The sequence below is a fragment of the Lutibacter sp. genome, from assembly GCF_030692605.1.
Lineage (GTDB): Bacteria > Bacteroidota > Bacteroidia > Flavobacteriales > Flavobacteriaceae > Lutibacter.
Genome location: NZ_JAUYUD010000106.1, coordinates 1 through 57,671, shown reverse-complemented (window position 1 = coordinate 57,671; position 57,671 = coordinate 1). Strand labels below are relative to the sequence as shown.

General features: G+C 29.5%; 53 protein-coding genes (1 of these 53 running past the window's edge). 24 read left to right on the top strand and 29 right to left on the bottom strand.

All coding sequences use genetic code 11. From position 1 onward, the window contains the following. The 4 genes from nrfA to pgk all read right to left on the bottom strand — a co-directional run. Nucleotides 1-849 carry the 5' portion of an ammonia-forming cytochrome c nitrite reductase gene (gene nrfA / locus Q8S45_RS11220; RefSeq protein ID WP_305604756.1) on the bottom strand. It extends 642 nt beyond the left edge of the window, so 849 of the gene's 1,491 nt are visible here — the first part of the coding sequence; the start codon lies at nucleotides 847-849; the stop codon falls past the left edge of the window. Nucleotide 850: 1 nt separating this feature from the next. Next, nucleotides 851-1,459 carry a cytochrome c nitrite reductase small subunit gene (gene nrfH, locus Q8S45_RS11215; RefSeq protein ID WP_305604754.1) on the bottom strand — a complete coding sequence of 203 codons (609 nt, stop codon included), beginning with the start codon at nucleotides 1,457-1,459 and terminating at the stop codon, nucleotides 851-853. A 147-nt stretch (nucleotides 1,460-1,606) separates the two neighbouring features. Then, a complete protein-coding gene (locus Q8S45_RS11210) occupies nucleotides 1,607-2,644 on the bottom strand; it encodes an aldo/keto reductase (protein ID WP_305604752.1) in 1,038 nt (345 codons plus the stop codon). Between the two features lie 155 nt (nucleotides 2,645-2,799). Continuing rightward, entirely contained in the window at nucleotides 2,800-3,987 is a 1,188-nt protein-coding gene (gene pgk / locus Q8S45_RS11205; RefSeq protein WP_305604750.1) for a phosphoglycerate kinase, read from the bottom strand. Between the two features lie 138 nt (nucleotides 3,988-4,125). On the opposite strand from pgk, the gene Q8S45_RS11200 reads away from it, so the two are divergent. The 3 genes from Q8S45_RS11200 to Q8S45_RS11190 are packed head-to-tail and all read left to right on the top strand — an operon-like array spanning nucleotide 4,126 to nucleotide 6,202. Then, nucleotides 4,126-5,268, top strand: coding sequence for a DNA polymerase III subunit delta' (locus tag Q8S45_RS11200; protein ID WP_305604748.1), 1,143 nt, complete (start codon nucleotides 4,126-4,128; stop codon nucleotides 5,266-5,268). A gap of 6 nt (nucleotides 5,269-5,274) precedes the next feature. Beyond that, nucleotides 5,275-5,670 carry a DoxX family protein gene (locus Q8S45_RS11195; RefSeq protein ID WP_305604746.1) on the top strand — a complete coding sequence of 132 codons (396 nt, stop codon included), beginning with the start codon at nucleotides 5,275-5,277 and terminating at the stop codon, nucleotides 5,668-5,670. Between the two features lie 10 nt (nucleotides 5,671-5,680). Further along, on the top strand, nucleotides 5,681-6,202 hold the full coding sequence (locus Q8S45_RS11190) for a hypothetical protein (protein WP_305604743.1): 522 nt from the start codon (nucleotides 5,681-5,683) through the stop codon (nucleotides 6,200-6,202). Nucleotides 6,203-6,365: 163 nt separating this feature from the next. On the opposite strand, the gene Q8S45_RS11185 is transcribed toward Q8S45_RS11190, so the two are convergent. The 11 genes from Q8S45_RS11185 to Q8S45_RS11135 all read right to left on the bottom strand — a co-directional run bounded on the left by Q8S45_RS11185 (nucleotide 6,366) and on the right by Q8S45_RS11135 (nucleotide 18,341). Then, complete coding sequence (locus Q8S45_RS11185; protein ID WP_305604741.1) at nucleotides 6,366-6,875, bottom strand: OmpH family outer membrane protein; 510 nt, start codon at nucleotides 6,873-6,875, stop codon at nucleotides 6,366-6,368. 226 nt (nucleotides 6,876-7,101) lie between these two features. Further along, nucleotides 7,102-7,965 carry a bifunctional 2-polyprenyl-6-hydroxyphenol methylase/3-demethylubiquinol 3-O-methyltransferase UbiG gene (locus Q8S45_RS11180; RefSeq protein WP_305604739.1) on the bottom strand — a complete coding sequence of 288 codons (864 nt, stop codon included), beginning with the start codon at nucleotides 7,963-7,965 and terminating at the stop codon, nucleotides 7,102-7,104. Between the two features lie 88 nt (nucleotides 7,966-8,053). Next, complete coding sequence (gene mnmG, locus Q8S45_RS11175) at nucleotides 8,054-9,925, bottom strand: tRNA uridine-5-carboxymethylaminomethyl(34) synthesis enzyme MnmG (protein WP_305604786.1); 1,872 nt, start codon at nucleotides 9,923-9,925, stop codon at nucleotides 8,054-8,056. Nucleotides 9,926-9,958: 33 nt separating this feature from the next. Then, a complete protein-coding gene (gene ybeY, locus Q8S45_RS11170; protein ID WP_305604737.1) occupies nucleotides 9,959-10,369 on the bottom strand; it encodes an rRNA maturation RNase YbeY in 411 nt (136 codons plus the stop codon). 3 nt (nucleotides 10,370-10,372) lie between these two features. Then, nucleotides 10,373-13,639, bottom strand: coding sequence for a DUF4175 family protein (locus Q8S45_RS11165; protein WP_305604735.1), 3,267 nt, complete (start codon nucleotides 13,637-13,639; stop codon nucleotides 10,373-10,375). A gap of 699 nt (nucleotides 13,640-14,338) precedes the next feature. Further along, nucleotides 14,339-14,983, bottom strand: coding sequence for a response regulator transcription factor (locus Q8S45_RS11160; RefSeq protein ID WP_305604733.1), 645 nt, complete (start codon nucleotides 14,981-14,983; stop codon nucleotides 14,339-14,341). Nucleotide 14,984: 1 nt separating this feature from the next. Further along, entirely contained in the window at nucleotides 14,985-15,773 is a 789-nt protein-coding gene (locus tag Q8S45_RS11155; RefSeq protein ID WP_305604731.1) for a sensor histidine kinase, read from the bottom strand. Nucleotides 15,774-15,776: 3 nt separating this feature from the next. Beyond that, a complete protein-coding gene (locus Q8S45_RS11150) occupies nucleotides 15,777-16,127 on the bottom strand; it encodes a hypothetical protein (protein ID WP_305604729.1) in 351 nt (116 codons plus the stop codon). 387 nt (nucleotides 16,128-16,514) lie between these two features. Beyond that, nucleotides 16,515-16,733, bottom strand: coding sequence for a hypothetical protein (locus tag Q8S45_RS11145; protein ID WP_305604727.1), 219 nt, complete (start codon nucleotides 16,731-16,733; stop codon nucleotides 16,515-16,517). Between the two features lie 547 nt (nucleotides 16,734-17,280). After that, a complete protein-coding gene (locus Q8S45_RS11140) occupies nucleotides 17,281-17,466 on the bottom strand; it encodes a hypothetical protein (protein WP_305604725.1) in 186 nt (61 codons plus the stop codon). A gap of 446 nt (nucleotides 17,467-17,912) precedes the next feature. Beyond that, nucleotides 17,913-18,341, bottom strand: a complete 429-nt coding sequence (locus Q8S45_RS11135; RefSeq protein ID WP_305604723.1) for a hypothetical protein — start codon at nucleotides 18,339-18,341, stop codon at nucleotides 17,913-17,915. Nucleotides 18,342-18,835: 494 nt separating this feature from the next. On the opposite strand from Q8S45_RS11135, the gene gltX reads away from it, so the two are divergent. Further along, nucleotides 18,836-20,407, top strand: a complete 1,572-nt coding sequence (gene gltX, locus Q8S45_RS11130) for a glutamate--tRNA ligase (RefSeq protein ID WP_305604721.1) — start codon at nucleotides 18,836-18,838, stop codon at nucleotides 20,405-20,407. A 139-nt stretch (nucleotides 20,408-20,546) separates the two neighbouring features. On the opposite strand, the gene Q8S45_RS11125 is transcribed toward gltX, so the two are convergent. Together Q8S45_RS11125 and Q8S45_RS11120 are read right to left on the bottom strand one after the other, a co-directional pair. Beyond that, nucleotides 20,547-22,682: a molybdopterin cofactor-binding domain-containing protein gene (locus Q8S45_RS11125; RefSeq protein ID WP_305604719.1), complete on the bottom strand. Its 2,136-nt coding sequence runs from the start codon at nucleotides 22,680-22,682 to the stop codon at nucleotides 20,547-20,549. A gap of 2 nt (nucleotides 22,683-22,684) precedes the next feature. Further along, nucleotides 22,685-23,161, bottom strand: coding sequence for a (2Fe-2S)-binding protein (locus tag Q8S45_RS11120; RefSeq protein WP_305604717.1), 477 nt, complete (start codon nucleotides 23,159-23,161; stop codon nucleotides 22,685-22,687). A gap of 166 nt (nucleotides 23,162-23,327) precedes the next feature. Between Q8S45_RS11120 and Q8S45_RS11115 the strand changes: the two genes are divergently transcribed. Together Q8S45_RS11115 and Q8S45_RS11110 are read left to right on the top strand one after the other, a co-directional pair. Then, nucleotides 23,328-24,260, top strand: coding sequence for an SPFH domain-containing protein (locus Q8S45_RS11115; protein WP_305604716.1), 933 nt, complete (start codon nucleotides 23,328-23,330; stop codon nucleotides 24,258-24,260). Next, nucleotides 24,260-24,577, top strand: coding sequence for a heavy metal-binding domain-containing protein (locus tag Q8S45_RS11110; RefSeq protein WP_305604714.1), 318 nt, complete (start codon nucleotides 24,260-24,262; stop codon nucleotides 24,575-24,577). The genes Q8S45_RS11115 and Q8S45_RS11110 overlap by 1 nt, the downstream gene beginning before the upstream one ends. A 76-nt stretch (nucleotides 24,578-24,653) precedes the next feature. Here Q8S45_RS11110 and tatA read toward each other — a convergent pair whose 3' ends face one another. From tatA to rnr, 3 genes are all read right to left on the bottom strand, one after another. Continuing rightward, a complete protein-coding gene (gene tatA / locus Q8S45_RS11105) occupies nucleotides 24,654-24,851 on the bottom strand; it encodes a twin-arginine translocase TatA/TatE family subunit (RefSeq protein WP_305604711.1) in 198 nt (65 codons plus the stop codon). Nucleotides 24,852-24,990: 139 nt separating this feature from the next. Then, nucleotides 24,991-25,665 (bottom strand): head GIN domain-containing protein, encoded by a 675-nt coding sequence (locus Q8S45_RS11100; RefSeq protein WP_305604709.1) that lies wholly within the window; start codon nucleotides 25,663-25,665, stop codon nucleotides 24,991-24,993. 60 nt (nucleotides 25,666-25,725) lie between these two features. Next, on the bottom strand, nucleotides 25,726-27,975 hold the full coding sequence (gene rnr / locus Q8S45_RS11095) for a ribonuclease R (RefSeq protein WP_305604707.1): 2,250 nt from the start codon (nucleotides 27,973-27,975) through the stop codon (nucleotides 25,726-25,728). A gap of 104 nt (nucleotides 27,976-28,079) precedes the next feature. On the opposite strand from rnr, the gene Q8S45_RS11090 reads away from it, so the two are divergent. The 10 genes from Q8S45_RS11090 (at nucleotide 28,080) to Q8S45_RS11045 (ending at nucleotide 36,822) form a co-directional block, all read left to right on the top strand. Continuing rightward, entirely contained in the window at nucleotides 28,080-29,000 is a 921-nt protein-coding gene (locus Q8S45_RS11090) for a diacylglycerol kinase family protein (RefSeq protein ID WP_305604705.1), read from the top strand. A gap of 746 nt (nucleotides 29,001-29,746) precedes the next feature. Further along, nucleotides 29,747-30,184 carry a ribose 5-phosphate isomerase B gene (rpiB, locus tag Q8S45_RS11085; protein ID WP_305604703.1) on the top strand — a complete coding sequence of 146 codons (438 nt, stop codon included), beginning with the start codon at nucleotides 29,747-29,749 and terminating at the stop codon, nucleotides 30,182-30,184. Nucleotides 30,185-30,222: 38 nt separating this feature from the next. Next, the gene (locus tag Q8S45_RS11080; RefSeq protein ID WP_305604701.1) at nucleotides 30,223-31,131 is read left to right on the top strand and encodes a cation diffusion facilitator family transporter; all 909 of its coding nucleotides are present in this window, start codon (nucleotides 30,223-30,225) and stop codon (nucleotides 31,129-31,131) included. Further along, entirely contained in the window at nucleotides 31,131-31,589 is a 459-nt protein-coding gene (locus Q8S45_RS11075) for a GNAT family N-acetyltransferase (protein WP_305604699.1), read from the top strand. Before Q8S45_RS11080 ends, Q8S45_RS11075 begins: the two co-directional genes overlap by 1 nt. Then, nucleotides 31,576-32,157 (top strand): NUDIX domain-containing protein, encoded by a 582-nt coding sequence (locus Q8S45_RS11070; RefSeq protein ID WP_305604697.1) that lies wholly within the window; start codon nucleotides 31,576-31,578, stop codon nucleotides 32,155-32,157. Before Q8S45_RS11075 ends, Q8S45_RS11070 begins: the two co-directional genes overlap by 14 nt. 242 nt (nucleotides 32,158-32,399) lie before the next feature. After that, a complete protein-coding gene (gene recA, locus Q8S45_RS11065; RefSeq protein WP_305604695.1) occupies nucleotides 32,400-33,404 on the top strand; it encodes a recombinase RecA in 1,005 nt (334 codons plus the stop codon). Nucleotides 33,405-33,582: 178 nt separating this feature from the next. Then, complete coding sequence (locus tag Q8S45_RS11060) at nucleotides 33,583-34,026, top strand: RimK/LysX family protein (RefSeq protein WP_305604693.1); 444 nt, start codon at nucleotides 33,583-33,585, stop codon at nucleotides 34,024-34,026. A 2-nt stretch (nucleotides 34,027-34,028) separates the two neighbouring features. Next, nucleotides 34,029-34,910, top strand: a complete 882-nt coding sequence (rimK, locus tag Q8S45_RS11055; RefSeq protein WP_305604691.1) for a 30S ribosomal protein S6--L-glutamate ligase — start codon at nucleotides 34,029-34,031, stop codon at nucleotides 34,908-34,910. A 9-nt stretch (nucleotides 34,911-34,919) separates the two neighbouring features. Further along, complete coding sequence (locus Q8S45_RS11050) at nucleotides 34,920-35,867, top strand: succinylglutamate desuccinylase/aspartoacylase family protein (protein ID WP_305604684.1); 948 nt, start codon at nucleotides 34,920-34,922, stop codon at nucleotides 35,865-35,867. 4 nt (nucleotides 35,868-35,871) lie between these two features. Beyond that, nucleotides 35,872-36,822, top strand: coding sequence for an ABC transporter ATP-binding protein (locus Q8S45_RS11045; RefSeq protein WP_305604683.1), 951 nt, complete (start codon nucleotides 35,872-35,874; stop codon nucleotides 36,820-36,822). Here Q8S45_RS11045 and Q8S45_RS11040 read toward each other — a convergent pair. Genes Q8S45_RS11040 through Q8S45_RS11025 form a run of 4 tightly spaced genes read right to left on the bottom strand, consistent with a single transcriptional unit; the run spans nucleotide 36,819 to nucleotide 40,344 of the window. Then, the gene (locus tag Q8S45_RS11040) at nucleotides 36,819-37,592 is read right to left on the bottom strand and encodes a sulfite exporter TauE/SafE family protein (RefSeq protein ID WP_305604681.1); all 774 of its coding nucleotides are present in this window, start codon (nucleotides 37,590-37,592) and stop codon (nucleotides 36,819-36,821) included. The genes Q8S45_RS11045 and Q8S45_RS11040 overlap by 4 nt on opposite strands. Nucleotides 37,593-37,615: 23 nt before the next feature. Continuing rightward, nucleotides 37,616-38,047, bottom strand: a complete 432-nt coding sequence (gene dut, locus Q8S45_RS11035; RefSeq protein ID WP_305604679.1) for a dUTP diphosphatase — start codon at nucleotides 38,045-38,047, stop codon at nucleotides 37,616-37,618. A gap of 6 nt (nucleotides 38,048-38,053) precedes the next feature. Then, complete coding sequence (locus tag Q8S45_RS11030; protein ID WP_305604677.1) at nucleotides 38,054-38,887, bottom strand: alpha/beta hydrolase; 834 nt, start codon at nucleotides 38,885-38,887, stop codon at nucleotides 38,054-38,056. Next, entirely contained in the window at nucleotides 38,884-40,344 is a 1,461-nt protein-coding gene (locus Q8S45_RS11025; protein ID WP_305604675.1) for a polysaccharide biosynthesis C-terminal domain-containing protein, read from the bottom strand. Before Q8S45_RS11025 ends, Q8S45_RS11030 begins: the two co-directional genes overlap by 4 nt. A 170-nt stretch (nucleotides 40,345-40,514) precedes the next feature. On the opposite strand from Q8S45_RS11025, the gene Q8S45_RS11020 reads away from it, so the two are divergent. The 4 genes from Q8S45_RS11020 to Q8S45_RS11005 all read left to right on the top strand — a co-directional run bounded on the left by Q8S45_RS11020 (nucleotide 40,515) and on the right by Q8S45_RS11005 (nucleotide 45,738). Beyond that, complete coding sequence (locus Q8S45_RS11020) at nucleotides 40,515-41,510, top strand: NAD(P)H-dependent glycerol-3-phosphate dehydrogenase (protein WP_305604673.1); 996 nt, start codon at nucleotides 40,515-40,517, stop codon at nucleotides 41,508-41,510. A 162-nt stretch (nucleotides 41,511-41,672) separates the two neighbouring features. Beyond that, entirely contained in the window at nucleotides 41,673-42,200 is a 528-nt protein-coding gene (gene hemG, locus Q8S45_RS11015) for a menaquinone-dependent protoporphyrinogen IX dehydrogenase (protein WP_305604671.1), read from the top strand. 83 nt (nucleotides 42,201-42,283) lie between these two features. After that, nucleotides 42,284-44,833, top strand: a complete 2,550-nt coding sequence (locus tag Q8S45_RS11010; protein WP_305604669.1) for a PAS domain S-box protein — start codon at nucleotides 42,284-42,286, stop codon at nucleotides 44,831-44,833. Nucleotides 44,834-44,844: 11 nt separating this feature from the next. Then, nucleotides 44,845-45,738 carry a hypothetical protein gene (locus Q8S45_RS11005; RefSeq protein WP_305604667.1) on the top strand — a complete coding sequence of 298 codons (894 nt, stop codon included), beginning with the start codon at nucleotides 44,845-44,847 and terminating at the stop codon, nucleotides 45,736-45,738. Here Q8S45_RS11005 and Q8S45_RS11000 read toward each other — a convergent pair. The 3 genes from Q8S45_RS11000 to pheS form a co-directional block, all read right to left on the bottom strand. Then, the gene (locus tag Q8S45_RS11000; protein WP_305604665.1) at nucleotides 45,727-46,803 is read right to left on the bottom strand and encodes a lactonase family protein; all 1,077 of its coding nucleotides are present in this window, start codon (nucleotides 46,801-46,803) and stop codon (nucleotides 45,727-45,729) included. The genes Q8S45_RS11005 and Q8S45_RS11000 overlap by 12 nt on opposite strands. 17 nt (nucleotides 46,804-46,820) lie before the next feature. Then, a complete protein-coding gene (locus Q8S45_RS10995; RefSeq protein ID WP_305604663.1) occupies nucleotides 46,821-47,222 on the bottom strand; it encodes a hypothetical protein in 402 nt (133 codons plus the stop codon). A gap of 107 nt (nucleotides 47,223-47,329) precedes the next feature. Further along, nucleotides 47,330-48,349, bottom strand: coding sequence for a phenylalanine--tRNA ligase subunit alpha (gene pheS / locus Q8S45_RS10990; protein WP_305604661.1), 1,020 nt, complete (start codon nucleotides 48,347-48,349; stop codon nucleotides 47,330-47,332). Nucleotides 48,350-48,590: 241 nt separating this feature from the next. On the opposite strand from pheS, the gene Q8S45_RS10985 reads away from it, so the two are divergent. The 3 genes from Q8S45_RS10985 to dinB all read left to right on the top strand — a co-directional run bounded on the left by Q8S45_RS10985 (nucleotide 48,591) and on the right by dinB (nucleotide 54,376). Then, nucleotides 48,591-51,623, top strand: coding sequence for a PEP/pyruvate-binding domain-containing protein (locus Q8S45_RS10985; protein WP_305604660.1), 3,033 nt, complete (start codon nucleotides 48,591-48,593; stop codon nucleotides 51,621-51,623). A gap of 205 nt (nucleotides 51,624-51,828) precedes the next feature. After that, complete coding sequence (gene gdhA / locus Q8S45_RS10980; RefSeq protein WP_305604659.1) at nucleotides 51,829-53,166, top strand: NADP-specific glutamate dehydrogenase; 1,338 nt, start codon at nucleotides 51,829-51,831, stop codon at nucleotides 53,164-53,166. A gap of 115 nt (nucleotides 53,167-53,281) precedes the next feature. Further along, nucleotides 53,282-54,376, top strand: a complete 1,095-nt coding sequence (gene dinB / locus Q8S45_RS10975) for a DNA polymerase IV (protein ID WP_305604656.1) — start codon at nucleotides 53,282-53,284, stop codon at nucleotides 54,374-54,376. 108 nt (nucleotides 54,377-54,484) lie between these two features. On the opposite strand, the gene Q8S45_RS10970 is transcribed toward dinB, so the two are convergent. Continuing rightward, nucleotides 54,485-55,618, bottom strand: coding sequence for a saccharopine dehydrogenase family protein (locus Q8S45_RS10970; protein ID WP_305604655.1), 1,134 nt, complete (start codon nucleotides 55,616-55,618; stop codon nucleotides 54,485-54,487). A gap of 240 nt (nucleotides 55,619-55,858) precedes the next feature. After that, the gene (locus Q8S45_RS10965) at nucleotides 55,859-56,794 is read right to left on the bottom strand and encodes a TIGR01212 family radical SAM protein (RefSeq protein ID WP_305604653.1); all 936 of its coding nucleotides are present in this window, start codon (nucleotides 56,792-56,794) and stop codon (nucleotides 55,859-55,861) included. A 64-nt stretch (nucleotides 56,795-56,858) separates the two neighbouring features. Here Q8S45_RS10965 and Q8S45_RS10960 point away from each other — a divergent pair, with 64 nt between their 5' ends. Next, nucleotides 56,859-57,314: a 3-oxoacyl-ACP synthase gene (locus Q8S45_RS10960; RefSeq protein ID WP_371133018.1), complete on the top strand. Its 456-nt coding sequence runs from the start codon at nucleotides 56,859-56,861 to the stop codon at nucleotides 57,312-57,314. Nucleotides 57,315-57,671: the final 357 nt, after the last annotated feature.

The window sequence follows — 57,671 nt, the reverse complement described above, 5'->3', positions numbered from 1 at the left end:
TTGAGATTTTAACATCGGTGCTTTACTTAATGAATGTACCCAGTCTACGTGCTTAACGTTGTCGTAATATTTTTCCATATCTTCCATAGTATCTCCACCATCCCAAGGGAAAGTTAAATAAGCGATACCTTCTTTACCTGGAATATCAGATTTAAAGTAGTATTCTACATGACATTGTGCACAAACCAACGAACGCATTTCGTTATGAGTTGCTTTTGTAATGTCTTTACCTTGACGTTGGAAAGCTTCAATTAAAGCAGGTTGCGTAATAGTTAATTTCATTGATTTCTCATTATGACAGTTTGCACAACCAATAGGATTTACAACTTGAGAACCTTTGCTAGACCACTTTCCTTTGTAATATGCATCTACACCAATATCGTTAATTAAACGTGGTACATCTGGAGATTTACAAGTCCAACAAGTTGATGGCATTGGTCCGTCTTCTGACCCTGTAGGTCCACCAGTTCTAAGTGTATTGTGTAAATCGTCTATAGCGTGTACGTGACCTCTACCCGAATTATAATCTTTAGAAAAACCATAACCAGCCCAAAGAACAACAAATTCTGGATATTTTTCTAAATAATCTACTTTAGATGCACTGTTGTATTTAGAACTAAACGTAGTATCTGCCGTTCTATAATACGATTCAAATTCACGTGGGAAATTTTCTCCCCAAACTTCGTTTCTAGGGTCTAATTTTTTAATATTATTTAATGGAGTATAGGCGTATTTAGCCTCCATTTTGCGTTCTGTTATTGAAGAAACTAAAAGTCCTAACAAAAACACTACTACTAACGATGCGAAAAATAGCACCCAGTTCATCCAAGGTTTTCTTGTATTACTCATTTCATTTATTGTTTTTATTTTCTGAATTGTTTAAATATTTTTCTAACCATTGAGGTACAGTTTCTTGTTGTTCTCCATCAATTCTACCATAATATTTTACTGATGATAAACTATTTACTCTTCCGTGTGGTACTTCTCTATGACACTCCCAACAATTTTTGGTGGTAGCGTTTTTTATATGATCTTCACTCAAAGATGCTTTTTTTGCATCAGTAACTTGATCTTTATGACATCTAATGCAATTGTTTTGAACCGTAATATCTCTTTCCGCTCTCATTTGAATTACTTCAGGTTCAGAACGCATCATAAATACAGCTGAATGAAAAAATCCATCTTGCGCTTTAGCCATATATTTTTCAACAAAACTTCCTTGTGGAATATGACAATCTGTACAAGTAGCCCACTCTCTATGAGAACTATTTTGCCAAGTAGTATACTGTGGTGTCATAACATGGCAATTGGCACAAGCCTTTGGGTCATCAGACAAATACGAAATTGCCTTTGACTCTACCAATCCATAAAGTGTTAATCCAGTCATAGCTCCCATTAAAATTATAGCTGGAAGTAACCATTGTTTTGGTGGTGTTAAAAATTTAAATAGTCTTTTCATCTAATGATGTTTTGCTTTTTAATCTATTGATATAAAGATTTAAAGATAATTTTATCTTTTAAGTTTCTTTAAAGTGCAAATTTCATCCGTAACTTTATTAAAAACTATGATTTTTATCACACATTAGAGAAATATTTTAACTAAAAATTATGGAGCTGGATTTGGTTGTAACTCTTGAATTTTGTTTATTTTTTGAAGTGTTTCTTGCGAGAGTTCCACGTGAACACTTTCTATATTTTCTTTCAATTGTTCAAGAGTAGTGGCTCCAATAATAGTGGAAGTAACAAATGGTTGTTGATTTACAAATGCAAGTGAAAGCTGAGTAAGACTTATGTTTAGTTCTTTGGCCAAATCAGCATATTTTTGAGTTAAAATATGGGATTGCTCACTATTATAACGTACGTAAGCTGGGAATAATTTTAACCGAGAATTATCTGGTAAATTTCCATTCAAATATTTACCAGTTAACATTCCAAAACCCAAAGGCGAATAGGCTAATAACCCAACATTTTCACGCATAGAAACTTCAGCTAAGTTAATTTCAAAAATTCTGTTTAATAATGAATATGAATTTTGAATGGTTTTACAGCGTGCCAAATTATTATACTTGCTTTCTGTTAAATGCCGCATTAAACCCCAAGAAGTTTCATTAGAAACACCGTAATGACGAATTTTTCCTTCTTTTACTAAACTGTCTAATGTTTCTATAACTTCCTTAAAATTATCATCCCATTTTTCATTTGGATTATGAACATAATTTCGTTGTCCAAAAAAATTAGTAGTTCGATCTGGCCAATGTAACTGATACACATCTACATAATCGGTTTGTAAACGCTTTAAACTTTTGTTTAACGCTTCGTGGATTACTTGTTTTGAGAATCCTAAGTTTTCTCTTATATATTTAAAGTATTCATTTGGACCTGTTACTTTGGTGGCTACTACTATATCTTCTCTTTTTTTATTTTTTAACCAACTACCTATAAAAAATTCTGTGCTTCCTTGTGTTTCTTTTTTTCCTGGGATGGAATACATTTCGGCGGTATCAATAAAGTTAATTCCTTTCTCTACCGCAAAATTCAATTGCTCATGGGCTTCATTTTCTGTATTTTGCTGGCCAAAAGTCATGGTTCCTAAACATATTTTACTAACTTTTATTGAAGTATTTGGAATGGTAGTGTAAATCATTTTTAATGGTTTATTTGTTAAATCGTTTATCTAATTAATTTTCAAAGGTAAAGAAATAATCTACCGCGATAAATTAGTATTACAATAAAAAAGTGACTAATATTATGAGATTCTGAAACAGAATTTGACTCCGTTCTTGGCCAGAATGATGTTTATTATTTTAATATAGCTTCAATACCTGGCAACACTTTTCCTTCTAAGCTTTCCAACATTGCTCCTCCTCCAGTAGAAACATAACTTACTTTATCTTCAAATCCAAATTGCTTTACCGCCGCAACGGAATCACCCCCACCAACTAAAGAAAATGCACCATTTTTTGTAGCTGAGGCTATAGAATTCCCTAAGGCTATTGTTCCTCCTGCAAAATTTTCCATTTCAAATACACCAACTGGTCCATTCCAAAGAATAGTTTTTGATTGTTTTACAATTTTATCGAACAATTCTCGAGATTTTGGTCCAGCGTCTAAACCTTGCCATCCATCAGGTATTTCATTAATATTACAAACTTTAGTGTTCGCATTATTATTAAAATCGTCTGCCGCAATTACATCAACAGGAATATGAACTTGAACTCCTTTTTCTTTTGCTTTTGTAAGTATTTCTAGGGCAAGTTCTTGCTTGTCATCTTCACAAATAGAGTCTCCAATTTTACCTCCAAGTGCTTTTATAAATGTAAAACTCATACCACCTCCAATTATTAGATGATCTACTTTATCTAAAATATTTTCGATAATAGTAATTTTAGAAGATACTTTAGATCCACCTAAAATTGCCAATACAGGTTTCTCCCCTTCTTCCAATATTTTTTTAAGGCTTATAATTTCTTGTGCCAATAAACTACCAAAACACTTGTTTTTTGGAAAATAGTTAGCTACAATTGTAGTTGAAGCATGGGCTCTGTGAGCAGTACCAAATGCATCATTAACATAAATATCACCCAAACTTGCAAGTTGCTTCGAAAATGTTTCATCTCCAGCTTCTTCTTCTTTATGAAAACGTAAATTCTCTAATAGTAAAACCTCACCCATTTTTAATTCAGACGATGCTTTTTCCGCAATTTCACCCACGCAATTTGACGCAAATTTTACTTCAACACTTATAGTACTTGAAATAGTTTTAAGAATATGCTTTAATGAATATTTTTCTTCTACCCCTTTTGGCCTTCCTAAATGAGACATTAAAATAACAGCTCCCCCATCAGCCAAAATTTTAACAATTGTAGGTTTTGCAGCTTCAATTCTGGTAGGATCCGTAACCTTAAAATTTTCGTCTAAAGGCACGTTAAAATCAACTCTAATAATTGCCTTTTTACCTTTAAAATCTATATCGTTTATTGTTTTCATTGTGTTAATTTTTGTTTCACAAATATACTTCAAAAAAAATAATGCATTGAAGATTTTTACGAAACCGATTTCAGAGTTAAGTTTGAAAGATTCACAATACTCAATTTATATTTGCTGAAAATGTTTTACTTTCGTTTTATGAAATTTTCTGAAGTTTTAGGTCAAGAACATTTAAAAAGTCATTTAATAAAATCTACTGATAATGGCAGAATTCCTCATGCCCAATTATTTGTAGGAAAAGAAGGATCTGGAACACTTTCAATGGCAATTGCGTATGCACAATATCTTTTATGTTCTTCAAATACTGATAGAACATCGTGTGAAATAAAATGTTCAAAACTAGCACATCCCGATTTACATTTTGCCTTTCCTGTGGCTATAAACGATATCGTAAAAAGTAAACCGGTTAGTAAATTATTTTTAGACGAATGGCGGTCTTTTATAACAAATAACCCTTATGGTAATTTATTTGAATGGCTTCAGCAAATTGGTGTTGAAAATAAACAAGGACAAATTGGAGTAGATGAAGCCGAGGAAATTGTGAAGGCTTTGCAATTAAAATCATATGAAGGCGGATATAAAATTATGGTTATTTGGATAGCAGAAAAAATGCATACTTCTGCTGCAAATAAACTATTAAAATTGTTAGAAGAACCACCTGATAAAACCGTTTTTATTTTGGTCAGTGAAAATCAAGAACAATTATTAACAACCATCACTTCAAGATGTCAAATTTTACAATTCCCTTTATTGCCTGAAACAATAATTGCACAAGGATTAATTGAGCGTGAAGGTACTGATGCTCCAATAGCAAAATATATTGCACAACAATCAGACGGAAATTTTAATAAAGCAATGCATTTATTGCACAATGATAACACCGATGAACAATTTGAAACCTGGTTTATAACCTGGATTCGAGCAGCTTTTAAGGCCAAAGGAGATTCATCTGTTATTCAACTTCTTATCGAATGGAGTGAAACTATTTCCAAAACTGGACGCGAAACACAAAAACGGTTTTTAACTTTTTGTATTCAATATTTTAGACAAGCTTTGTTGCTAAATTACAATGCAAGTTCTTTGGTTTATTTACAACCAAAAACACCAAATTTTAGTTTAGAAAAATTTGCTCCGTTTATTCATGGTTCCAATATTTTATTAATAACTGAAGAATTAAATGAGGCTATTTATCATATTGAACGTAATGGAAATGCTAAAATAATTTTATTAGATTTATCTATCAAATTAACTCGTTTTTTACACCTAAAAGACACCGAATAACAAAAAATGAATGCTATTTATTCAAATCTAACAACACTTCTAATTCTGCTATTTTTTGGCATCACTTATTTTTTTTCTATTTATGAAAAGTTAACTGGTTGGAAAGGAACCATTAAATTTTATAAAATTCATTTTGATAAAACTTTCGTGATTAAACACCTCGCCTTTTTTATTAAAGTAGTGGTGGTGTTAGAAATTATATGCCTGTTTATATTACTTTTAGGGATGTATTATATTATTAATTTACAGCAAATTTTAGTTGCTCAAATAGCATTTATTCTTTCGGCAATAACCTTACTAATTTTGCTTATCGGACAGCGAATTGCAAAAGATTATACTGGAGCAATGAATGTAACAATTTATTTTATTTTAAATTGTTTTGGAATTTACATTTTAACATAACACACTAATTATGAAATTATTAGGAATTGGATCACGTATAAAACACCCCGAATTTGGTATGGGAGTTGTAACAAATTTAACAGCTAAACATTATTGGGTAACATTTATAGAAAGTGGTTTAGAAACTATTGATATAGACAGTACTTTTGAAATAATTGAAAATTTGGAAGATGAAGTTGATGCGATCAGTTTTTACGAAGTTGAAAAAGTTTTTAAAAACTTACTTCAAAAATGGTCTGATGTTACAGAAGTAGTTCATATTGCCGACAAATGGAAAGGCGGAAATTTAATTCTTGAACCTGGAGATACTAGCCTTAGCGCTAAAGAAATTCCGATTGAAACTTTTTTCCATAAAATTGTAATGGTTCGTGACCGTGTTCGAGTTATGGAACAAAAAATAAATGCAAGCAGTTTAGATGATCAGGACAAAGTTGATTTGCAACAATATATCACCAGAATTTATGGAAGTTTAACAACGTTTAATGTGTTGTTTAAATTAAAAGAACAACAATTTGTGGGATCTAAATCTTAATTTATACTTATACATACTATTTTATCTTTAAGTTTTATCTAGATAGAAAAATTAAATTTAACACAAAGTCAAAAAATATATTAAACTTAAAATCAATTCTAAAAAACGAAACCCCCTTTAACAAATTGCTAAAGGGGGTTTAAAATTTATTAATTTTTTACTATTATTTTTTGGTATATTCTTTATTCAAAATTCCCAAAATATCTTTGGTAACATCTAATTTTTCATCACCATACATCACTGTACCTTTTCCTGAAGTACCTAAAATCACTTTAAATCCTTTAGATTTAGCATAATCTGCAACAAAACTATCAACTTTTTTAGTTAAAGCATCGCTATTTTCTTGATTCTCTTTTTGAAGTATTTGAGAAGCCTCTTGTTGTTTCGCCTGTAAAAATTGTTGTTCTTGTTGCAATGCTCCTTCCACTTCAGCTCTTTTTTGAGGAGTCATTTTTTGTGAATTTGCATAATACTCTTGAACTTTTGATTGAAATGGTGCTTGTAAACTATCTAACTGTTTCGCTATAGTTTCTTGCTTTGCTTTCAACATAATTTCTAAAGCTTTGGTTGCTTCATAGTCTTTCATTAATACTTCTACATCTATATAAGCAATTTTAGTTTCAGAGCAAGAAGCTAACAAGATTGCAAAAGCAACAATAATTATTTTTTTCATTTTTATAAATTATTATATTAAAATATTTTTTTGCGAATATATGAACAAAAAGTGTAGAATGTTCAAATAATTTGTTTAATTGTTTTTTGTTATTCTATGTTTTAAATAAATAGAATATTTCTATAGAAATCAGCTTTATTTAACTGTTGTTTTAGCTTGTTTTGAAAAATAAACACTAAATTATGAGCCACGCTGCTTAAAATCTCATTAAAAAGCCTTAAATCGTCTAATTGCTGTTTTTGATTACATAAATTATGGAAGAATACTCTTTTGTAGTCACTGCTTTTAAATTAGAAATTAATCCTACCCAAAAAGCCTTAAATAGAGATGCTTTACCATACATATATTTTTCACTTAGCATAGAAACATAAAATGAATCAAAATACATTGGTTTAACCTCGGCAACAATTAATTGCTCCTTTTTAAAAATTATGTCAATCGCTTTTTTCGAAAAATGCCAAAGGTGTCTAGGAACATCATACGCTGCCCAAAACTGTTTATAATAGTATGCATCGAAACTCTTAAAATTTGGAACGGCCACAACGATTCTGCCATTTGGTTTCAATAATGACTTAAGCTTTTGAATATATTCATCTAACATTGGCACATGTTCTAAAACATGCCATAATGTAATAACATCAAATTTTTGGTTTTCAACTTCAAATAAATCATTAATTATTTCGGTATTGTTTTCTGTATTTAATTTTGACAAAGCCAATTCTCTAGCATTTTTATTTGGCTCAACTCCAACCACATTCCATCCCTTGTTTTTACAAACAACTAAAAATTCACCTGTGCCACATCCAACATCTAATAAATTCTTTCCTTCAGTTTTAAATGAATTTAGGAGGTGCAACTTTTTTTGTAGCGTGTGTTTTTTAACAATTTGATATATTTTATCCGTAATCGATCTTTTTGCATCTGTATGGGAAATGTAGGTTTCGCTTTCGTAATATGAAGCTAATTCGCGCCCTTTGGGTTGCGGAAAAGTTTCAAGCATATCGTACTTTTCATTATAGATTAAGTCAAATTTTTTATTTGAAACGGTATAATCTACACACGTTAGAAATTTAGATATTGTTTCTCCCACTACTATTAAGATGTATTGTAAAAATTATGTGTATTTTTTTTCTTCGTTTTGTTTAAAATATCTTCTTGTTCCACGTGGAACATATTTATTAGCGCCCCATATAAACCAACAAAACCGAAATATCACTTGGGGAAACTCCGCTAATTCTCCCTGCTTGAGAAATGGTTCTAGGTTTAATTTTAGTTAATTTTTGACGAGCTTCTATGGATATCGATTTTACTTTTCGGTAATCAAAACTCTCTGGAATAATTACATTTTCTAAACGATTTACTTTATCTGCTTGGTTCTTTTCTTTTTCAATATAACCTGCATACTTTACATGAATTTCTGTTTGTTCACGTATTTCAGTATCTATATTGTTGGTGTCAACAAACTTTTTAATAGTTACTAAATTTTCAAGATCAGAAAAGGATAATTGAGGGCGAGATGCAATTTTAAAAAGCTTCATAGACTGATCAATTAAAGCAGTTTCTCTTCCTTCTAAAATTGGATTAATATCTTCGGGTTTTACACTTGTATCTTGCAAAAACTTAACATACAAATCTGTTTTTTCTTGCTTTTCTTCTACTCTTTTCATTCGTTCTTTAGACGCTAAACCTAACTCAAATGAGAGCGGAGTTAATCTTAAATCGGCATTATCTTGCCTTAATAGTGTTCGATATTCAGCTCTAGAAGTAAACATTCTATAAGGTTCTTCTGTGCCTTTTGTTATTAAGTCATCTATTAAAACGCCAATATAAGCATCACTTCGCTTTAAAATAAAAGGCTCTTTTTCTTGAATTTTCAATGCCGCATTAATACCCGCCATTAGGCCTTGAGCCGCCGCTTCTTCGTACCCAGTAGTGCCATTTATCTGGCCAGCAAAATATAAATTTTTAATCAGCTTCGTTTCAAGGGTATGAGTTAATTGGGTTGGTGGAAAGTAATCGTATTCAATCGCATAACCAAATCTAAAAAACTTTACATTTTCAAAACCCACTACTTTTCGCAACGCCTTATCTTGAACATCTTCAGGTAATGATGTGCTAAATCCGTTTACATATACTTCACAAGTGTCCCAGCCTTCAGGCTCTACAAATAATTGATGTCGCTCTTTAGTAGAAAATCGATCAATTTTATCTTCAATAGAAGGGCAATATCTAGGTCCAATACTTTGTATTCTTCCATTAAACATGGGCGACCTATCAAAACCTGTTCGAAGTAAGTCATGTACATCCAACGATGTATATGTCATATAACATGAACGCTGAATTGCAAGTGGTTTTGTGTTAGGAGAAAATGAGAATTTCTCAGGATTATCGTCTCCGGGTTGTTCTATCATTTTTGAATAATCTAATGATCTTCCATCAACTCGAGGGGGTGTTCCTGTTTTCATTCTACCTGCTTCAAAACCCTTTTTAACTAAATCTTCAGTAATTCCTGTTGAAGCCCTTTCACCAGCTCTACCGCCACCAAATGTTTTATCTCCAATATGTATTAAGCCATTTAAAAAAGTGCCCGCAGTTATAATAACGCTTGTAGATTTAATTTCAATTCCTAGCGCAGTTCTAACCCCAACTACTTTCCCTCCATCAAACAAAAGACCGTTTACCATATCTTGATAAAAATCTAAATTCTCCGTTTGTTCCAGCATTAATCTCCAACATTCAGCAAAACGCATACGATCACTTTGAGCTCTCGGACTCCACATTGCCGGTCCTTTTGATTTATTAAGCATTTTAAATTGAATAGCGGTTTTATCTGTAACAATACCACTATAACCACCTAAGGCATCAATTTCTCTAACAATCTGACCTTTTGCAATACCTCCCATAGCAGGATTGCAACTCATTTGAGCAATGTTTTGCAAACTCATTGTTATCAATAAAGTTTTAGCTCCTAAGTTTGCGCTTGCAGCAGCAGCTTCACTACCTGCATGACCACCTCCAACAACTATAACATCGTATTTTGTGCTAAACATATTACTCATTTTTTAATGTTCCACGTGGAACATCTATTTAAAATATTCTAAACATTCATCTTCAGCCGTTCTCATTTTAACTACATCTTCAGTTGCTTTATCTTTAAATCCAAAGAAATGTAATATTCCATGAATTATAACTCTATTTAATTCATTATCAAAGGTTTGATTAAATAAAATAGCGTTTTCTTTAACCCTTTCTACAGAAATAAAAATATCTCCACCTATTAGTTTTCCCATCGTGTAATCAAAGCTAATAATATCAGTTAAAGTGTCATGTTCCAAGAAATCTTGATTCAATTTTAACAAATACTTATCATCGCAAAATATAAAATTAAGTTCGCCTTCTCTAAACTTATAGCGTTTTATACAACCGCTTATCCAATGTTTAACTTTGTCTTCATTACTTACATTAAACTCGGTCTCATAATTAAACTCAATCATAAATTACTCCTCTTTCTTAAAATAATTTTGCACCTTTTCTTTAAAAACAGGACGCAAAGGTAATGATTGCCTATTTAATATTTCATAATAATTCTTAAACAAGCGCTCATGCTTTAATTTTAATTCGTTGGTCATTTGAAAATTATCCTCACTTTTAGTAGCCTTTCTATTTTGATCTTCACCTTGTTCAAAACTAGCTTCATCTAATTTCAATAACTGATATTGAATGTCACTCATTTTTTTAATAAGTTCTTTTGTAAAACCTTTTTTAAGCAATTCAACTTGCAAATCTTCCATAGATTTTAATGGTGCATTTCCTTTAGAACCGCCCTCACCATTTTTATTTAACAACTCTTGCAACGCGTTTTTTAATATTTCTTGCTGCTTATATATCTCGTACAAACTGTCACCATCTTGATCTCCATTTTCCCCATCTCCTTTTTCCTTGCCATTCTCTCCCGGTTTTTGACCTGATTTATCCAATCCTTTTTGTGCCTCTTTCATTAAATCACCTTGCTTTTTAATAATGTCTGGCAACGAAAAATCACCTGATTTTCCTTTTCCCTTACCCATACTCATAGACGCATTTAACAAGCTTTCCAAAACATTACTTAATGAATTTGCTAAATTATTAGCGCCTGTAATAACAAATTGCTGGTCGGCAAAGCCTTGCGGAAAAAGACTTTCAGAAAAATTTGAAATGGACTGATCCAAGTAATAGTGCGTATTTTCAACTTCGGTTTGAATCGCTGTGCTCATTTTAACCAAACGAAGTGAAAGCACATACAAACTATCGTCAATATGTGTAAAATATTCCTTGAGTAAATTTTGCTCCTTAAGATTTCTGGAAAACTCGATTCTATTTCCTTTACTAGATTGATATTTTTTCAATAAATCTTCTTGTTTAAAAGAAAATTCGATCAGGTTTTCAACTATTATTCTCAGGTCTTCAATGTTTTCATCCATCATTTCACTTTCACCTTCTTGCATGTTTTTTTCTAGTTTTTTACCTAACTCTTTCATTTTTCGAGCAGCAAATTTTTGCTTGCTATTCGTTTTTGAATTGGGTTGCTTCAATTCATTAGGAAGATTCTCCAGCTCTTTTTTTACCTCCTCTACATCGTCTTTAACCTCAGGAATATCCATAGGTCGCTTCAGTTTATCGTTTTCCTTGTTGAGTTCCTCTAAATCCTTTTCAATTTCATTAAATTTTTTATTGATACTTTCTTGCGATTCACTTTGTTTCTCCTTTACTTGATTGTCAGCAATTTTTAACTGTTCGTCAGATAATTTTAGTAAATCTTCACTTACTTTATTCATTTTTTGTTCTACATAAAATCTTTTTGTAAGCTCTAAAATTCGTTCCAACGATTTTTCATTTCGTTTATTCTTTTGAACCAAATCATCCATTTTTTGCATCATCCCTTCGTTGTCCATTTTTTCAGCCAACTTCTTTAATTCATCCAATAATTTATTTTGCTGCATCAATTCCTGATTCTCAGAAATTCTTTTTTCTATCTCTTTGCTATCTGTATTTAGTTTTTCGTTCTCAAAATCTTTTTGAACCGTACTTTTAAATTGTTCTCCTAATTCTTTAAAAAGCTGTTCATATTTTTTATGACGATTTAGATTATCTTCTAATTTTTTTAAATCGTCCCAATTATAATTTTCTTTAGTTTTTAGCGCATTTTTAAAAGCCTCTTCCTCTTTATTACTTCTTTTAAATCTATCCAAAGATTTGCTCATTTCGTCAATTTGATTCTTTTGATCTTTCAACATTGCAATATCCTTTTCATCTTTGGTCATCTTATAAAACGAGAATATTTTACTCTTACTCTTTTTAGCTCCTTGTATTCCATCGTTATCAAATACTTCAAAATACATTTCATAATTTTCGCCTTCTTTCAATTTCAAATTTTCTGGTACAACAAAAGCTACATCGGCAATAAAACCTTTTTGAACACTAACTGAAACAGTAGAAATAATGCTAGGTTTATTGGTAGTGTAATAAATAAAATTTACTTTAGAAATACCATAATCATCACTTACCTGTCCAACAAATAAAACTGGCTCGTTACGAATAGAATCTAGATTGGACTCCATTTGAATTTTTGGAAATTCGTCATTTATAACATGAATCTTAAAATCCAGCACCTCGTGATTTTTAAAGTTTCTATTGGTAGTTCCAATACTATAATTAAAATCTTTCATGCAGGTATGCATTAACCTAAAGTGATTTTCCTTTTCTATTTGAAAAGGTTGAGAATGACCGATATCGCTTATAAATTGCAATGATTCCGTTTTAGCAGTGCTTACAATCCATGTGATTTTTGTTCCAGCTGGGACACTTAAATTACCCGAATTCAATATAATTTCATCCTTAATATTGGTGTAATTAGGATAATCTAACACCATTTTTAATTCTTCAATTACTGGAACAGTTTTTAGTGCAATTTCATACGATTTTGAACGGACTTTTCCATCCACAAAATGAAATGAAACTGCCTTCTTTAATTTGGAAAAGGTGTATTTAAATTTTCCTGAAGATTCACTTTCTAAATAAAATGGTTCATCATCGATTATTATCAACGGGTTTTCAGGAATAACCGAACCTTTAATACCAACTTTTAAGGTAAAATCATCACCCTCTTTTACGGATAAAACTTTATTTTCAACAATAAAACTAAATAGAGCAGGTGCTTCAAAAGCTGTTTTATAGTGCACAATTCTATTTAAACTATCACCTACTATAAACTGATTTCCAGATATATAAGCCCCAACTAAAAATAAAATTGGAATAGCTGCATACGGTACGTATTTTTTATTTTTTGAAAAATCAATAGCCCTTTTAAAAGGAATTGGAACCAATTGCTTTGCCTTTTGATCGATACTTGCCAACACCAAATCAGAATCTTGCGACAATTCTTTTAGCTGTATCATATTAAGCAGCTTATCACTTACTTCTGGGAAATGATTGCCAATAATTTTTGCCGCTTCTTTTGTGGAAATTCCACTTCTTAATCCAACTAATTTAATAATAGATTTTAAAATGTAATTATTAAACAACAACAATTCTACCCCAATAAAAACCCAAAATAAAAGAGTACGAGCAACTGGCTGTAACCATAAAAAATGTTCGATTAAAAGTGTAAAAATAAAATACAATAAACCAATGGAGCAAAACAGCAACATGCCTTTTAACAATTCATTTAAATAGTATTTATTTATAAACTGTTGTAATTTGAGTTGTATTTCGTTTATTGAATTCAATTTTAGTAGTTAACAAGTTGTAGCTGATAAATTTACTTAAAATAATAAGATAAATTATCTAAAGGCAGTCAAAAAAACAAACCTAAACGGTTAAAGAATAGTATAACCTAAATTCAATTAGAACCAATTCAATTAATAATATGAAACTTTAATTTCTAAATATCAGTCGATTCCGTCTTTGCGAATGAGGTACGAGTGTGGCAATCTGTTTATTAATCGTGAGATTGCCATATTTTACTTAAAAAAAGTAAAATTCGCAATGACTATTTTTCTAAACTATTAATTACCTTTAATTTATTATTAACGTGAGTTCGATATAAAAAAGAGCAATACTACCTGAATATAAACTATTTACGTCTTTGCGAATGAGGTACGAATGTGGCAATCTGTTTATTGATTGTGAGATTGCCACATTTTACTTAAAAAAAAGTAAAATTCGCAATGACTGTTTTTCTAAACTATTAATTACCTTTAATTTATTATTAACGTGAGTTCGATATAAAAAAGAGCAATACTACCTGAATATAAACTATTTACGTCTTTTGCGAATGAGGTACGAGTGTGGCAATCTGTTTATTAATCGTGAGATTGCCACATTTTACTTAAAAAAAGTAAAATTAGCAATGACTATTTTTCTAAACTATTAATTACCTTTAATTTATTAGTACGTTGAACTAATTTTCATAGAAAAATAAGCGATTATAAAATCACTATTTTTTCTTTAATGGCATATATTACCAAGCCAATACGTGATTTAACTTCTAATTTTTCGAACAATGCTTCTCGGTAATTTTCAACAGTTTTCGGACTTAAAAACATGACTTCTGCAATTTCTCTATATGTTTTTTCAGAAACCGTGAGCTTCAAAAATTCCAATTCTCTGTCTTTTAATTTTATACGTCTTTCGCTTTCTTTATTAGGTGAAGAATTTAACAGTGTGTTGGTTACATTTTCGGTATAATAAAATCCTGAAGTGTGCACTTCATTTAATGCATGCAATAAAATATCTGGATGAATATCTTTCAATAAATACCCTTTTGCGCCAGCACGAAGCATTTTTAAAATAGTAACCTCATCGGCCTCCATAGAAAGCGCAAGAACCTTAATTTCGGGTTTATTATCTTTTAACCATTGTGTAGCTTCTATACCATTCATTAAGGGCATTTGTATGTCCATTAAAATAATTTCAGGCTCTTTATTACTATTCGAAAAATAGTCCACAACTTCTTTGCCATTGCTCAAAACTTTGAGTACGTTAAATCGTGTAAATTGAGAAACTAAGCCGTTTAAAGCCTGAGAAAATAACATGTGATCGTCTACTATAATAATATCTATTTTTTCCATTTTAACTCTCTTTTTCTTTTGGGCATTTTATATATAACTTAGTGCCTTCGTTTACTTTCGAGTTTAAATTGAACGTGGCGCCAATTAAATTGGTTCTACTTTTCATATTTAAAAGGCCAATTCCTTTTTGTGAATCTGTATCTAAAACATCAAAACCAACGCCATTGTCTTCAATAAAAATTTCTAAAAATGAAGGTTGATAAACAAGGTCTACCTTTAATATTTTTGCTTTTCCATGTTTTAAAGTATTATTAAAAAATTCCTGTAATATTCTGAATAAAATTATTTCTTTTTCGTTGGTTAAACTATAAGTTTCCCCAGAAATTACAAAATTAGATTTAATAAAATTTAAGCGATTGTACCTTTCAATTTCATGGGTTATAGATTCTATTAAACCCTTATTTTTAATAGTATCTGGATTTAAAGATTTTGCCAAACCACGCAGTTCTTGTAAACTTTTACCAATAATTTCTCCCGTTTCTCTAATTTTTTCTTGCTGTTCTATAGGTAATGTTAATTGTACCATATTCAATTGCATTTTTGCAACTGAAAGTAACTGCCCCACATTATCGTGTATTTCCCAGCTTATATTTTGAAGTGCTTGTTCTTGAATTTCTAATTTAGACTTGGTAATTTCTTCATCAAAAAGTAATTGTGTTTCGCGCTGTTTTAATAAATAAGCTGTCTTTTTCTGTTGAAAGTAAAAAAAGAACACAATTAATGTAATAGCCAATATTAAAACTATAATAGTGGTTACAAAAATTAAAATTTGAATTTCAGTTTGTCCCATAAATTAAACATTATATTCTTTTTTACTTACTATAAAACCTGTGATAAAGCAACCAGCCATTATTATGTTTAAACTTAAAATTATAATATCAAAAACACCATTGTAATTTATTAGTTCGGCAATTACACAAATCGGAATCATGCCAATATTAAAAAATAAAACCCCTATACTTATCCAAAAATAGATTGAAGTATTTAATTTTAAAACCGCATCACTCTTTAATAATTCAATAAAATACAACATTACCGAAAGAACAATTAAAATACTTGAAACTATAATGTTATAGTTCAAATGTTCTAAAATAAAATTTGTAAAAAAAGCAATATCGATAATAGAAATTAATGTATAAATCAATATAATAGTTTTAATAAAATTACGGTATAATTTATTGTTGATTAACTTATAAAAAAAATAAAAATAAAAATAACTATTAGCTAAATTCCAAATATTATATATATAAAATGTGCCCTTTCTAAAAATTACTCCAATTACAAAGGAGATCAATTCTGTTATAAATGAATAGACTAAGAAAATTAGTAGTAATTTTAATAAATTACTACTTCTAATTTTATCAAAATTAACAACTACAATCAATATTGTAATCAAATAAATTAAAGGATATATTAGATTAAAATATTTCAATTTAATTGTGGATATACTGCTGAAAGTAATTGAACTACTGAGCCATTATTTAACCCATAAAATTCTTCAATATTACTACTGACTTTACTTGCTATAAAATTAAACATTATATTCTTTTTTACTTACCATAAAACCTGTGATAAAGCACCCATACATAATTACGTTTACAAATAATAATATATAGTGATATACACCTTCCCATTTTATAAGTTCGGCAACCACTAAAACAGGAATAAAACCAAAGTTAAAAATAATGATTCCAGTACTAATCCAAAATTCAGAAAGCCTTGTAACGTAAATAATTTTATTTGAATTCATAATTTCAAGAAAATAAATAAAAACTAAAAATGTTACCAAAAATAATCCTAAAATGAATGTATAAGTCTGCAACCTATGTTCAAATTTTTGAAAATATAACTGATTAATTATCAAACTAATTGCAAAGAAAAACATCATTATATAACCAATTTTTTTTGACTTTTTATTTTTAATTAAAATCGAATAAAAAAACAAATTGAAAAAAGTATATGCAATGCTATAAACATTATTTATAATAACTGTATTTACTCCTTTTGATAAATAAATATTTGCAATAGTTTCACTAATAAAAACATAACCTATAAAATATATAAAATATTTTATAGGTGTTGTTTTAAACTTTTTAAAGTTAAATATGGCTACAAAAAAAGTTATTGAAATAACTAATAAAATTAAAAAAGCTCTAATAACCATAAAGGAGCATTATTTTTTAAATTTAAACTTCGGTTTGAGGGTAAGGTGCTTGTGGAGGATTTCCTGATGTTCCGTAATTCATTTCATCAATATCATCTACTTCCAAACATGTTAAACTCTTACTATCCATACATTATTTATTATATTCTTTTTTAGTTACAATAAAACCAATACTAAAACAGCTTAACATAATTACATTTAAAGCGACTAAAATATATTTAAATATTCCTTTGTAATTTAGAAATTCTATCATTACATATATTGGAACAATACCTGCATAAAAAATTAAAATTCCAATACTTAACCAAAACAAAAGCATTTTATTAATCTTTAATATATCATCACTCTTTAAAAGTTCTACAAATAAATAAATAACACCTATAAGTATAAAAAAACTACCTATTATAAGCGAATATGTTTGGCTTGTTTGAATTGATTTTTGAAAAAATAAAACATTACTTAAACAAAAAAGTATATACAAAATAATTAATAATGGTAAATAAACTTTGTTCTTTTTGGTGTAATGGTAGATTGTAAACAAGTAAAATAAAACACTTACAAACATGTAAATATTATACAAAATAAACGTGTTCTTTTTTAATCCATTACCAACAAAAAACGCAGTTGTTTCATTTATTAAATCATAGAATAAAAAAAATAAAAAATATTTTAAAAATGTATGATTATATTTTTTATATGTAACAGTTCCTATAATTACTGTAATAAACAGTAATATATTAATTATTATACCCCACATAAAAATTACTATTGTATCTGAGGATAAGGTGCTTGTGGAGGATTTCCTGATGTTCCGTAATTCATTCCATCAATGCTATCCACATCAGAACCGCCTTCTCCGCCCTCAACACCTTCTTTGTTTAAAGAACCTACTGCAGCTTGGGTGGGTACAAAAAACACAGTAGAAAGTGCTTTTTTATCTTCTTTTTTATCGTTTTTAGCATAGGCTCCAAAATATACGCGCAACCCGTTTACAGTAATATTTTTGGCTTTTCCTTGCGCTTCAACATACGCAATGTATTCTTTTAATTCTTCCAAAGAAAACCAACTAGAAATGGCATCTTTTTTAGTTGGATTTCCAGTTTCTCTTTCAACAATTTTATCTAATTCTTTTGAGCGCGTTTTAATAAAATTTTGATTTAATTCTTTTGCCTCTTGTGGTGTAATTAATTTCATAATTATATATATATTTATTTAAATGTTAAAATTAGTGTATTTGCTTCAATTTTAAAACAAAAATAAAAAAGGGTGTTTTTCCCCATATTTAACAGTGTAAATCCCTTTTTAAACAATTATAATAAGTTCTACCTTCGGTATCTGAAAAAGAAATAAAATTAGCAACACATGAAAATATTAAAATACCTAAACCAAAAAAGCATCCAAACATTTGGTATAGGATTAATTGTGTTTTTTGCTCTTTTACTAAACTTATATATATTGAATCAGATAATTACTAAAGCGGGATCAGATATTGAATTTAAAAATAGCACAAACAGAACATTATATTAATTGTCACCCACACTTTAAAATAGTTGATTGACATTCTCTATTTCTAAAAAATCGTTTTTGGGTAACGTTTTTAAAGGCTACATTCCTGTAGCCTTTTTTTGTATTATAAAGGTGTGTATTTCTTTGGTTAATTTATCTTTGCATTTTAAAATTCATTTACAATGCAAAATGTTAGAGTGAGATTTGCCCCAAGTCCAACAGGACCTTTACATATTGGTGGTGTTAGAACTGCCCTTTTTAATTATTTATTCGCTAAAAAACATGGGGGTACTTTTATTTTACGAATTGAAGATACAGACCAAACAAGATATGTTGCTAATGCTGAAAAATATATAGTTGACGCTTTAAATTGGTGTAACATTCCTTTTGATGAAGGTCCAAATAAAAATGAAAAATACGGTCCTTATCGACAATCTGATCGAAAAGAGATCTATAAAAAATATGCTGATCAATTAATTGAAAACGGTAATGCCTATTACTGTTTTGATACTACTTCAGCATTAGATTTTCATAGAACAGACTACGAAGCAAAAGGGGAAACTTTTATCTATAACTGGCATAACAGAACAAAACTTACAAATTCTATTTCACTTTCTAAAGATGAAGTGCAAAAACGCCTTTTAAACGGTGAAGAATATGTAATTCGGTTTAAAATGTATGAACCCGAAAGTGAACAAGAAACTATAGAATCTATAGATATAATTCGTGGTCCAATTTCATTTAGAAAAGATATTTTAGACGATAAAATTTTGTTTAAAAGTGACGGGATGCCAACCTATCATTTAGCAAATATTGTTGACGATCATTTAATGGATATAAGCCACGTAATTCGTGGTGAAGAATGGTTACCATCGCTCCCTTTACACATAGCCTTATATGAAGCATTTGGCTGGGAAGCTCCTGAATTTGCTCATTTACCACTTATTTTAAAACCTGTAGGAAAAGGAAAATTAAGCAAACGCGATGGTGATAAATTAGGATTTCCTGTTTTTCCTTTGGAATATAAAAACGAAGAAACAAACGAGATTTCAAGAGGGTATAAAGAAGATGGTTATTTTGCCGATGCTTTTATAAATATGCTGGCTTTATTGGGTTGGAATCCTGGAACTGAACAAGAACTATTTACCTTGTCAGCACTTTGTGAAGCATTTACATTAGAACGTGTAAGTAAAAGTGGTGCTAAATTTAATCCTGATAAAACAAATTGGTTTAATCAACAATACATGTTGTTAAAATCTGATGCCGAATTGGCTGAATTATTTGCTCCTATTGTGGAAAAACACCTTGCTGTGAAAGATGAGATTACTTCGTCGTCAACTCCTCGTAATGACGCACACATATTTGACCTTGATTACATTACCAAAGTTGTTTCACAAATAAAAGAGCGAGCCACATTTGTAAGTGATTTTTGGGAATTAAGCAGTTTCTTTTTTGTAGCTCCAACTTCTTATAATGAAAAAGCTGCCTCTAAAAACTGGAAAGAAGATACCTCAGACATAATGAAAGAGCTAATTACTGTTCTTGAATCTATTAAAGATTTTAAATCTCAAAACATTGAAACTGCTGTTAAAGAATGGATTACTTCTAAAGAAATTGGATTTGGAAAAGTGATGCAACCTTTTAGATTAAGTTTGGTTGGAGACATGAAAGGTCCTCACCTATTTGATATTGCTGAAATGATTGGGAAACAAGAAACAATTAGAAGAATTCAAAAAGCGATTGCTACATTCTAAAATTTTCAAAAACGTCATTACGATGAGTGATAACGAAGAAGTAATCTGTTTCTAATTGGCAGATTTCTTTAGTTTTTATCAAAACTTCGCGATGACGTTTTCTGTAGTTCTAATTTTACATTATAACCTTTTAATAAATTTAAATTTTAAGCGCTTCTAATATTCTTTTAGGTGTAACTGGCAATCTATTAACTCTAGCGCCACAAGCATCAAAAACAGCATTTGCAATTGCGCCACCAACGCATATAATTGCTGGTTCACCGCCTCCTTGTGGTTTTGAATCCATTTTATCTATAAATACACATTCTATTGGAGGTGTATTTGAAAATTGTGTAAATTTATAACTACTAAATCCCCAAGATTTTATAGTTCTTCCAGTAAATTCAATATCTTCATACAACGCATAACCCAATCCCATTGTTATTCCTCCCTCTGTTTGTAAAATTGCACCATGCGGATTTACAACTTGTCCCATATCTTGCCCACAAACAATTCGTATAGGTTTAACTTCACCTGTTTTTTTATTAACAAATACTTCTGCAATTAAAGCTACACAGGTTCCTGCGTCTTCTCCAAGAGCTATTCCATAGCCATGTCCTTCTTTCTTAGGTTTATCCCAATTAAAAGTTTTTGCGGCCAATTCTAAAGTAGCGCGCATATTATCATCTTTTAAATTGTTTAATCTAAATTGCAACGCATCAATACCAACTGAATGAGCCATTACATCTATATGAGATTCTCTGGCAAATGTTGTAGTATTATTTCCAGGAGCTCTCCAAGCACCAGTTCCAAATGGATGAACATCATTTTTGTTAAACATTCGAGTTCTATTGTGAGGTACATTATAAAACAATTTGGTACCTCTAGTTCCAGCGCAATAAATATCGAATTCCCATAAATTTAGTTTTCCATAGCTGTCTACACCTGCTTTGGTATTTATAATTGCAGCCGGTCTAAACATATCATACATAAACTCTTCTCTTCTACTCCAAACTAATTGAACTGGTTTACCGCATTTTTTAGAAATTTTAGCAGCTTCTACGGCTTGTTGATTATAAATTTTTCCACCAAAACCACCACCAACAAAAATTTGTTTAACTATTACATCTTCTTCCGGCATATTAAATGTTTTAGCTAATTCAGCTCGAGTACCAAAGGGTGTTTGAGTTGAAGCCCACATAATTAATTTATTTTCTTGAAAATGGCATGTAGCGGAATGCGTTTCCATTGCAGCATGAGCTTTATAACCATCAAGATATTTTGCTTCAATAATTTTAGCTGAATTGGTTCTTCCTTGCTCTAAATCACCACTATTTTCAAATACAGAGCTAGATGTTATGTTGGTTTCTAAATAATTAAAAATAGATTCGCTATCTACATTTAATTTTGGTTCATCCCAAATAACTTTAACCTTTTTAGAAGCTTTATAAGATACTTCTGGATCAGAATGTACAACTGCAACTAAATCTCCATCATCAATTAACTCAATTCCCTTAAATTCTTTTAAACCACTGGAATCTACACTTATTTTTTTTGAGCCAAATACGCTTGATCTAACAATATTTGCATAAACCATTTCAGGTAATTTTATATCTCCAGTGTATTGTGCTTTTCCAGTAACTTTTGCAACAGCATCGGTACTAATAATTGATTTTCCAATAAGTTTAAAATCTTTCGCTTTTTTAATTTCTGGTTTTTTGGTAAGACTTTGAACTATCTTTTGACCTCTAGTTAATTGAGCATAAGTTATCTTTTTTGAAGAATCATCTTTTACATAAATAACTCCATTTTTTGCAACTAAATTTTCAATTGGCACATTTAACTTTTTAGATGCAATATCCATTAATATTTCTCTTGCCTCAGCAGCTGCAGCTCTAATAACAGGATCTGCAAATCTGGTGGTTAAAGAACCCCAAGTTCCAGCATCATAAGGACATAAATCTGTATCTCCCATTATCATTTTTACATCATTTATTCCAACTTCTAGTTCTTCTGCTAATACTTGAGCTAATGAGGTAATAATACCTTGTCCCATTTCAATTTTACCAGTAAAGCAATCTACAGTTCCGTCTTCATTTACACGTAAAAAAGCATTGAAATCTATTTGTTTTTCTTGGGTATTATTTTGACTCCATCCTTGTAATAAAGACAATTCACTTAAAGAAAATATAACTATAATTCCTTTTCCTAATTGTTTTAAAAATTTTCTTCGATCGTAACGAACGGGTTCATTAACATCACTAAAATACAACTGTGTAATTTTATCTGCTTCCATAATTATATTTTTTTGTTCATTTCAATTCCTGCAGTTTGTATAGCATCTACAATTCTGTTATATGAACCGCACCTGCATAAATTTTGCTCCATGCCTTTAATAATTTGATCTCTTGAAGGCTCAGGATTTTTTAGCAATAAACCGAAAGCGTTCATAATCATACCTGGTGTACAAAAACCACATTGCAACGCATCATGTTCCACAAATGCCTTTTGTATTGGATGTAACACTTCATTAGTGACCATTCCTTCAATGGTAGTAATTTCTTTCCCTTCCATATCTTCTATATACGTTGTACAAGATTGAAAAGGTTCATTATCTACCAATACTGTACAAGTTCCACACTGTCCCAACCCACAACCAAATTTTGTACCCGTTTGGTTTAAATTGGTTCTAATTACTGTTAAAAGCGATTCGTCTCCAACTACTTCAACATTAACAGGTTTGCCATTTAATTTAAAACGTATTGTTTTTTTCATTGTATAACTATTTATGTATCAGACCATTTAAATAATAAAAAAATCTATTATCAAATTTAAGTAATAAATCAATTAGTTTCTAATCAATTTCATCTTAAATGATTAATTAAAATCATTCTAAATTCCGTATCTTTATGTAATTAATTAACCTTTAAAAAAAAATAAAATGATTGGAACGTATATTACTATTTTTATTATTGTCGTGCTTGTTGTTTCAGGATTATTTACCGTAAAACAACAAACAATTGCCATTGTGGAACGATTTGGAAAATTCCAAAGCACAAGAACTCCTGGTTTACAACTTAAAATACCCATTGTTGATAAAGTTGCAGGACGGGTTAGTTTGCGTGTTCAACAATTAGATGTTATTGTTGAAACTAAAACGAAAGATGATGTTTTTGTGCATTTAAAAATTTCAGTACAATTTTTAATTAGACCAGACCATGTTTATGATGCGTTTTATAAACTTCAAAATCCGCATGAGCAAATTACAGCCTTTATATTTGATGTGGTGCGTGCTGAAGTTCCTAAAATGATATTGGATGATGTTTTTGAAAAGAAAGAAGAAATTGCATTGGCTATTCAACGTGATTTAAAAGAAGCTATGCTAGACTATGGGTACGATATTATTAAAGCATTAGTTACAGATATTGACCCAGATGAAAATGTAAAAATTGCTATGAATCGTATAAATGCAGCAGACCGTGAAAAAATTGCAGCACAACACGAAGGAGATGCACAACGTATTTTAATTGTAGAACGTGCAAAAGCTGAAGCTGAAAGTAAGCGATTACAAGGTAAAGGTATTGCAGATCAACGAAGAGAAATAGCTCGTGGTTTAGAAGAAAGTGTGATTGTTTTAAATAGAGCCGGTATAAATAGCCAAGAGGCTTCAGCTTTAATTATTATTACACAACATTATGACACCCTTCAAAGTATTGGTGCAGATACAAAATCGAATTTAATTTTATTACCTAATAACCCTACTGCTGCAAGTTCAATGCTAAACGATATGGTAACTAGTTTACTTGCTGCCAATAAAGTTATAGAATCTTCAAATACTGAGGAAATAAAAAAAGATCCAAAATCTAAAAAATAATGATTTTAACAACAACAAATTCAATAGACTCACATTCTGTAAAGGAATATTTAGGAATTGTTACTGGCGAAACAATAATTGGTGCTAATATTTTTAAAGATTTTTTAGCTGGTATAAGAGATATAGTTGGTGGTAGATCTGGTTCTTATGAAAAAGTGCTTAGAGAAGCTAAAGATACTGCTTTAATAGAAATGGAAGTGCAAGCGCAAAAACTTGGTGCAAACGCAGTTATTGGTATTGATTTAGATTATGAAACTATTGGTAAAAACGGTGGTATGCTTATGGTTACCGCCTCTGGAACTGCAGTAAAAATTTAATTTTAACTCCTTCCTTGATAAACTAAAAAGCCTGTGTAAAATACACAGGTTTTTTTATCAAATACTAAATTATTTTCTAATTTTTGTCTTCTTCTTCTTTTTTAGTATCAGGATCTTCATCTTTAGAAGCCTTTTTAAATTCCTTAATTCCACTTCCTAGTCCCTTCATTAACTCAGGTAATTTTTTTCCTCCAAATAACAATAAAATTGCCAATCCAATAATAATCCATTGCCAAGGACCAACCATTCCTAAAAAAACAACTAATGCATTCATATTATAAAATTTTAAGATACAAAGGTACTAATTAAATCTAAAAAACTATTATTTTTTAAAAAACTTGATTCGGTTTAATTTTCCTTTATAAAAACCAATTTTGAATTAAAAATATTGAAATTTATGATCATCTAAATTTTTAATTAACCGATTTAATTACACCTTTTACAACCGATTTAGATTTTACAATACTTGGCTTTCCTTTATAAAAAATAGAACCGCCAAATTGTGCTTTCGCATCTAACACCTCAGAAACATCAATTTCCACTACTGAACCTGCCAATGAGTTTACAATCGCCTGTTTACTTTCAACATCAAAACCATTATAAATTCCACCTGTATTTGCTTCAATATTCTGATTTTCAGCTATCCCTTTTAAATCGATAATACCCCCGGAAACAGTTTTAATAGTTAAATGTTTAACATCAATATCAAGTTTTATAATGGCACCTTCTTGTACTTTAACATCTAAAAGTGGCTGTTTCAATTTATTTTCTGAAACTATTTTAGCTCCTTCATTTGCATCTAAAACCTCAATATTTTTAGAGTAATAAAGTACTATTGTAGTTCCATCCATTTCAAAATTATCTGGAAATTTTAAACGAACTTTTAAAATTCCATCGCTGTTTTTAATTGAAATATCATCTGCTCTAGGTCCTGTAATTTCAATTTTTGATTCAGTTCCCTTTTTAATTTCTACCGTTAGTCCATTATAAACTTTTAAGGTATTAAAATCTCCTAAATTAGTGGATACTGGTTGTTGCGCTACTACTATTGTACTAACAAATAGCAGTATTAAAACTAGTTTTTTCATTATTTATATTTTACAATTATTAATAACTACCTAACGCAAATAGTATGCCTAAGCCGATTATTATTTCTCAATCTTTTCTAAAAGTGTAAAATCTAAGTGTTTTCGTTCCAAATCGGTATGCTTCACTTTAATTAATACGTGATCTCCTAGTTGATATAAATTTTTTGTTACCTGACCAACAAGTGCATATTGTTTTTCGTCGTACAAATAATAATCATCTTTAATTTCACGTATTCTGCACATTCCTTCACATTTATTCTCAATAATTTCAACATAAATTCCCCATTCTGTTACCCCGGAAATAACACCTTCAAATTCTTGATCTTTATGTTTTTCCATATACTTAACTTGCATATATTTTATGGAATCGCGTTCTGCTTTTGAAGCTAAAATTTCTCTATCTGTGGTGTGTTTGCATTTATCCTCAAATTCTTCCGCTTTTGGAGATTTTCCGCCATCTAAATAATGCTGTAACAACCGATGCGTCATTACATCTGGATATCTTCTAATAGGTGATGTAAAATGACTATAATAATCAAATGATAAGCCGTAATGACCTATGTTTTGAGTGGTATATTCGGCCTTACTCATCGATCTTACCGCTAGTGTTTCAATCATATTTGCTTCTCCTTTTCCATGTACATCTTCTAATAATTTATTCAACGTAGCTGAAGTGGTTTGTTTATTTTTAGTGTCAATTTTATTAGTATACCCAAACTTTTTTACAATGGCTTGCAATGCCATTAATTTATCTAAATCTGGTTCATCATGAACTCTATATATAAAGGTATTTTTTGAAGGTATACCATTGGCAGTTCCAATAAATTGGGCTACTCTTCTATTTGCTAATAACATAAATTCTTCAATTAACTTATTAGCATCTTTAGATTCTTTAAAGTAAACACCTGTTGGTTCAGATTCTTCATCTAGAATAAATTTCACTTCAACTCTATCAAATGTAATGGCCCCATCTTTTAATCTTTTCTTACGAAGAATTTTAGCTAATTCATTTAATTTTAAAATAGCTGAAACAATTTCTGGTTGAACAATGTATGCTTCATTTGTAATCGATATTTCATCAGGTATACTACAATTTAATTTTTCGATTTCTAATTTAGAAGGAATGACAGATGTATTATTTTCAATTAGTTCTTGAGCCTCTTCATAGGCAAATCGTTTATCAGAATAAATAATTGTTCTTCCAAACCATTCATTAATTACATGCGCCTTTTTATCTATTTCAAAAATAGCAGAAAATGTTAGTTTTTCTTCATTAGGACGTAATGAACAAACACCGTTCGATAAAATTTCAGGTAACATTGGAACTACTCTATCTACTAAATATACAGAAGTAGCTCTTTTATAGGCTTCTACATCTAAAATGGTATTATTTTTAACGTAATGTGATACATCGGCAATATGAATTCCTATTTGAAAGTTCCCATTTTTTAATACCTCAAAAGACAATGCATCGTCAAAATCTTTTGCATCTTTTGGATCTATGGTAAATGTAGTTACTTGGCGAACATCTCTACGTTTTCTAATTTCGTCCTCTGTAATTTCTAACGGTAAATATTGCGCTTCTGACTCAACATTTTCAGGAAATTTGTAGGGTAACCCATATTCTAAAAGTATGGAATGAATTTCAGTATTGTGATCCCCAGGTATTCCTAAAATTTCTAAAACTTCCCCAAACGGATTTTTTGAATTATCAGGCCAATCTGTAATAGTTACTAACACTTTTACTCCATCTTCAGCATCTTTCAATTTGTTTTTTGGGATAAAAATATCGGCATACATTTTAAAATCATCTGGAACAACAAAACCAAAATTTTTGTTTAACTGTAATACACCAACAAATTCAGTCTTTGCTCTTTTAATTATTTCAACAACATCACCTTCATCTTTACTATTATGCTTGCGACTATAAACATAAATTTTAACGGTATCTTTATCTAAACCTCTATTTAAATTTCGAGCTGGTATGTATATATCGTGCTCTAATTCATCACAAATAAAGTAGGCATTACCGTTAGATGTAACATCTAAAGTTCCTATATAGTATTTAGATTTTGCCGCTATTTTAAATTTACCTCTGCTAACTTCTTCAATTTTTTTTTGAATTTTTAAGGCTTCTAACTTTTGAATTAATTGATTTCTTCCCTTCGCATCACTAATTTCTAATTTTGATGCAAGTTGACGGTAATTAAAATTAGAATTAGGAGATTGGGTAAGACTTTTTAAGATTAGTTTTGTTAAATCTTTAACTTCATCATCTTTTTTTTTAAATATTTTTTTTCTATTTGACATTCACTTTTTTATTAATAAATTCAAAATTACGATTATTTAAACAGGATTATGTTAATTAATTATTAATTACAATTTGTACTTTGCACATTGAAAAATGTATTTATATGAACACCAATTGGTTTGTAATTATTAATCCAAAATCTGGTCATGGATCTGCCAAAAAAAAGTGGCCTTTAATAAAAAAAGAATTAATTATTCAAAACTTTGATTTTGAATATGAATTTACAAAACATCATAACCATGCTGTAGAATTAGTTAAACAAGCTATAATTAAAGAATTTACAAAATTTATATGTGTTGGTGGAGATGGAACTATTCATCATTTAGTAAATGGAATTTTACATTTAAATCCTTCAAATAAAAATGAACTTAAAATTGGAGTTATTCCAATAGGTACTGGGAATGATTGGATTAAAACTTATAAAATATCTAAAAATTATAAAAAATCAATTGCAATTATTAAAAACGAAAATACTATATCACAAGATATAGGAAAAATAAAAATTAAAGAAAGTAATAAAATAATTTACTTTAATAATTTAGCAGGAATTGGTTTTGACGGTTATGTAGTAAATAAAGTAAGTAAATTTAAACATTTAGGTTTTTTAGCTTATTTAACGGGAGCATTAGTAAGTTTAACCAGTTATAATAAAAGCACTTTAGAAATAAAATTTAACAATATTATAATTAAACAAAAAACACTTTTATTTTTAATAGGGTTATGTAAATTTTCTGGTGGTGGAATGCAATTAACTAAAAATGCAAATCCAACTGATTCCCTTTTTGATATCACTCATGTTTCAAAAATAACTTTATTTACTATTTTAAGTAATTTAAGAGGATTATTTAATGGTAATTTAACCAATCATAAATCGGTTAATAATTATAAAACTTCACAATTAAAAATTAAAGTTTTAGACAATCAATTAACATATATTCAGGCAGATGGAGAACTAATAGGCTCTGGTAATTTTAAGGTAAAACTACTTCCAAAAGCAATCAACTTTATAGTTCCAAAACCATAAAAATTAAAATTTTCTTAATAAAAGTGTAACATTTGCAAAAGTACTTCGTCTATTTTATACAGAAGACTTTAACAATGAAAAGGTTATATAAAATAATTGCACTATTTTTTGTTATATTTTTAATAGGAATATTAATTACAATAAAAAGTATAAATACCTTCTTTTCATCAAAAAGTAATGTAGAAATAGTTCAAGTTTCTTCAACTTTAGTAAAATCACAAATTCAATTTTAGTTATTAACACACATTATTAATTTATATTTTTAATTTAAATTATTATAAAAATATTGATTGTTATTATAGTGTGTTAATATGTATGATAAATTTTATTAAATTAATTTTTTATTACTATTTATAAATAATTACCAACACATATAATATTTGTAATTACTTAATTTTCAATAAAAATAAACTAGTTATAAACATAGTGTTTATAACTAGTTTATCTTATTTTTTGAATAACTTTTAAAAATATTTTGTTTATAAACCTACTAAAAAATGTTTACAACTACCTATTAAAATTTAATAAAAAAAGTTGTTTATAAAAACAGGTTTATTGTATTAGTGAATAGTTTTAATATTTCAAAATTTACTTATCATTTTTAACGTTGAATTTATCCACAATTGCTGTTTAAATTAAAAGTATTGTTAATCAGTTAATTAAAAAATGCTATTAACATTCTGTATTTTTACAGTTAATAAGTATGAATTTGTACTTTTGTACCGGTATAATTTAAAATTAAGTTTATGATAATTGCAATAGGTAATGATCACGCAGGTACACACTACAAATTTGAAATTACAAAGTTATTAAAATCTAAAGGGATTGAAGTTTTAAATTTTGGAACAGATTTAGAAGATAGTATGGATTATCCAGATACCATTCACCCGGTTGCAACTGCGGTAGAAACTAATAAAGCAACTTTTGGAATTATAATTTGCGGTAGTGGGAACGGTGCTCAAATTACAGCCAATAAACACCAAGGAATTAGAGCGGCACTTTGTTGGAATAATGAATTAGTTGAACTAGCTAGACTTCATAATAATGCTAATATTTTAAGTATTCCGGCAAGATTTGTTTCGTTACAGCAAGCTATGGGTTTTGTAGAACTATTTTTGAAAACTGAATTTGAAGGTGGAAGGCACCAAATAAGAGTTGAAAAAATACCAACTAAATGTTGTTAAGCAAAGCATCATTAATTTTGTCATTCATCAATAATTAAATGGGGAATAATCATTCACATCATCATCCTAAATTAAGTGGAAAAAATTTATTACTATCTATAATTTTAAATAGTATAATTACAATTGCGCAATTAATAGGAGGATTTGTTTCAGGTAGTTTAGCGTTAATTTCAGATGCCGTACATAATTTTTCAGATGTAATTTCATTAATTATTAGTTATGGTGCACATGTGCTAAGCAACAAAAAAAAGCAAACAGCATCTTCTACTTTTGGATATAAAAGAGCTGAAATTGTTGCCGCTTTTATAAATGCCTTATCTCTAATTATTATTGCTGTTTTTCTTGGATTTGAAGCCGTTAAACGGTTTTATAATCCTCAAGAAATAGAAAGTAATATAGTTATTTGGTTAGCTATTTTAGGTATTGCTGTAAATGGTTTTAGCGTTTTATTATTAAAAAATGATGCAAAACACAATCTTAATATGCAATCGGCATATCTTCATTTATTTACAGATATGCTAACATCGGTGGCAGTTTTAATAGGTGGTTTACTTATGAAATTTTATGAAATATATTGGATCGATGCTTTTTTAACTCTTATAATATCAATCTATCTAATGTATTTAAGTTGGAATATTTTAATAACTTCACTTAAAATTTTAATGCTGTTTGCACCATCTCACCTTAATATAGAAGAAGTAGTTGCAGAAGTATCAAAAGTTGTAGGAATTAAAAATGTACACCATGTTCATATTTGGCAATTAAACGATCACGATTGTCATTTTGAAGCACATATAGAATTTTCTGAAGATATTAAATTATCTGAATTTGATTTTATATGCGAACACGTTGAAACTGTTTTGTTTGATAAATTTCATATCAATCATTGTAATTTACAACCAGAATTTAGTAGAAATGATTCCAAAGAAATTATAATTCAAGATTAATGCTACATATTTATAGTAAATCTTATTCAGAATTAACCACCTCCGAATTGTACGAAATTCTTCAATTAAGAGTCGAGGTTTTTGTGGTTGAACAAAATTGTGTGTATCAAGATGTAGACGGAAAAGACCAAAAAGCAATTCATATTATTGGTACAAAAAACAATAAAATAGTTGCCTATACTCGCATTTTTAAACCTAGAGATTATTTTTCTGAAGCAAGTATTGGTAGGGTAGTTGTTGCAATTAATGAGAGAAAATTTGGTTATGGTCATGTAATTATGAAACATTCTATAGATGCTATTAAAAATTATTTTGATCAAGATCTAATTAAAATTTCTGCACAATTATACCTTAAAAAGTTTTATGAATCTCATAATTTTATACAAATAGGAGAAGAATATTTAGAAGATAACATACCACATATTGCTATGATTAGAACTACCTATGAAAAATTCTAAAGTTAAAATTAAAACCATTACAAACCTTTCAAACGAATGGTATAAGTTAGATAAAGTAAATTTTGATTTTCAAACAAAAAGTGGAACATGGCAAAATCAGAATAGAGAAAGTTATGATAGAGGTGATGGAGCTGCAATTTTATTGTATAATCCAGACAAAAAAAAAGTAATTCTTACCAAACAATTTAGAATGCCCAGTTACTTAAACGGTAATAATGATGGGATGATGATTGAAGTTTGTGCAGGTTTATTAGACAATGATAACCCGGTAGATTGTATCAAAAAAGAAACAGAAGAAGAAACCGGATTCAAAATTGAAAACCCAATAAAAATTTTCGAAATCTATTCAACTCCTGGAGCTGTTACTGAAAAAATACACTATTTTATTGCAGAATATAATGATGATTTAAAAATTACTAGTGGAGGAGGTTTAGTAGAAGAATCGGAAGAAATTGAAGTTATAGAATTAGATTTTTATAAAGCACTAACAATGGTTTCAACAGGTGAAATTTGTGATGCTAAAACCATTATCCTATTACAATACGCCAAGATTAATAATTTGGTTTGATTTAGTTGTAAGTTCTAAGCATTAAGTTTTAAGAAGAAAATTATAATGGAAATAAGTTATAAACTTAAAACCGTAAACCAAAAACTGTAAACCAAAAACTTAGAACTGTAAGCTTAAAAGTGCTATTATTAAATTTATTTTCATCAGCATAAAAAGCGTTGATATTATTATAACTAAAGGTTTAATATACTCATATCTTTTTTATATTTTAGCAACATTCAAAAATTAACTTAATAAAGATTATGGCAGAAGATAAAGAAAAAGCAGCAAAATTAAAATCATTACAACTTACCTTAGATAAATTAGATAAAACCTATGGAAAGGGAGCAGTTATGAAAATGGGAGATATGGCCATTTCTGATATTCAAGTAATCTCATCGGGGTCGCTAGGATTAGATTTAGCTATGGGTGTTGGCGGTTATCCAAGAGGAAGAATAATTGAAATTTATGGACCAGAATCTTCGGGTAAAACAACCTTAAGCTTACATGCAATTGCCGAAGCTCAAAAAGCAGGTGGTATAGCAGCATTTATAGATGCAGAACACGCATTCGACCGTTTTTATGCTGAAAAATTAGGTATAGACATTGATAATTTAATTATTTCTCAACCGGATTATGGTGAGCAAGCATTGGAAATTGCAGACAACCTAATTAGTTCTGGTGCTATTGATATTATTGTAATTGATTCAGTAGCAGCATTAACTCCAAAAAGTGAAATTGAAGGCGAAATGGGTGACTCTAAAATGGGCTTACATGCACGTTTAATGTCTCAAGCGCTACGTAAATTAACAGGTACTATTCATAAAACAAATTGTACTGTAATTTTTATTAATCAGTTACGTGATAAAATTGGAGTTATGTTTGGAAATCCTGAAACAACTACAGGTGGTAATGCGCTTAAATTTTATGCATCGGTTCGGTTAGATATTAGAAGGCGTACTCAAATAAAAGATGGAGAAGTTGCCACTGGTAATAGTACCAAAGTTAAAGTAGTTAAAAATAAAGTAGCTCCACCTTTTAAAGTAGCAGAATTTGATATTATGTACGGCGAAGGAATTTCTAAAACAGGAGAAATTTTAGATTTAGGTGTAGAATACGGAATTATTAAAAAAAGTGGCTCTTGGTTTAGTTATGGTGAAACAAAATTAGGTCAAGGTAGGGATGCCGTAAAAGCATTGATTAAAGACAATCCAGAATTAGCGGAAGAATTAGAAACTAAAATAAAAGAGACGATTAAAGTACAATAGGGATAAAGTGTTATTTATTAAAGGGTTGTTTTAAAGAAATTTAGAACAACCTTTTTTTATTTTAGGATTGTTTTTAACAAAAAATTTACCTATTTTGTCGAAGCGACTCACAGAAACCTTGAGATAAGCAATAAAAGATTATTTTTGCAACATTACTACCAAATTAATAAACATAAAATTGAAAAACGCGAAACCAAAAATCTTAATTGGAAGAACTGATGTAGTAGATTTTCCGAAGTTAGATTTATTAGGTATTGATATTAAAATAGATTCAGGCGCGTATACCTCAAGTATTCATTGCCATCATATTATTGAGGAAAATAATATACTAAAATGTTTATTTTTAGATCCTAAACATCAAGATTTTCATCAAAAACCATTGATTTTTAGCGATTTTAAACAAAAAAATGTTAAAAGCTCTAATGGAGTTGTTGAAAAAAGATATTTAATCAAAACAGAAATTTTAATTTTTAATAGAATTCGTGCTATTGAATTAACTATAACCGAAAGAGGTTCTATGAGGTTTCCTGTATTATTAGGGAGAAAATTTCTTTCAAGAAAATTTATAATAGATACATCAAAAAAAGATCTATCCTTAACTAACAATATAACAAAAATTTAAATATGAAAATTGTCGTTTTATCGAGAAACCAAAATTTATATTCAACAAAAAGACTTGTTGAAGCTGGAAAAGAAAGAAATCATGAAATAGTAGTAGTAGATCATACAAAATGCGACATTATTATTGAAAGAAAAAAACCAGCCATACGTTATAAACATGAGCTATTATTAGATATTGATGCTGTAATTCCAAGAATTGGGGCTTCAGTTACCTTTTATGGTACGGCAGTTGTCAGACAATTTGAAATGATGAAAGTTTTTACGGCGGTAGAATCTCAAGCATTAATGCGTTCAAGAGATAAACTAAGAAGCTTACAAGTGCTATCTAGAGCTGGATTAGGCCTTCCAAAAACAGTATTTACCAACTATTCAAAAAATGTACATGACGTTATAGAAAGTGTTGGAGGTACTCCTTTAGTGATAAAATTATTAGAAGGAACTCAAGGTTTAGGAGTTGTTTTAGCTGAAAATGAAAATGCCGCTACCTCTGTTTTAGAAGCCTTTAATGGTTTAAAAGCACGTGTTATTGTTCAAGAATTTATTAAGGAAGCCAAAGGAGCAGACATCCGAGTTTTTGTTGTTGATGGTGAAGTTGTTGGCGCAATGAAAAGACAAGGAAAAGAAGGTGAATTTAGATCTAATTTACATCGTGGAGGTACCGCTGAAATTATAAAATTATCTATTGATGAAAAAAATGCTGCACTAAAAGCAGCACGTGTTATGGGATTAGGTGTTGCTGGGGTGGATTTATTGCAATCGGCAAGGGGACCACTTATTTTAGAAGTTAATTCCTCACCTGGTTTAGAGGGTATTGAAAGAGCTACTGGTGTTGATATTGCTGGCAAAATTATTCATTATATAGAAAGACACGTTGATATTGATTAATTTAGGTAAATGAAAATTCTTAATCATAAAATTGGTTTAGGGGAGTCTGTTCAAGTTAAAATGGATTTTGCACGGTTAAATACTCGCTCTATTATTGAAGTTCCAATTATTGTAGAGAGAGCAAAGGTTGATGGCCCTTGTATTTTGTTATTAGGAGGTGTTCATGGAGATGAAATTAACGGAATAGAAATTGTTCGCCAAATTGTAGCAAAGGGCTATAATAAACCAGAAAAAGGAACTGTAATCTGTATTCCATTATTAAATGTTTTTGGTTTTTTAAATCAGCGTAGAGAATTTCCTGATGGAAGAGATTTAAATAGGGTTTTTCCAGGTTCTATAACTGGTTCTTTAGCAAGTAGGTTTGCCTTTCATATTATGAAAGAAGTTGTACCGCATATAGATGTCTGTATAGACTATCATACTGGAGGTGCACAACGATTTAATTATTCTCAAATTCGGATTGACGATAATGATCCAGAAAATTTGAAATTAGCTCAAGTTTTTGGAGCTCCTTTTATTTTATTTAGCCAAAGTAAAGATAGAACTATTCGAAAATCGATGACCAATTTAGGTAAAAAAGTATTGTTATTTGAAGGAGGAAAATCGTTTAGTTTGGATAAAAACGTTACTCAATCTGGTATCCAAGGCGCATTAAATATAATGAACCATCTTGGCATAAGAGATTTTAATGGTAAGGTTTCAAGACCCACTTTAGAGAACGCATCAATAATTATTAAAAAATCGAAATGGATTAGAGCCAAACACTCTGGTATGTATAGGTCTTTTGTAAGTGCCGGCCAAAAAGTGGAAAGAGGAATTAAAATTGGGAGTATTTCAGATCCGTTTGGAACTTTTGAACAAAGTTTTAAAAACACTCAGACTGGTTATATTTTAAATTCGAATCACGCTCCAGTTGTTAATCAAGGCGATGCCCTTTTTCATATAGGATACGAATAAAAGGGTGCTAAAAGTAGACAACATATCATTTGGATACACTTCAAAAGAAGTGATTAAAAATATTAGTTTCACCGCAAATAAAGGTGAATATATTGCTATAGTTGGTGAAAGTGGCTGCGGAAAAAGTACACTTTTAGAAATTATATATGGATTACTTCATATTGAAAAAGGAGCAGTATTTTGGAATGATAAAAAATTATTAGGTCCTAATTTTTACCTCATTCCAGGTGAGAATTTCATGAAATATTTACCGCAAGATTTCGATTTAATGCCTTATACCACTGTTGAAGAAAATGTGGGAAAGAACATTTCGGCTTTAAACCCTAATAAACAGCAACGTATTACTGAATTATTAGAAGTTGTAGATATGCTCGATTTTGCTAAAACAAAGGTTAAAAACTTAAGTGGTGGTCAAAAACAACGAATTGCAATTGCAAAAGTAATTGCAAAAGAACCCGAAGTTTTATTATTAGACGAGCCTTTTAGCCATATAGATAATTTCAGAAAAAATAAATTGAGAAGAAATTTATTTAAACATTTGAAAGCTAAAAACATACTGTGTATTGTGGCAACACACGATTCAACAGACGCACTTTCTTTTGCCAATGAAATTATAGTAATTAAAAAGGGAAAACTTATTGCAAAAGATACTCCTGAAAATTTATATAACTATCCCAAAAATGAATATATTTCCTCTTTTTTTAACGATATAAATGAAATACCTTTAATTGAAATTGATGCAGAAACAACTTCTTTAAAAGCAATTTTAGCATACCCAAATCAGCTAAAAGTTGTTAAAAAATCCAATTTAAAAGCAACTGTTTTAAATTCTTATTTTAAAGGATATTGTTTTTTAATTGAAGCTAAATTAAAAAGAACGATTATATTTTTTGAGCATACCAAAGCTATAAATGAAGGCGAAAAGGTATTTCTTGAAATTAAGAATCGGATTTAAATTAAACCCGATCCTAATGCTATTGAAATGATAATTAGCATAATAGCAACAAAAATCTGTAAAAATTTAATAGTTACTTTCTTTAAAAGTTTATTACCAATATAAGCTCCAATTATTGCTGATAAAGTGGCACAAATTATTAAAGTTAAATTATCGGTAATTCCAGATTTGGAAAATTTAGAAGCGTAAACGCTCAATCTTGTGAAATCTACAAAAACAGAAACAATAACAGCAGTTCCAATAAAAGCTTCTTTTGAAAGACCAGCCTTAATTAGAAAAGCACTTCTCAAAGCACCTTGATTTCCAGAAAGACCTCCAAAAAATCCACTTAAGGCACCTCCTAAAGGTAATTTTTCTTTTCCAAATTTCAAATTATTTAAATATGGAATTAAATCAATACTGGCAAAAATTATTAATAAAATGGATATAATAAATTTAACAGGATACACTTCAAAGGTTTTATTCATCATTTCATAAGTAAATAATGGCTTAGCATCTGGAATTTGAAATAACAACCAAGCACCAAAAAAAGCGGCAATAACTGCAGGAATACCAAATTTTAATAATACAGTTTTGTCCGCATTTTTACCTACTAAAAACACTTTAAAAATATTATTTAAAAAATGTACCACACCAGTTAAACCTATAGCCAACTCAACAGGAAAAAAAATCATAAAAACTGGAGTTAGAATGGTACCCAATCCAAAACCAGAAAAAAAAGTTAGAATGGAAGCAAGAAATGCGGTTAATGATATGATAATTATTTCCATAATATAAAGTTAGGTGCTATTTTTTAGATTCCTGTAGAGCCAAATCCGCCAGCGCCACGCTCTGTTTCGCTTAATATAGCAACTTCGCTCCATTCGGCCCGTTCATGTTGTGAAATTACCAATTGTGCAATTCGTTCTCCATCATTTATAATAAAATCATCGTTCGATAGGTTTATCAAAATTACTCCTATTTCACCTCTATAATCTGCATCAACAGTTCCGGGAGCATTTAACACGGTAACACCTTTTTTAGCTGCAAGTCCACTACGTGGCCTAACTTGCGCTTCTGTACCAGCTGGTAATGCAATAAACAAACCTGTTTTTACAATAGCCCTCTCTAAAGGTTTTAGCGTAATAGCTTCATCAATATTTGCACGTAAATCCATTCCTGCCGATGCAATGGTTTCATAACTAGGTAATTCGTGTTTGGAGTTATTTATTATTTCAATTTTCATTTTATATTAATTTATGTTATACAACCAAGTAACTACATTCAAAAATTCTGATTTCCAAAAACCTTCATTATGGTTTCCTTCTGGTTTTATTACAGTTTTTAAATTTTTAGGGTTGAACCCAGATTCTAAAAGAAGTTTTTCAAATTGTTTTGTGTCGTTTTCCATTTCTTCGCCTTCTTTGCCACCAACCAAAAGAAATAGTTTTATGTCCGCATTTTTAGCGTTTAAAGTGGTAAATTCTATTACCTTTTCTGAAAACCAAAACGAGGTTGACAATGCTCCAATTTTTCCAAAAACATTTGGGTGTTTTAAGCCACCATAATATGAAATTAAACCACCTAATGAACTGCCAATTAGCGCTGTATGTTTTGGTCGTGATTTTGTTCTATAATTAGAATCTATAAAAGGTTTAAGAGTATCTATTAAAAAATTTACATAAACAAATCCTTTACCGCCACCGTATTTTTTGTTTTCCCATGGTGTATATTGGTTTATTCTCTGTTCTCCTGAGTTTTCAATTCCAATAACTATAAAACCTTTTTTTGTTTGTTCAAAAACAGCATTCAACGTTTCATCTACTTCCCACTCACCAGCAAATGAAGTGGCAGCATCAAATAAATTTTGTGCATCATGCATATAAATTACAGGATATTTTTTGGAAGAAGTATTATAATCTGGCGGAAGATAAATCCAAATGTTAGGTTTAAAATTAGAAAATTCAGGAATAGTGAATTGATACTCTAATAGTTGAATATTTTCGGATGCTGTAGATTTTTTTTCTTGTCCTATTGTTGATAAAGTAAAAAAAATAACACTTATAAAAAGAAGAAATTGTTTCATTTTTTTCGTTTTATAATTGTTAAAATTTCATTCTTTTCATTGTAAAAAATTAAAGAACCAAATAAGAATACCAATCCAAAAGAAACTAAATAATTTTCTCTAAAAAACACAAATGACACGTAAGAAATAACAATTGAGGCAATTAAATAACTACCAGATTTTTGAATATTATACGGTACTGGATAGTATTTTTTTCCTATAAAATAAGACAAAATCATCATAGTTCCATAAGCAGCTAATGTTGCCCAAGCAGCACCAATATAACCTACTGTTGGAATTAAAATTAAGTTTAAAACAATGGTTATAGCTGCTGCAATTAAAGAAAAAATCATAGCATACCTTGTTTTATCAGTTAATTTGTACCAAATAGCAAGATTGTGATAAATTCCTAAAAAAAGATTTGCCAGTAAAACAATTGGAACAATTATTATTGCATCCCAATATAAATGATTAATAAATAATTGTTTTAAAAAATCAATAAAAACTACGATTCCTACAAAAACTAATGAACCAATTATAATAAAATAATTTAAAATTCGAGCATAGGTTTCTTTAGCGTTTAATTTATCTGAATGATTAAAAAAGAATGGCTCAGCGCCTAACCTAAACGCCATGATGTATAAATTCATAAAAATGGCCAATTTGTAACAGGCACTATAAATTCCCATTTCGGAATCGCCTATTAATTGTCCTATTAAATATTTGTCTAAATTTTCATTAATTACATATGCAATTCCAGCAATTGCAATTGGCCAAGAGTATGAAATTAATTTTTTAAATAGCAGGGTGTCAAAAGTCCATTTAAATTTCAATAAGTAAGGCACCAGCATTATTAAACAAACGGCACTACCAATAACATTTGCAATAAAAATGAAATTCACTAAAGAGGTACTTTCAAAAATGTTGGTTAAAAAACCTGGTATATAAGTTTCATTTTCATTAAATATAGGAATGAATTTTAAAAAAAGTAAGTTTATAAATACAATTATGCCAACATTAATTAGTTTAATAAAAGCATATTTAATTGGCCTTCCTGAAGCGCGTAAATAAGCAAATGGTATAACAGCTAAAGTATCCAATGCTAAAATGGCAATCAATAATTTTAATTGAAGCTGATTATTTTCAAAACTAAAAAGAGAGATAAGCTGATTATAAAAGAGCAAGCCAAAAACCACAAATACAAATGCTGCTGCTAAAACCGCTATAAAAGTTGTAGAAATTAAGGGATCCTTTTTTTCTTCTTTGCTATAAAAACGGAAAAATGCAGTTTCCATTCCAAAAGTTAAAATTACTGAGAATAGTGATGCCCAAATGTAAAAATTTGTGTTTTCAGCATAGTTAGTTGTTGGTAAAGCATCGGTATGAATACGAACCAGTAAAAAATTGATGACCCTTGGTAGTACGGCGGCAATACCATAAATAAAAGTATCTTTAAAAAATCGTTTAAGAGTGCTCAATCTGAGTTTAAAGTAAAAAAGTTAAAAGTTTAAAAGTACAAAAGATTTTTTGTTTATTTATTAAAATCAAAATAGCATATAACAACCAATTTAACTTCAATAATTGTTAAGCATTTTAGTTTTGGTCTTAGTTTTAGTTTGTTTACTTTTGGGTTTTAAATACATCATAAATGAATGAAATTCCTAAAGTTGTGGTTTTTGGAGGTGGAAGTTGGGCAACAGCAATTGTAAAAATGTTATGTGAAAATTTGGATATAGTTGGGTGGTATATGAGAAGTGATAGTGCCATAGCATATATTAAAGAAAATGAACATAATCCAAATTATTTAAGTTCGGCCGAGTTTGATATTAACAAATTATATTTAAGCAGCAACATTAACGAAATGGTTAACTATGCCGATATTTTAATATTCGCCATACCATCTGCTTTTTTAAGTGATGAATTAAATAAAATAAGCATTGATTTTTCGACGAAAATTGTGTTTTCAGCTATAAAAGGTATTGTTCCGGAAACCGGAAAAATTGTTGGTGAACATTTCAACGAATTTTATAACGTTCCAATTGAAAACATTGGTGTAATTACAGGACCGTGTCATGCTGAAGAAGTTGCAATGGAACGTTTATCTTATTTAACGATTGCCTGTCAAGATAAAAAGAAGGCCACAGAAATTAGTAAATTATTAAGCAGCTCTTATATAAATACCAAAACTTCTGATGATATTATTGGAACTGAATATGCTGCTATGTTAAAGAACATTTTTGCAATTGCAGCTGGTATTGCACATGGATTAGGGTATGGAGATAATTTTCAATCGGTGTTAATGTCTAATTCAATTAGAGAAATGAAACGTTACATTAAAAAGGTTCATAAAATGAAGCGTAACATAAATAATTCGGCTTATTTAGGAGATTTATTGGTAACGGGTTATTCAACTTTTAGTAGAAATAGAATGTTTGGGAATATGATTGGGAAAGGCTATACCGTAAAAAGTGCTATGATGGAAATGAGCATGGTTGCAGAAGGGTATTACGCTGCAAAAAGCGCTTATCAAATTAACCAAATAAATAAAGCAAAAACACCGATTATAGATGCTGTTTATGATGTTCTTTATGGGAATAAAAATCCGAAAAGTGTATTTAAAAAATTGACAGAACTATTGGATTAATTATCCTTGTAAAATTAGTTTTACATATTTTAAACGAATTAGTATTTGTTTTCATAAAAAAAATAGCAACAATATTATAGCTACTTTTATTTTAAAAAGTATTATTAGCTTTGAGCAAACTGTAAAACAAATTAAGTTAGTTGTAATATAAAAATAAATATAATGAATGATAAAACTGCTATAGTTTATTCCACTGTTGACGGACAAACATTAAAAATTTGCAATGAAATAGTTCAGGTTTTAAAAAAGAATAATCAACATGTAGCATTATTTAATATTGATAATTTTAATGGTGAAATATCTGATTATCAAAAATTTGTAATTGGTTCAAGCATTCGATATGGGGTGCATAATAAAAAAGTAATTGAATTTATAAACGCAAATAAACCACAATTAGATGCTGTTAAAACAGCCTTTTTCTCAGTTAATCTGGTAGCAAGAAAAGAAGAAAAGAACAGACCTGAAACAAACCCGTACGTAATAAAATTTTTTAAAAAAATAACATGGAAACCTAGTTTAGTTGAAGTTTTTGCAGGAAAATTAGATTATAAAAAATATCCATATTTTGATCGTGTAATGATTCAGTTTATTATGTGGATGACCAAAGGACCAACAGATATTAGTACTGAAATTGATTATACAAATTGGAAAAAAGTAACAGCATTTGGAGAGACAGTATGCAAATTATAATTATTCTATTACATATCTTAAAATCAATTAAGTAAGTTTTGTATATTTGAGAATGTTGAGCCCTAGAAAACTTTGATATTTTTATGCAAAAGAAACCCACTTACCAAGAATTAGAAAAGGAACTTGAAATCTTAAAAGGAGATGTTTACAAGCAAATTCTTTTAGATTTTTCAGGAAAACTACTTGTTGAACTTAATACAAATGGAATTGTTACCTTGGTTAATTCAAAAACATGTGAGGTATTGGGCTATGAAGAAAAGGAAATTTTAGGAAAAAATTGGTTTGAAAATTTTATTCCTGAACGATTAAAATTAGAACTTCTTTCAATTTTTAAAAAATTACTTTCTGGGAAAATTAAAAAAGTAGATAAGTATGAAAATTTGATTTTAACCAAAAAAGGAGAAGAAAGGATTATTATTTGGCACAATCAATTATTAAAAGATAACAATGGAAATGTAATAGGCCATTTATGTTTAGGAGAAGATATTACAGAATATAAAAAAACAGGTCAACAGTTAAAAAAGCAAAATGAAGAATTAAGGCTTATTAGTAATGAATTATCAGAAAAAAACAGATTACTTTTTGATAGTCAAAAAAGGTTTAAAAATTTATTTGAACAAAGCCCCGTTTCACTTTGGGAAGAAGATTTCTATGAAGTAATACAATTATTGAAGAAGAAAAAAAAGGAAATAGGTAATTTAAAAAAGTACTTTGATGAACATCCTGATTTTGTTGATGAATGCATTTCAAAAATAAAAATATTAAATGTAAATAAAGTCACGCTAGAATTACTTGGAGTTAAAACTAAAGAAGAACTTATATCTCAGATTAGAAAAACGAATTCTAAAAAAGCTTTTGAAGCGCTTAAGCTTGAACTTTTATCTTTTGTTTCAAATAAAAAAGAGTTTAAAGGGGAAACGGAATTTCATAGTACAAACGGCGATGTAATTACTGTTATAGTAAAATCAGTACTAATAAATGAAAAAGGTGCAGCTATTGCCTCAGTAATTGATATTACACCATTAAAAAAAGCCGAACAAGAACTTACAAAAGCTAAAGACAAGGCTTTAAAAAGTGAGAAAAAATTTAGAGAATTATATGAAAAATCTAGTGACTCAATATTAATTATTGAAAACGGAACTTTTGTTGATTGTAATAAAGCAACTGTTGATTTGCTTGGATATAAAACTAAAGAGGAGTTTTTAAACACTCATCCTTCAAAATTATCTCCAGAAATACAGCCAGACGGAAGATCTTCCCATATAAAAGCTGAAGAAATGATAGTAGCTGCTTTTAAAAATGGAACCCATCGATTTGAATGGATACATACTAAAAGCAATGGAAATGACTTTCCTGTTGAGGTTCTGTTAACATCTATTGTAAATGAACCTGATAATAGAGTTCTTCATTGTGTGTGGAGAAATATTACACAACGAAAAAAAGTTGAATTAGAGCTGATAACTGCCAAAGAAAAGGCAGAGGAAAGCGATCGCTTAAAAACCGAGTTTATTAATAATATGTCTCATGAGATACGGACTCCAATGGATGGTATTTTGGGTTTTTCACAGTTTTTAGAGGATCCAAATTTAACTATTGAAAAGCGAAAACATTTCGTGAAAATCATTCAAAATAGTGGTAATCAATTACTTCATATTATTGATGATATTATAGAAATTTCAAGATTGGGAACAAAGCAAGTGAAAATACACGAAACAGAAGTTTGTTTAAATGATGTTTTACTAGAATTATTTTCAATATTTGATATAAAAGCAAAAAAGAAAAAGATACCGCTATATTTTAAAAAGGGACTTTCAAACGAACAAAGTATTGTTTTTTTAGATAAATCTAAAATTTTTAAAATACTAAGCAATTTAATAGAAAATGCCTTAAAATTTACTAATAAAGGATTTATAGAAATTGGGTATAACCTTAAAACAGATGGTGAGACAACCGAATTAGAAATCTATATAAAAGACACAGGAATAGGAATAAAACCAGAAAAACATGAATTAATTTTTGAGCGATTTTCACAAGCCGAAAAGGAATTATCAAAAAATGTTGGTGGATTAGGACTTGGATTATCGATTGCTAAAGAGAATACAGAATTGATAGGAGGTAAAATTAGAGTAGAATCTGAAATGATGAAAGGAGCTACTTTTTTTATCACCATTCCTTACAAACCCATAAATACAATCTCAAAAAATAAAGATTCAAAAGAGAAAATTATAAGTGAACAAAAGAAATACATCATTTTAATTGCTGAAGATGAAGAAGTGAATTATTTATTTTTTGAAATATTATTAATGGATGAAATTAAACTTCCGTGTACCCTAATTCATGCAAAAGATGGAGTTGAAGCAGTCGAGGTTTGTAAAAATAATCCATACATTAATTTTGTTTTGATGGATTTAAAAATGCCCAAAATGAATGGGCTTGATGCTACTAAATTGATAAGAGAATTTCGACCAAATTTACCAATAATTGCCCAAACAGCCTATTCAACAATTGAAGACAAAAAAATTGCTATTTCAGCGGGTTGTAACGATTTTATATCAAAACCAATAACAAAAGAAATGTTAGAGAATTTATTGAAAAAATATTCATTAGTAGTGGATTCTGAAAGTGATAATTAGAATGCCATAAAATGAATTTTAGAAATGTGCTTTTTTATGCTGTCTTTTTTTTAACGATAAAATTTAATGGACAAGAAAAAATAATAATAGTTAAAACTGATAGTATTTCACTTTTTGAAACCTACATATCTTTAAATTCAACTGAAAATATTTCTCCAATTATACACAATGACGGTCTTATTTATGCTTCAAAAAATAAATCGCAATACTATAGATTATATTTTTCAGATTTAAAAACCGCTCCTCAATTATTGAAAATTAGAGATAAAACAAAAGTTGGGACTACCGCTATTTTTGATAATGAAATTTATTTTTCAAAAAACACTAAAACAATAAGCGTTGATAGTACTTATAATTTAGCAATTTATAAAGGAAACATTGAGAATTTAAATGTATCTAAAGTTGAGTTACTACCATTTTGCAAAAAGGGTTTTTCCTATGAATATCCGACCCTTTCAAAAGATGGAAAAAGAATGGCTATTGTTACAAACGAGAATGGAGTATTTCATTTAGTAGAATTGACAAGAAATAATGAAAACGAATGGGTTAGATCAGGTATCATTTTTATAACACAACCTAATTTCAACATTATAAACCCGACATTTTATAATGAAAACACTATTTATTTTTCAAGTAATTATTTTATTGGCAAAATAAAAGGTTATAAATATTCTTTTGTGACAGGCGCAATGAAGATTGTAAAAACGTATAGAGAAAATGGTGTTTATAATATTTATAAAATTATTAGAATTGATGGGAAATGGCAATTACCTGAAAAAGCATCTTTTTTTAATTCTGATTATGATGATTTAGGAGTTATATTTAAAACAGAAAAAATTGGTTATATTAATACGTATAGATACGACAATACCAATAATATCTATTTTTTCGAATTAAAACAATAAACAAGCTGGAGCAGGAGCATCAATACTGTATTTAAAATTCAATGCACCTGTAGTTTTGTTGATACTGTAAACGCTAATATTTTTACTTCTCTGATTTGCAACTAGTAAAAACTTTCCGTTTGGAACTATAGTGAAATTTCGTGGCCAATCGCCATGAGTACTTATGGTTTGTGTTTTTTGAAGTTTTCCACTTTTTAAATCTCTTTTAAAAACTACAATGCTATTTTCACCACGGTTAGAGCCATATAAAAATTGTTCATTTTTTGATAAATGAATATCAGCACAAGCATTAAATGCTTTAAAATTTTCATCTAGTGTACTGACATCTTGAATGTTTGTATAGGTGTCGTTTTGCTTTTCTAATACGGTGACGGTTGAATTTAATTCGTTTATAACATACAAAAATTTTCCTTTTTTGGATATTTCAAAATGCCGAGGTCCTGCATTTTCTTTCATTTTAAAAGAATTTTTTAAACGGTATGTTCTTTGACCTTTTTCTAAAACATATTGTGCAAATAAATCGAGACCGAGATCGGCAATAAACAAGTTATCTTTAAAAAATTTGGCTGAATGTGCATGAGATTTTTTAGAAGTAGTATTATGATCAATAATTTGACTCACAGACTCAATTGTTCCTTTTTTATTAACACTATAAATAGAAATAGAACCGCCAGTATAATTGGAAACAGCTAATTTAGTATTGCTTGAGTTTAGGGCAATATGACAAGGATGCGCCCCATTACTGCTAACTTTGTTTAAAAACTTAAGATTGCCGTTGGAGAGCACTTCATATGCGGAAATAAAACCGCTTGAACTACCTTGGTAATTATCAACTTCACCAACCGAATAAATAAATTTTTTGTTGGATGAAAAAGCTATAAACGAAGGATTCTCAGTTTCAATAGCCAATTTTTTAGCACTTAACGCTCCTGTTTTGGTGTTAAAATTGTAATAATAAATTCCTTCACTTCCATCACCAGTATAAGTGCCTACATACAATGGAATATTTTGAGCGTTTGAAATTATATAAAACGTAGATAAAAGGATGAATAAAAAAGTTTTCATAGAATTTTGTTTAAATATTATTTCACTAAAATACCACGTTTTTTTAATAACGGAATTGTTCTCAAAGAACTTTCCTTGAGTGCTCCTTTATCAAAAACATATTTTTTATCATATAATTGAGAACCTTCAAAAAAAGAAACATTAAATGAGTTAGAAATTTTTAAAACATCACCCATTAGTAATTCAACTTTAGCAAAAGATTTAGCTTGCAACTTCTCAACTTTATGCCTCATTGTGGAGGTTTCTAATCCGTTTTCATCATCATATCCTTTAGAAATAATCATAATCATTTCCAAATCAACCAATTTGTTGTTAATAATATAAACGTTCCAATCATTACATTGAAATTCTGGGTTATATTCTTTTACAACAGCCATAAAAACATCTGAAACTTCAGGTATTTGAATATCTTTTTTCATTTACAGGGTATCTGGCAGTAGGTATCTTGTATCAATTAATTTTAATAGCCTTTCAGGCTTTTGGGGTGTATCTTTCACCCTTTACCTTTTGCTCTTTCAATCTAACTTTAGATTACCGACTTAAACTGATTTAAAAACCGAACATCGTTTTCATAAAACATTCTAATGTCTGGAATTTGATACAAAAGCATTGCAATTCGCTCAATTCCCATCCCAAAAGCATAACCAGAATAAACTTCTGGATCAATGTTTACATTTTTTAGCACGTTAGGGTCTACCATACCGCAGCCCATAATTTCTAACCAACCAGTTCCTTTAGTAATTTTGTAGTCGGTTTCTGTTTCCAATCCCCAATAAATATCTACTTCGGCGCTTGGTTCGGTAAATGGGAAATAAGACGGGCGAAGTCTAATTTTAGATTTCCCAAACATTTCTTTGGTAAAATATAACAAAGTTTGTTTTAAATCGGCAAAAGACACATTGGTATCAATATATAAACCTTCAACTTGATGAAAAATGCAATGGGCACGTGCTGATATATCTTCATTTCTAAAAACACGACCTGGAGAAATAGTTCTAATTGGTGGTTTATGACTTTCCATATATCGCACTTGAACAGATGAAGTATGTGTTCTTAATAAAATATCTGGATTTTTTTCAATAAAAAAAGTATCCTGCATATCACGTGCTGGGTGATATTCAGGTAAATTCAATGCTGTAAAATTGTGCCAGTCATCTTCAATTTCTGGACCTTCAGAAACCGTAAAACCAATGCGAGAAAATATATCAATAATTTTGTTTCTAACTAAAGAAATTGGATGTCTAGATCCCAATTCAATGGGTTCCTCAGGTCTTGTTAAATCGCCATAAAATCCTTTTTCGTCACCACTATTTTCTAAGGCTTCTTTTAACTGATTTATTTTATCTTGAGCATCGTTCTTTAAAGTATTAAGCGCTTGTCCAAAATCTTTTCGTTCTGTGGGAGCAACATTTTTAAATTCCTCGAATAAATCGTTTAAAATACCTTTTTTTCCTAAAAATTTAATTCTAAAAGATTCTATTTCGTCTTTATTAGTTGAATTAAATGAATGTACATCCCCAATTAGTTCCTTTACTTTATCTAACATTTTTCTTCTAAAGTTAAGTTGCAAATTTAAACATTTTTATTTTTAAAAAAGGAATAAGTATTAACTTAGTAATTAGCGAATTTTTAATTATAAAATTAGATGTTTATTGTTGGTAAAACTTAGTAGAAAATCAAGTTTTTTACATCAATAATTTAGTAATATGCCAACTATTCATAATAAAATTATAGTAATTTAGTGTTATTATTCTATCTTGCATTATTAAATTTTAGCATTAAACTATATGAGCAAAAATCCATTACCAGATTTAAAAAAATATGAATTTGAAGATGTTGCATTTAATGAATTAATGCAAAATAGAATAAATAAAGTTTTAATAGTTTGTTCTAACTATGATTTCTATATGTTAGAGGAAGATGGTAGAATTGACGAACGTATTTTTAATGAATATACTGCCTTAAGTTTAAGATATCCACCAAGTTTTATTCATGCCAATTCAGCAAGAAGAGCCATAAAAGTTCTTAATTCAGATAAAATAGATTTAGTAATTACATGGCTGGATATTGGAGATTACAAAGCATTTGAAACGTCTAAGATAATAAAACAGGAATTTCCAACTGTGCCTATTGCGGCGCTTAGTCATTACTCATCTCAATTAAGAGAAAAAATTAATAAGGCAAATACAGGTATAATTGATTTTGTTTTTCATTGGAATGGGAATGTTGATATTTTTTTAGCAATTATAAAACTTACTGAAGATAGAATGAATGCTGAAAAAGATATTAATCAAATTGGCGTTAAAGCCATTTTATTGGTTGAAGATTCACTTCGGTTTTATTCAAGATATTTACCTCTTATTTATAAAGTTATTTTAAAGCAAACTCGTTCATTTATGTCTGAAGGTCTAAATGAACATAGAGGGATGATGCTTATGAGAGGTCGACCAAAAATTTTGCTGGCTACTACTTTTGAAGAAGGTGTCGAATTGTTTGAAAAGTATAAAGACAATCTTTTAGGAGTTATTTCGGATGTTAGTTATTTTAAAAACGGAAAAAGGGATGCCGAAGCTGGTTTTGAATTTTTAAAATTTGCGCGTAATTATAAACGTTATTTTCCGGTATTAATACAATCATCCGATGACAAAAATGAAGGAAGAGCTTTAGAACTAAAAGGAAAATTTTTATATAAACACTCCGAAACTCTAGGAGATGATATTAAAAAATATATTACAAAATATTTTTCATTTGGCGCTTTTGAATTTTGGGATCCAGAACAAATGAAAGTTTTGGCAACCGTAAAGGATTTAAATAATTTTCAAAAAACATTAGACATTGTTTCTGAAGCTTCAATTGTATATCACGCCAAACGAAGTGAATATTCTAAGTGGTTAAAATCAAGAGCCCTTTTTTCCTTAGCAAATTTGTTTAGTACTGTTGAATATGATGATTTTGAAGATGGAGAGCAAATTAGAGATTTTTTAATTAATGCAATTAAAGCATATCGTGTTTATAGATCAAGAGGTGTTATTGTAAAATTTAATAAATACCGATATGATGAATATTTAGGCTTTGCCAGAATTGGTGAGGGCTCATTAGGAGGAAAAGGAAGAGGATTAGCATTTATAGATTCGTTTTTAAAACGCCATAAATTATTTAACAAGTATAAAGAGGTAAACATTTCTATACCTCGAACCGTGGTATTAAGTACCGAAGTGTATGATCAGTTTATGGAAGAGCACGAATTAATTAATTTTGTTGCAAACTGTAATAACGATGAAGAAATTTTAAATGAATTTATTTCAAAATCATTACCAAAATGGGTGATGGATGATGTTCGAGCATTTTTAAAAACAACCAAAGCTCCTATTGCTATAAGGTCGTCAAGCGTTTTAGAAGATTCTCATTTTCAGCCATTTGCAGGTGTTTTTGCAACATACATGATACCTAATACGCAAAAAATAAAAATGTTAGAAATGACCTCTAACGCTATTAAATCTGTTATTGCATCTGCTTTTTTCCAAGGGACCAAGGCTTATTTAAAAGCCATTTCCCATACTTTTGAAGAAGATAAAATGGCTGTTATTTTACAAGAAGTAACAGGTAAACAATATGATGATGTGTACTATCCAAATATTTCAGGTGTTGCACGTTCCATTAATTTTTATCCAATTGGAAACGAAAAACCAAATGAAGGTATTGCACACATTGCATTAGGATTAGGAGAAATTGTTGTAGGTGGAGGTAAAACATTACGTTTTTCACCTTATCATTCAAAGAAGATATTACAACTTTCATCACCTGGATCCACACAAAGAGATACACAACAGTTTTTTTATGGTTTAGATTTAAATCCAGACAGTTATATAGCTTCAACAAATGAGTCTATCAATAAAAAGAAAATTACCATAAGAAATGCCGAAAAACATGGTTCGCTAAAATTTGTAGCTTCAACATACGATTTACAAAATAATATAATTAAACCAGGTGTTTTACATAATGGAATTAGAGTAATAACTTTCGATAACATATTAAAATATAATACATTTCCATTACCTGAAATACTTCAAGATTTATTAAGAATTGGACAGCGAGAAATAAGAAATCCAATTGAAATTGAATTTGCGGTTAAGCTAGATGTTCCCGAAGGACAACCTAAAGAATTCAGTTTTTTACAAATAAGACCAATTGTTGAAAGTGTTGATGTTTCGAGCAATCTTCCAGAAAATTTTAACAATTCAGATACTATTATATACTCTGAGTCGGCATTAGGAAATGGAAAACATGATGGCATTTGTGATATTGTATATGTTAAGCCCGAAACCTTTAATCCAGCTAATACAAGAGATATAGCAGTGGCAGTAGATAAAATTAATAAAAAATTTATTGAAGCCAACAAAAACTATATTTTAATAGGTCCAGGACGCTGGGGTTCTAGTGATCCTTGGTTGGGAATTCCTGTAATTTGGGCGCAAATTTCAGCTGCAAAAATAATTGTAGAATCTGGACTTCATAATTTTAGAATAGATCCAAGTCAAGGAACTCATTTTTTCCAAAATTTAACATCATTTAAAATGGGATACATAACAATTAATCCTTTTATAGGTGACGGTTTTTTCGATTTAAATTATTTAGACAATCAAACTGCAGTTTTTGAAGACACCTACATAAGACATATAAAATTTAATAACCCTTTAACCATTATTATTGATGGAAAAAGCAATAAGGCAGCAATTTTTAAAGAAGATTTTAAATACAATAATACTATAGAAACAGAAGAAAATATTTCTAATGATTTTCATTCACAGGGTTTTTTGTAAAATTAAAAAAATACAATCATATTATTGATTTAATAATTTTTACCTGTTTTAGCATGACATATATTTGTAATTATTAACATATTGCAAATAAAACCGTAATATGTATAAAAATTTGAATATTTTTTATGTCTAAATTGAAATTAATATATGTAAATTTGTACTACTATTTAAAATAATTTTCAACAAGTCATAAATCATAACTAATATGAACGTAAAAAATATATTAAACGGGTTGGAAGCAAAACATCCTGGAGAGCAAGAGTACCTACAAGCAGTGCACGAAGTGTTAGAATCTATTGAAACAATCTATAATGAAAATCCTCAATATGAGGCTGCAAAAATTATTGAGCGTTTAGTAGAACCAGATCGTATTTTAACGTTTAGAATTTCATGGGTAGATGATGCTGGTGAAGTTCAAGTAAACATTGGTTACAGAGTTCAGTTTAACAATGCCATTGGACCATATAAAGGAGGAATTCGTTTGCATCCTAGTGTTAATTTGAGTATTCTTAAATTTTTAGGATTTGAGCAAATATTTAAAAATGCTCTTACTACATTGCCAATGGGTGGAGCTAAAGGAGGATCTGATTTTAATCCAAAAGGAAAATCAGATGGTGAAATTATGCGTTTTTGCCAAGGTTTTATGTTAGAATTATGGAGAATTATTGGCCCAAATACCGATGTTCCAGCAGGTGATATAGGAACAGGTGGTAGAGAAATTGGTTTTATGTACGGTATGTACAAAAAACTACAAATGGAAAACACAGGTGTTTTTACAGGAAAAGGATTAAATTGGGGAGGAAGTTTAATTAGACCAGAAGCAACTGGATTTGGAGGGACTTATTTTACCAAACAAATGCTAGATACTAAAAAGGACACTTTCAAAGGAAAAATAGTTAGCTTGTCTGGTTTTGGAAATGTTACTTGGGGTGTTGCTTTAAAAGTTACAGAATTTGGTGGAAAAGTTGTTACTATTTCGGGTCCAGATGGTTATATTTATGATAAAAAAGGTTTAGATGCTGAAAAAATTGATTACTTATTGCAATTAAGAGCCTCAAATAACGATATTGTTTCTCCTTATGCCGAAGAGTTTTCAGAGGCTATATTCTATCCAGGTGAAAAACCTTGGGGAGTTGCTTGTGATATTGCCATGCCTTGTGCCACTCAAAATGAATTGAATGGTGACGATGCAATAAAATTAGTTGCTAATGGAGCTAAGTATGTAGCCGAGGTATCAAATATGGGTTGCACACCAGAAGCAGTAGATGTGTTTCATAAAGCAAAAATATTATACGCTCCAGGGAAAGCAGTAAATGCGGGTGGAGTTGCTGTTTCAGGTTTAGAAATGTCGCAAAATGCAATGAAATTAAATTGGACATTGGAAGAAGTTGATGCTAAATTAGTTCAAATTATGACTTCAATACACGAAGCTTGTATAAAATTTGGAACCCAAGATGATGGTTATATTAACTATGTAAAAGGAGCTAATATTGCCGGATTTATTAAAGTTGCAGATGCTATGTTAGATCAGGGAATTATATAATCTCCTTAATCTTTGAAGACATTTTCGTGAAAGGGGAAATGAATATGGTTAAGATTTAGAAATATAAAAAAGGGTTGTTATTTAACAGCCCTTTTTCTTTTATATATTTGTTCAAATGGCTGAAATAAACAAATACCGCAAAATTATTCATATAGACATGGATGCTTTTTATGCGTCTGTAGAGCAACTCGATAATCCTGAATTAAGAGGAAAGCCTATTGCTGTTGGAGGTGGTGGAGAGCGCGGAGTAGTTGCTGCGGCAAGTTATGAAGCTCGTAAATTTGGAGTGCGATCGGCTATGAGTGGCGTGCAAGCAAAAAAGAATTGTCCTCATTTAATTTTTGTTAAACCACGATTTGAACGATACCATGAAATTTCAAAAAAAATTAGAGCAATTTTTCATGAATATACAGATTTGGTTGAACCACTTTCTTTAGATGAAGCTTATTTAGATGTTACAATAAATAAAAAAGGAAATCCGTCTGCAAGTTTAATAGCAAAAGAAATTAGACAACGAATTTTTGATGAGTTGCAATTAAATGCTTCAGCTGGTATTTCAAATAGTAAATTTGTTGCTAAAGTTGCTTCCGATATTAACAAACCAAACGGACAAAAAACAATTCAGCCAGAAGAAGTGTTTGCTTTTTTAGAAGAATTACCTATCGAAAAATTTTATGGTATAGGGAAGGTTACTGCTGTTAAAATGTACAATTTAGGCATTTTTAAAGGAAGCGATTTAAAACTAAAAACCGAAGAATTTTTAACACAACATTTTAAAAGTTCGGGGATACATTATTACAATATTGTTAGAGGAAACCTTTTTAGTGAAGTGAAGCCAAACCGAAAACGAAAATCAGTAGCGGCTGAACATACCTTTATAACCAATTTGACTTCTGAACTATTTATGCTTCAAAAATTGGAAAAAATTTCGGAAGAACTGGAGCAACGAATGATAAAAACGAAAGTATCTGGAAAAACCATTACGTTAAAAATAAAATACAGCGATTTTAAAACTCAAACCCGAAGTAAAACCTTGCCTTATTTTGTAAAAGAAGGAGCTGTTTTGTTAGAAACCGTAAAAGAACTCTTGTTTCAAGAGAAAGTACTCAATTCTGTTCGATTATTAGGAATTTCAGTTTCAAATTTGAACATTCATTCAAAAATAAAAATTGAAAAACCTATTGAAGTGCAATTAAAATTTGAGTTTTAAATAGCTGTTATAACTGTCCACGTATATACGAAGAGAAACTCCTAAAGGTATCTGTTTAAAGATGTAGTTATGGATTCCGCCTTCGTAGGAATGACAACAAAGACTGTATTATGATTCTTTTAATGTATAAATCACATTTCTTGCTTCTAAATAGTTTAAAATATAATTGAAACAAACTTCATGTTTACCTACTAATTCTGGTGGAAAAACACCTTTTTCTTTAAATAAACCATCTAAAAACATGTTTGCTGCAGCAGTCGCTGTGTACCCTGTTGTACGAGCCATAGAAGAGGTGTTTGTTTTGGGACAGAATTCATCGTGTAAATTATAAACTATAGTTTTATTTTCACCTTTTTCGTTTGTTCCTTTTAAGGTAATTCGCATTACGGTTATTTCAGGTTCCGTATCACCTAATTTCCATTCATTAAATAATATTTTTGAAGTAAAATCTAAAGGTGAAACTTCAGTTCCGTTTATCATTATTTTTCCTTCACTAAAAAAGCCACTTGCTTTTAACACTTTAATATATTCAATATGATCTGGGTAACGCAAGGTTTTTTCTTTCATGTTTTTTATATGTGGCATCGTAAAAATAATAGAACGCAATCCATCAGAATTAAACGATTCTAGGGTTCCAACATTTTCAAAATCAACAAATTCACAATCAGACAGGGCTTCTTTTACAACGATATGACCGTTTTCTACATAACGAGCTGGTCGCGTATATTCTTCAATAACATCGACAGGAGAAAAAGGAGCCTTGTAACTAAATGGCCATTTTTTTATTTTTGGCAAACCACCAACCAAACATTCAAAATCTGTTAATTTTAATTTTTCATTGTAATACCCTAAAATAATATTTCCCATTCCAGGTGCAACACCACAATCTACAATTGCGGTAACATTTTTTTCTTTAGCTAAAGCATCTAATTCCAATGAGTTTTCTGGAAAAAACGAAATATCAATTACATTTTTTTCAGCTTCAATAATCGATTTTAAAGTTTCGAAACCTAAAAATCCTGGCACTGCACAAATAACTAAATCGAAGGGTTTTATGGTTTCTTGAAGAAGCAATTTATTGGTTACATCTAAAACTTCAGGAATTAATTTATCACATTTTTTGATTGCATTTTCTAATGCCTTTTCATTAAAATCTGTAATTGTAACATCATGTTTTTTTGACAAATCAATAGCCATTGTGCTACCAACCATACCGGCGCCTAATATAATTATATTGCTCATTTTTTTGAGTTTAAAGTTAAAAAATTTAAAAGTTTGACTGTTGAAGAAAAGGAAGTATTTATAAACCCGGAATAAAAATCCAGGGCATTTCAGAAATGTTTTTTATTGAAGTTATTTTCATGCGTCTATGTTATTTTTTTTAACGGTCACATGCTGTTCGCTATAAGTCATTTTATAGTATGATAAGCTTTTTAGCTTGCTCGTTTCATAGGTTAAACTTACAAATAATATAAACACAAATTAATTTTCAGTGTAAAATTTACCTTGAAATGTATTTTTTTCTTCTAATTTTTTATCAATTTTAGCCATTATCTCAAAGTTTTTCAACTTGTTCCAATTTGGAGCAATTAATAAATCAGAAGGCGTTTCGCTAATAAACCGTTCAATTATTATATTTGGTCGTAAAATGCCAATAAATTCTGAAATAAACTCAATGTATTCTTCTGAAGTAAACAAATCGAAATTTTCTGGATTTCTTTTATATTGAGCCGCCATCACCGAATTTTTTACAATTTGTAAATGATGTAGCTTTAAAGTATCTATTGGTAATTTCGAAACCTCTATGGCGTGATTTAAAAGTTCTTCTTTAGTTTCGCCAGGTAAACCAATAACTAAATGAGCTCCTAAATGAAATCCTTTGTTTTTACAAGCTGAAAAAGCTTGTTGGGTTTCTTCAAATGTATGGCAACGGTTTACTTTTTCCAAGGTTTTATTTAATGTACTTTCAACTCCAAATTCTAATGAAATAAAGTACTTTTTTGATAAAAGAGACAAGTGTTCAATTACTTCATCTGAAATACAATCGGGACGCGTACCAATTACCAAACCAATAACTCCTTCAATATTTAAAGCTTCCTCATACATTTTTTTTAGCGATTCAATATCTGAATATGTATTTGTATATGCCTGAAAATAAGCTAAGTATTGTTGTACTTTATATTTTTTCGAAAAGAATGATATACCTTCTTCAAGTTGAAGCTTAACAGATTTTGAAGGTTCACAATAATCAGGATTAAATGTATTATTGTTACAATAAGTACAGCCTCCATACCCTTTGGAACCATCTCTGTTTGGACAAGAAAAACCAATATCTAATGATATTTTTTGAACTCTTTCACCAAATGTAGATTTAATAAAAGAGGTATAATCTAAATAACGTTTTCCTGTAAATTTCATTTTTAAAAATTATAGCGTAAAATTATTAAAACATTATGGATTGGGTTATTTTTACAAGCTAATTATGATGAACTACGTTAAAGTTAAAAAGAAATTGTTTGAAGCTTGTGTACTTTTTGTAGATGAGAGATACAAGACTATTGAAACTGTGATGCAATCTTTTAAAAACGATTTAACAGCAGAAACAAAAAGCTCAGCAGGAGATAAACACGAAATCGGAAGAGCTATGTTGCAATTGGAAATGGAAAAAACGAGTCAACAATTAGCGTCTGTAATTGAAATGAAAGAAATACTAACAAAAATTTCAATTAAAAAATCTTCAGATAGTATTTGTTTAGGGAGTTTAATTAAAACTACAAAAGTGAATTACTATTTAGCCATAAGTGCTGGAAAAATCACAATTGATTTGGTTGATTATTTTGCGATTTCAACAAATTCTCCTATCGGAAAACAGCTGCTTGGTAAAACAGTTGGTGCTATTATACGATTTAATGACGCTACTATTTTGGAAATAAATTAGGCTTTTTCATCAATCGGTCATTGGGTCAGTTGAAATGTATGTTCTAATAATGATTAATGAAAAATTGGATACAATGCCGAAATAAGTTGATACTGACGATTTAATAATGCATTAGGGATTGCAGCGACATCCTTTTTTACAATAAAACGGAGTGGAATTGTAAAAAAAGGAATAGAAGAAAGCTCAACCAGAAGGATAAAACCCAAATAATAGCAATAAAAGAAGCTGTCTCACAACTAGAGACGGTTTATTTATACTTTTATTTGGAAGTTTTATTAGTTTTTTGTATATTTAATCATTGATATACAGATACTTAACTATGAATTTCAGACATTACAACCAACAACAAACGATACT

Coding starts and splice junctions, on each gene's coding strand:
- nrfH (WP_305604754.1), bottom strand. CDS start 1,459: ATGAAAAGACTATTTAAATTTTTAACACCACCAAAACAATGGTTACTT.
- Q8S45_RS11210 (WP_305604752.1), bottom strand. CDS start 2,644: ATGATTTACACTACCATTCCAAATACTTCAATAAAAGTTAGTAAAATA.
- pgk (WP_305604750.1), bottom strand. CDS start 3,987: ATGAAAACAATAAACGATATAGATTTTAAAGGTAAAAAGGCAATTATT.
- Q8S45_RS11200 (WP_305604748.1), top strand. CDS start 4,126: ATGAAATTTTCTGAAGTTTTAGGTCAAGAACATTTAAAAAGTCATTTA.
- Q8S45_RS11195 (WP_305604746.1), top strand. CDS start 5,275: ATGAATGCTATTTATTCAAATCTAACAACACTTCTAATTCTGCTATTT.
- Q8S45_RS11190 (WP_305604743.1), top strand. CDS start 5,681: ATGAAATTATTAGGAATTGGATCACGTATAAAACACCCCGAATTTGGT.
- Q8S45_RS11185 (WP_305604741.1), bottom strand. CDS start 6,875: ATGAAAAAAATAATTATTGTTGCTTTTGCAATCTTGTTAGCTTCTTGC.
- mnmG (WP_305604786.1), bottom strand. CDS start 9,925: ATGTTTAGCACAAAATACGATGTTATAGTTGTTGGAGGTGGTCATGCA.
- ybeY (WP_305604737.1), bottom strand. CDS start 10,369: ATGATTGAGTTTAATTATGAGACCGAGTTTAATGTAAGTAATGAAGAC.
- Q8S45_RS11160 (WP_305604733.1), bottom strand. CDS start 14,983: ATGGAAAAAATAGATATTATTATAGTAGACGATCACATGTTATTTTCT.
- Q8S45_RS11155 (WP_305604731.1), bottom strand. CDS start 15,773: ATGGGACAAACTGAAATTCAAATTTTAATTTTTGTAACCACTATTATA.
- Q8S45_RS11145 (WP_305604727.1), bottom strand. CDS start 16,733: ATGAATTCAAATAAAATTATTTACGTTACAAGGCTTTCTGAATTTTGG.
- Q8S45_RS11140 (WP_305604725.1), bottom strand. CDS start 17,466: ATGCTTTTGTTTTGGTTAAGTATTGGAATTTTAATTTTTTATGCAGGT.
- Q8S45_RS11135 (WP_305604723.1), bottom strand. CDS start 18,341: ATGAAATTAATTACACCACAAGAGGCAAAAGAATTAAATCAAAATTTT.
- gltX (WP_305604721.1), top strand. CDS start 18,836: ATGCAAAATGTTAGAGTGAGATTTGCCCCAAGTCCAACAGGACCTTTA.
- Q8S45_RS11125 (WP_305604719.1), bottom strand. CDS start 22,682: ATGGAAGCAGATAAAATTACACAGTTGTATTTTAGTGATGTTAATGAA.
- Q8S45_RS11120 (WP_305604717.1), bottom strand. CDS start 23,161: ATGAAAAAAACAATACGTTTTAAATTAAATGGCAAACCTGTTAATGTT.
- Q8S45_RS11115 (WP_305604716.1), top strand. CDS start 23,328: ATGATTGGAACGTATATTACTATTTTTATTATTGTCGTGCTTGTTGTT.
- Q8S45_RS11110 (WP_305604714.1), top strand. CDS start 24,260: ATGATTTTAACAACAACAAATTCAATAGACTCACATTCTGTAAAGGAA.
- tatA (WP_305604711.1), bottom strand. CDS start 24,851: ATGAATGCATTAGTTGTTTTTTTAGGAATGGTTGGTCCTTGGCAATGG.
- Q8S45_RS11100 (WP_305604709.1), bottom strand. CDS start 25,665: ATGAAAAAACTAGTTTTAATACTGCTATTTGTTAGTACAATAGTAGTA.
- rnr (WP_305604707.1), bottom strand. CDS start 27,975: ATGTCAAATAGAAAAAAAATATTTAAAAAAAAAGATGATGAAGTTAAA.
- Q8S45_RS11090 (WP_305604705.1), top strand. CDS start 28,080: ATGAACACCAATTGGTTTGTAATTATTAATCCAAAATCTGGTCATGGA.
- rpiB (WP_305604703.1), top strand. CDS start 29,747: ATGATAATTGCAATAGGTAATGATCACGCAGGTACACACTACAAATTT.
- Q8S45_RS11080 (WP_305604701.1), top strand. CDS start 30,223: ATGGGGAATAATCATTCACATCATCATCCTAAATTAAGTGGAAAAAAT.
- Q8S45_RS11075 (WP_305604699.1), top strand. CDS start 31,131: ATGCTACATATTTATAGTAAATCTTATTCAGAATTAACCACCTCCGAA.
- Q8S45_RS11070 (WP_305604697.1), top strand. CDS start 31,576: ATGAAAAATTCTAAAGTTAAAATTAAAACCATTACAAACCTTTCAAAC.
- recA (WP_305604695.1), top strand. CDS start 32,400: ATGGCAGAAGATAAAGAAAAAGCAGCAAAATTAAAATCATTACAACTT.
- rimK (WP_305604691.1), top strand. CDS start 34,029: ATGAAAATTGTCGTTTTATCGAGAAACCAAAATTTATATTCAACAAAA.
- Q8S45_RS11050 (WP_305604684.1), top strand. CDS start 34,920: ATGAAAATTCTTAATCATAAAATTGGTTTAGGGGAGTCTGTTCAAGTT.
- Q8S45_RS11040 (WP_305604681.1), bottom strand. CDS start 37,592: ATGGAAATAATTATCATATCATTAACCGCATTTCTTGCTTCCATTCTA.
- dut (WP_305604679.1), bottom strand. CDS start 38,047: ATGAAAATTGAAATAATAAATAACTCCAAACACGAATTACCTAGTTAT.
- Q8S45_RS11030 (WP_305604677.1), bottom strand. CDS start 38,887: ATGAAACAATTTCTTCTTTTTATAAGTGTTATTTTTTTTACTTTATCA.
- Q8S45_RS11020 (WP_305604673.1), top strand. CDS start 40,515: ATGAATGAAATTCCTAAAGTTGTGGTTTTTGGAGGTGGAAGTTGGGCA.
- hemG (WP_305604671.1), top strand. CDS start 41,673: ATGAATGATAAAACTGCTATAGTTTATTCCACTGTTGACGGACAAACA.
- Q8S45_RS11010 (WP_305604669.1), top strand. CDS start 42,284: ATGCAAAAGAAACCCACTTACCAAGAATTAGAAAAGGAACTTGAAATC.
- Q8S45_RS11005 (WP_305604667.1), top strand. CDS start 44,845: ATGAATTTTAGAAATGTGCTTTTTTATGCTGTCTTTTTTTTAACGATA.
- Q8S45_RS11000 (WP_305604665.1), bottom strand. CDS start 46,803: ATGAAAACTTTTTTATTCATCCTTTTATCTACGTTTTATATAATTTCA.
- Q8S45_RS10995 (WP_305604663.1), bottom strand. CDS start 47,222: ATGAAAAAAGATATTCAAATACCTGAAGTTTCAGATGTTTTTATGGCT.
- pheS (WP_305604661.1), bottom strand. CDS start 48,349: ATGTTAGATAAAGTAAAGGAACTAATTGGGGATGTACATTCATTTAAT.
- Q8S45_RS10985 (WP_305604660.1), top strand. CDS start 48,591: ATGAGCAAAAATCCATTACCAGATTTAAAAAAATATGAATTTGAAGAT.
- gdhA (WP_305604659.1), top strand. CDS start 51,829: ATGAACGTAAAAAATATATTAAACGGGTTGGAAGCAAAACATCCTGGA.
- dinB (WP_305604656.1), top strand. CDS start 53,282: ATGGCTGAAATAAACAAATACCGCAAAATTATTCATATAGACATGGAT.
- Q8S45_RS10970 (WP_305604655.1), bottom strand. CDS start 55,618: ATGAGCAATATAATTATATTAGGCGCCGGTATGGTTGGTAGCACAATG.
- Q8S45_RS10965 (WP_305604653.1), bottom strand. CDS start 56,794: ATGAAATTTACAGGAAAACGTTATTTAGATTATACCTCTTTTATTAAA.
- Q8S45_RS10960 (WP_371133018.1), top strand. CDS start 56,859: ATGATGAACTACGTTAAAGTTAAAAAGAAATTGTTTGAAGCTTGTGTA.